56 protein-coding genes and 2 other annotated features (1 of these 58 cut by a window edge) are annotated in these 57,671 nt (G+C 44.7%); of the genes, 52 read left to right on the top strand and 4 right to left on the bottom strand.

Annotated elements, in window-relative coordinates; genetic code table 11:
- From IV55_RS06845 to dltD, 45 genes are all read left to right on the top strand, one after another.
- On the top strand, positions 1 to 332 hold the 3' portion of the coding sequence (locus IV55_RS06845; RefSeq protein ID WP_057810661.1) for a TetR/AcrR family transcriptional regulator. It extends 259 nt beyond the left edge of the window; the window shows 332 of its 591 coding nt (coding positions 260-591); its start codon lies off the left edge, out of view; its stop codon occupies positions 330 to 332.
- A gap of 1 nt (position 333) precedes the next feature.
- Positions 334 to 657 (top strand): iron chaperone, encoded by a 324-nt coding sequence (locus IV55_RS06840; RefSeq protein WP_225425831.1) that lies wholly within the window; start codon positions 334 to 336, stop codon positions 655 to 657.
- A 110-nt stretch (positions 658 to 767) separates the two neighbouring features.
- A complete protein-coding gene (locus tag IV55_RS10520) occupies positions 768 to 908 on the top strand; it encodes a hypothetical protein (protein ID WP_057810657.1) in 141 nt (46 codons plus the stop codon).
- Positions 909 to 1,028: 120 nt separating this feature from the next.
- On the top strand, positions 1,029 to 1,526 hold the full coding sequence (gene tpx, locus IV55_RS06830; protein ID WP_057810655.1) for a thiol peroxidase: 498 nt from the start codon (positions 1,029 to 1,031) through the stop codon (positions 1,524 to 1,526).
- 45 nt (positions 1,527 to 1,571) lie between these two features.
- Positions 1,572 to 1,775, top strand: a binding site (T-box leader).
- 68 nt (positions 1,776 to 1,843) lie between these two features.
- Positions 1,844 to 4,501: a valine--tRNA ligase gene (locus tag IV55_RS06825; RefSeq protein WP_057810653.1), complete on the top strand. Its 2,658-nt coding sequence runs from the start codon at positions 1,844 to 1,846 to the stop codon at positions 4,499 to 4,501.
- A gap of 175 nt (positions 4,502 to 4,676) precedes the next feature.
- The gene (locus IV55_RS06820; RefSeq protein WP_057810651.1) at positions 4,677 to 5,984 is read left to right on the top strand and encodes a bifunctional folylpolyglutamate synthase/dihydrofolate synthase; all 1,308 of its coding nucleotides are present in this window, start codon (positions 4,677 to 4,679) and stop codon (positions 5,982 to 5,984) included.
- Between the two features lie 61 nt (positions 5,985 to 6,045).
- Positions 6,046 to 6,519: a JAB domain-containing protein gene (locus IV55_RS06815; protein WP_057810649.1), complete on the top strand. Its 474-nt coding sequence runs from the start codon at positions 6,046 to 6,048 to the stop codon at positions 6,517 to 6,519.
- A gap of 112 nt (positions 6,520 to 6,631) precedes the next feature.
- The gene (locus IV55_RS06810; RefSeq protein WP_057810647.1) at positions 6,632 to 7,645 is read left to right on the top strand and encodes a rod shape-determining protein; all 1,014 of its coding nucleotides are present in this window, start codon (positions 6,632 to 6,634) and stop codon (positions 7,643 to 7,645) included.
- A 126-nt stretch (positions 7,646 to 7,771) separates the two neighbouring features.
- Positions 7,772 to 8,635 (top strand): rod shape-determining protein MreC, encoded by an 864-nt coding sequence (mreC, locus tag IV55_RS06805; RefSeq protein ID WP_057810645.1) that lies wholly within the window; start codon positions 7,772 to 7,774, stop codon positions 8,633 to 8,635.
- Complete coding sequence (gene mreD / locus IV55_RS06800; RefSeq protein WP_057810643.1) at positions 8,635 to 9,153, top strand: rod shape-determining protein MreD; 519 nt, start codon at positions 8,635 to 8,637, stop codon at positions 9,151 to 9,153. Before mreC ends, mreD begins: the two co-directional genes overlap by 1 nt.
- Positions 9,154 to 9,207: 54 nt before the next feature.
- Positions 9,208 to 9,445: a binding site (T-box leader), on the top strand.
- Between the two features lie 169 nt (positions 9,446 to 9,614).
- Entirely contained in the window at positions 9,615 to 10,262 is a 648-nt protein-coding gene (locus IV55_RS06795) for an amino acid ABC transporter permease (RefSeq protein WP_057810641.1), read from the top strand.
- 12 nt (positions 10,263 to 10,274) lie between these two features.
- Positions 10,275 to 10,913, top strand: coding sequence for an amino acid ABC transporter ATP-binding protein (locus tag IV55_RS06790; protein WP_057810639.1), 639 nt, complete (start codon positions 10,275 to 10,277; stop codon positions 10,911 to 10,913).
- Between the two features lie 10 nt (positions 10,914 to 10,923).
- The gene (locus IV55_RS06785; RefSeq protein ID WP_057810637.1) at positions 10,924 to 11,763 is read left to right on the top strand and encodes an amino acid ABC transporter substrate-binding protein; all 840 of its coding nucleotides are present in this window, start codon (positions 10,924 to 10,926) and stop codon (positions 11,761 to 11,763) included.
- Between the two features lie 153 nt (positions 11,764 to 11,916).
- Entirely contained in the window at positions 11,917 to 13,176 is a 1,260-nt protein-coding gene (gene yfmF, locus IV55_RS06780) for an EF-P 5-aminopentanol modification-associated protein YfmF (protein WP_057810635.1), read from the top strand.
- A 10-nt stretch (positions 13,177 to 13,186) separates the two neighbouring features.
- On the top strand, positions 13,187 to 14,503 hold the full coding sequence (gene yfmH / locus IV55_RS06775) for an EF-P 5-aminopentanol modification-associated protein YfmH (protein WP_057810633.1): 1,317 nt from the start codon (positions 13,187 to 13,189) through the stop codon (positions 14,501 to 14,503).
- 108 nt (positions 14,504 to 14,611) lie between these two features.
- Positions 14,612 to 15,538 carry a helix-turn-helix domain-containing protein gene (locus IV55_RS06770; RefSeq protein WP_057810631.1) on the top strand — a complete coding sequence of 309 codons (927 nt, stop codon included), beginning with the start codon at positions 14,612 to 14,614 and terminating at the stop codon, positions 15,536 to 15,538.
- Between the two features lie 14 nt (positions 15,539 to 15,552).
- Positions 15,553 to 16,137 carry a CDP-diacylglycerol--glycerol-3-phosphate 3-phosphatidyltransferase gene (pgsA, locus tag IV55_RS06765; RefSeq protein WP_057810629.1) on the top strand — a complete coding sequence of 195 codons (585 nt, stop codon included), beginning with the start codon at positions 15,553 to 15,555 and terminating at the stop codon, positions 16,135 to 16,137.
- A gap of 198 nt (positions 16,138 to 16,335) precedes the next feature.
- Positions 16,336 to 17,595 (top strand): competence/damage-inducible protein A, encoded by a 1,260-nt coding sequence (locus tag IV55_RS06760; protein WP_057810627.1) that lies wholly within the window; start codon positions 16,336 to 16,338, stop codon positions 17,593 to 17,595.
- Positions 17,596 to 17,689: 94 nt separating this feature from the next.
- The gene (gene recA, locus IV55_RS06755; RefSeq protein WP_057810625.1) at positions 17,690 to 18,805 is read left to right on the top strand and encodes a recombinase RecA; all 1,116 of its coding nucleotides are present in this window, start codon (positions 17,690 to 17,692) and stop codon (positions 18,803 to 18,805) included.
- A 143-nt stretch (positions 18,806 to 18,948) separates the two neighbouring features.
- Positions 18,949 to 19,707, top strand: a complete 759-nt coding sequence (locus IV55_RS06750; RefSeq protein ID WP_057810623.1) for an ABC transporter ATP-binding protein — start codon at positions 18,949 to 18,951, stop codon at positions 19,705 to 19,707.
- Positions 19,708 to 19,718: 11 nt separating this feature from the next.
- The gene (locus tag IV55_RS06745; protein WP_057810621.1) at positions 19,719 to 21,512 is read left to right on the top strand and encodes an FtsX-like permease family protein; all 1,794 of its coding nucleotides are present in this window, start codon (positions 19,719 to 19,721) and stop codon (positions 21,510 to 21,512) included.
- Positions 21,513 to 21,607: 95 nt separating this feature from the next.
- Complete coding sequence (locus IV55_RS06740) at positions 21,608 to 21,979, top strand: GntR family transcriptional regulator (RefSeq protein WP_057810619.1); 372 nt, start codon at positions 21,608 to 21,610, stop codon at positions 21,977 to 21,979.
- Positions 21,976 to 22,830 carry an ATP-binding cassette domain-containing protein gene (locus tag IV55_RS06735; RefSeq protein ID WP_057810617.1) on the top strand — a complete coding sequence of 285 codons (855 nt, stop codon included), beginning with the start codon at positions 21,976 to 21,978 and terminating at the stop codon, positions 22,828 to 22,830. The genes IV55_RS06740 and IV55_RS06735 overlap by 4 nt, the downstream gene beginning before the upstream one ends.
- On the top strand, positions 22,820 to 23,599 hold the full coding sequence (locus IV55_RS06730; RefSeq protein WP_057810615.1) for a hypothetical protein: 780 nt from the start codon (positions 22,820 to 22,822) through the stop codon (positions 23,597 to 23,599). The genes IV55_RS06735 and IV55_RS06730 overlap by 11 nt, the downstream gene beginning before the upstream one ends.
- A gap of 152 nt (positions 23,600 to 23,751) precedes the next feature.
- Positions 23,752 to 25,311, top strand: coding sequence for a ribonuclease Y (gene rny / locus IV55_RS06725; protein WP_057810613.1), 1,560 nt, complete (start codon positions 23,752 to 23,754; stop codon positions 25,309 to 25,311).
- A gap of 224 nt (positions 25,312 to 25,535) precedes the next feature.
- Positions 25,536 to 28,148 (top strand): DNA mismatch repair protein MutS, encoded by a 2,613-nt coding sequence (gene mutS, locus IV55_RS06720; RefSeq protein WP_057810611.1) that lies wholly within the window; start codon positions 25,536 to 25,538, stop codon positions 28,146 to 28,148.
- Positions 28,149 to 28,175: 27 nt separating this feature from the next.
- On the top strand, positions 28,176 to 30,182 hold the full coding sequence (gene mutL, locus IV55_RS06715) for a DNA mismatch repair endonuclease MutL (protein ID WP_057810609.1): 2,007 nt from the start codon (positions 28,176 to 28,178) through the stop codon (positions 30,180 to 30,182).
- Between the two features lie 9 nt (positions 30,183 to 30,191).
- Positions 30,192 to 30,785 (top strand): Holliday junction branch migration protein RuvA, encoded by a 594-nt coding sequence (gene ruvA / locus IV55_RS06710; protein WP_057810608.1) that lies wholly within the window; start codon positions 30,192 to 30,194, stop codon positions 30,783 to 30,785.
- Between the two features lie 22 nt (positions 30,786 to 30,807).
- Complete coding sequence (gene ruvB, locus IV55_RS06705) at positions 30,808 to 31,821, top strand: Holliday junction branch migration DNA helicase RuvB (protein WP_057810606.1); 1,014 nt, start codon at positions 30,808 to 30,810, stop codon at positions 31,819 to 31,821.
- A gap of 68 nt (positions 31,822 to 31,889) precedes the next feature.
- Positions 31,890 to 32,339, top strand: coding sequence for a preprotein translocase subunit YajC (gene yajC, locus IV55_RS06700; RefSeq protein WP_225425830.1), 450 nt, complete (start codon positions 31,890 to 31,892; stop codon positions 32,337 to 32,339).
- Between the two features lie 118 nt (positions 32,340 to 32,457).
- Positions 32,458 to 33,597, top strand: coding sequence for a DNA polymerase IV (gene dinB, locus IV55_RS06695; protein WP_057810604.1), 1,140 nt, complete (start codon positions 32,458 to 32,460; stop codon positions 33,595 to 33,597).
- A gap of 113 nt (positions 33,598 to 33,710) precedes the next feature.
- Positions 33,711 to 34,649 (top strand): DHH family phosphoesterase, encoded by a 939-nt coding sequence (locus tag IV55_RS06690; protein ID WP_057810602.1) that lies wholly within the window; start codon positions 33,711 to 33,713, stop codon positions 34,647 to 34,649.
- A gap of 9 nt (positions 34,650 to 34,658) precedes the next feature.
- Positions 34,659 to 36,035 carry a DEAD/DEAH box helicase gene (locus tag IV55_RS06685; RefSeq protein ID WP_057810600.1) on the top strand — a complete coding sequence of 459 codons (1,377 nt, stop codon included), beginning with the start codon at positions 34,659 to 34,661 and terminating at the stop codon, positions 36,033 to 36,035.
- A gap of 475 nt (positions 36,036 to 36,510) precedes the next feature.
- On the top strand, positions 36,511 to 39,159 hold the full coding sequence (gene alaS, locus IV55_RS06680) for an alanine--tRNA ligase (protein WP_057810767.1): 2,649 nt from the start codon (positions 36,511 to 36,513) through the stop codon (positions 39,157 to 39,159).
- 274 nt (positions 39,160 to 39,433) lie between these two features.
- Positions 39,434 to 39,700 (top strand): IreB family regulatory phosphoprotein, encoded by a 267-nt coding sequence (locus IV55_RS06675; RefSeq protein ID WP_057810598.1) that lies wholly within the window; start codon positions 39,434 to 39,436, stop codon positions 39,698 to 39,700.
- On the top strand, positions 39,697 to 40,128 hold the full coding sequence (gene ruvX / locus IV55_RS06670) for a Holliday junction resolvase RuvX (RefSeq protein ID WP_057810597.1): 432 nt from the start codon (positions 39,697 to 39,699) through the stop codon (positions 40,126 to 40,128). The genes IV55_RS06675 and ruvX overlap by 4 nt, the downstream gene beginning before the upstream one ends.
- A 45-nt stretch (positions 40,129 to 40,173) precedes the next feature.
- The gene (locus tag IV55_RS06665; RefSeq protein WP_057810595.1) at positions 40,174 to 40,485 is read left to right on the top strand and encodes a DUF1292 domain-containing protein; all 312 of its coding nucleotides are present in this window, start codon (positions 40,174 to 40,176) and stop codon (positions 40,483 to 40,485) included.
- Between the two features lie 91 nt (positions 40,486 to 40,576).
- Entirely contained in the window at positions 40,577 to 41,104 is a 528-nt protein-coding gene (locus IV55_RS06660; protein WP_057810593.1) for a CvpA family protein, read from the top strand.
- A 19-nt stretch (positions 41,105 to 41,123) separates the two neighbouring features.
- Entirely contained in the window at positions 41,124 to 43,493 is a 2,370-nt protein-coding gene (locus tag IV55_RS06655; protein ID WP_057810591.1) for an endonuclease MutS2, read from the top strand.
- Between the two features lie 76 nt (positions 43,494 to 43,569).
- Positions 43,570 to 43,887, top strand: coding sequence for a thioredoxin (trxA, locus tag IV55_RS06650; protein WP_057810589.1), 318 nt, complete (start codon positions 43,570 to 43,572; stop codon positions 43,885 to 43,887).
- A 174-nt stretch (positions 43,888 to 44,061) separates the two neighbouring features.
- Complete coding sequence (locus IV55_RS06645; protein ID WP_057810587.1) at positions 44,062 to 44,208, top strand: teichoic acid D-Ala incorporation-associated protein DltX; 147 nt, start codon at positions 44,062 to 44,064, stop codon at positions 44,206 to 44,208.
- A gap of 25 nt (positions 44,209 to 44,233) precedes the next feature.
- Positions 44,234 to 45,763: a D-alanine--poly(phosphoribitol) ligase subunit DltA gene (dltA, locus tag IV55_RS06640; protein ID WP_057810586.1), complete on the top strand. Its 1,530-nt coding sequence runs from the start codon at positions 44,234 to 44,236 to the stop codon at positions 45,761 to 45,763.
- Positions 45,760 to 46,968, top strand: a complete 1,209-nt coding sequence (gene dltB, locus IV55_RS06635; protein ID WP_057810584.1) for a D-alanyl-lipoteichoic acid biosynthesis protein DltB — start codon at positions 45,760 to 45,762, stop codon at positions 46,966 to 46,968. Before dltA ends, dltB begins: the two co-directional genes overlap by 4 nt.
- Before the next feature lie 26 nt (positions 46,969 to 46,994).
- On the top strand, positions 46,995 to 47,231 hold the full coding sequence (dltC, locus tag IV55_RS06630) for a D-alanine--poly(phosphoribitol) ligase subunit DltC (protein WP_057810581.1): 237 nt from the start codon (positions 46,995 to 46,997) through the stop codon (positions 47,229 to 47,231).
- A gap of 1 nt (position 47,232) precedes the next feature.
- Positions 47,233 to 48,522 carry a D-alanyl-lipoteichoic acid biosynthesis protein DltD gene (dltD, locus tag IV55_RS06625; RefSeq protein WP_057810580.1) on the top strand — a complete coding sequence of 430 codons (1,290 nt, stop codon included), beginning with the start codon at positions 47,233 to 47,235 and terminating at the stop codon, positions 48,520 to 48,522.
- A 102-nt stretch (positions 48,523 to 48,624) separates the two neighbouring features.
- Here dltD and IV55_RS06620 read toward each other — a convergent pair whose 3' ends face one another.
- The 3 genes from IV55_RS06620 to IV55_RS06610 form a co-directional block, all read right to left on the bottom strand.
- A complete protein-coding gene (locus IV55_RS06620; RefSeq protein WP_057810579.1) occupies positions 48,625 to 49,440 on the bottom strand; it encodes an SDR family NAD(P)-dependent oxidoreductase in 816 nt (271 codons plus the stop codon).
- A 114-nt stretch (positions 49,441 to 49,554) separates the two neighbouring features.
- Positions 49,555 to 50,103: a TetR/AcrR family transcriptional regulator gene (locus tag IV55_RS06615; RefSeq protein WP_057810578.1), complete on the bottom strand. Its 549-nt coding sequence runs from the start codon at positions 50,101 to 50,103 to the stop codon at positions 49,555 to 49,557.
- 86 nt (positions 50,104 to 50,189) lie between these two features.
- Entirely contained in the window at positions 50,190 to 50,675 is a 486-nt protein-coding gene (locus IV55_RS06610) for a DUF2507 domain-containing protein (protein ID WP_057810577.1), read from the bottom strand.
- 190 nt (positions 50,676 to 50,865) lie between these two features.
- Here IV55_RS06610 and racE point away from each other — a divergent pair, with 190 nt between their 5' ends.
- The 6 genes from racE (at position 50,866) to IV55_RS06580 (ending at position 54,829) form a co-directional block, all read left to right on the top strand.
- Entirely contained in the window at positions 50,866 to 51,690 is an 825-nt protein-coding gene (racE, locus tag IV55_RS06605) for a glutamate racemase (RefSeq protein WP_057810576.1), read from the top strand.
- A 55-nt stretch (positions 51,691 to 51,745) separates the two neighbouring features.
- Entirely contained in the window at positions 51,746 to 52,348 is a 603-nt protein-coding gene (locus IV55_RS06600) for an XTP/dITP diphosphatase (RefSeq protein WP_057810575.1), read from the top strand.
- Positions 52,348 to 52,875 (top strand): metallophosphoesterase, encoded by a 528-nt coding sequence (locus tag IV55_RS06595; RefSeq protein ID WP_057810573.1) that lies wholly within the window; start codon positions 52,348 to 52,350, stop codon positions 52,873 to 52,875. Before IV55_RS06600 ends, IV55_RS06595 begins: the two co-directional genes overlap by 1 nt.
- Before the next feature lie 4 nt (positions 52,876 to 52,879).
- The gene (locus tag IV55_RS06590; RefSeq protein ID WP_057810572.1) at positions 52,880 to 53,743 is read left to right on the top strand and encodes an aldo/keto reductase; all 864 of its coding nucleotides are present in this window, start codon (positions 52,880 to 52,882) and stop codon (positions 53,741 to 53,743) included.
- Between the two features lie 91 nt (positions 53,744 to 53,834).
- On the top strand, positions 53,835 to 54,260 hold the full coding sequence (locus IV55_RS06585) for a DUF948 domain-containing protein (protein WP_057810569.1): 426 nt from the start codon (positions 53,835 to 53,837) through the stop codon (positions 54,258 to 54,260).
- 26 nt (positions 54,261 to 54,286) lie between these two features.
- A complete protein-coding gene (locus IV55_RS06580; protein ID WP_057810567.1) occupies positions 54,287 to 54,829 on the top strand; it encodes a YtxH domain-containing protein in 543 nt (180 codons plus the stop codon).
- A gap of 57 nt (positions 54,830 to 54,886) precedes the next feature.
- Here the strand turns inward: IV55_RS06580 and IV55_RS06575 are convergent, their stop codons facing one another.
- Entirely contained in the window at positions 54,887 to 55,993 is a 1,107-nt protein-coding gene (locus IV55_RS06575) for a M24 family metallopeptidase (protein ID WP_057810565.1), read from the bottom strand.
- Between the two features lie 217 nt (positions 55,994 to 56,210).
- Here IV55_RS06575 and ccpA point away from each other — a divergent pair, with 217 nt between their 5' ends.
- Positions 56,211 to 57,212: a catabolite control protein A gene (gene ccpA, locus IV55_RS06570; RefSeq protein WP_057810563.1), complete on the top strand. Its 1,002-nt coding sequence runs from the start codon at positions 56,211 to 56,213 to the stop codon at positions 57,210 to 57,212.
- Positions 57,213 to 57,671 lie beyond the last annotated feature (459 nt).

Below are 57,671 nucleotides of genomic sequence, written 5' to 3'. Positions count from 1 at the left end.
TCTTGGTGGCTGCGTTTGACCGAATCTACCAGTTGATTGATGCACATCGGGATTATGTCACCCGTGTGCTGACGCGTAACGCTGAGTGTCGTGCACGAAGTGGATTAAGCGATTATTTGTTGGCAACGGTACGGAAAACTTTTGTTGATTCGTTTAAAACCAAGGGGCAACTACCAACAGAATTACTAATTGATCACTGTTTTGCCACAATTTTGCTCGTTTTACGCTGGATCTTTGTGGACGAACATGACGTTGGCCTTGATGAGGCACACCGGTACTTGGCATCATTATATGGGACAACATTGATTTCTGGAGGTAATGAAATTGGCTGATGTGGTAACGACATATATTGAAAGTTTTGATGAACCCGTGCGCAGTCGCTTGGAAGCAGTACGCGCACTGGTTCATCAGCTTGTCCCTGATGTGACGGAAAAGATCGGCTATCAGATGCCGGCATTTGTGGACCAAGGGAGAAACCTCATTTACATCGGTGGGTTTAAGGATCATCTTGGCGTCTTTCCTGGCGTAGTTGATGATCAGTTCGCTGAGTATCGCACCGGTAAGGGGACGTTACAATTTAAGAATAATGTGCCCTTGCCCATGGATGTCATCGCGCAGGTCGTTAAAGCAAAACATTCCGCGCTCTTGAAAAAATAAGGTTGTCGCGTTGATGATGGGAATCGGCGGGATCATTCTGGACTGTTACGAGACAACTTGTTAGACTAAAAGCTAACCAAATTTACAAGAATAGAAAGAGGATTATCTAAATGACGAGTCAGGAACAAAAAGAAAAAATGCGCGCATTGATTGAAAAAAAGAAACAGGGTGGGCAACGAAATGAACGTTACGCTGACCCAAAGAATGATCGTAAAAACATGCGTAAAGGGCCAAAGATTTTTAACAAGTAGCTTTTTGGTAGGTTAGCCGCGGTTAAAGTGACAGATGCATTAAGTTCAATTCGTTGTGATTTACATTGACCTGAAAATGGTTACAATGATGGTAATCAAATGAAATCGGAGGCACTGTTCATGGAAATTACAGTACGTGGTGAAAAGGTCCAACTTGTTGGTGAGCCACTCAAGATTGGTGACGAGCTGCCGCATTTTAAGCTGTTTAATCAGGCTGGCGAGAAGGTTAAGACTGTTGACCTGATTGGTAAGCCAATGGTTGTCAGTGTTGTGCCCGACTTACATACCGACGTGTGTTCGTTAGAAACGAAAAAGTTTAATCAACAGGCTGATGAATTTCCAGACGTGCCATTTTTAACGATTTCAACCAATACACCGGCCGATCAAACCGATTGGTGTGCAGCCGAAGGCGTTAAAAATCTAACGTTGTTGTCAGATCATGAGGAATCTTTCGGATATGCAACGAACCTGTTGATTCCAGATCTTGATCTGTTGGCACGCTGTGTTTATGTTGTCGATGGTAACGGCAAGATTGTGTACCGCGATTTGTTACGTGAATTAACAGACGAACCAGACTATGACAAAGTGTTGGCACAACTGGCACAGTTTGCGAAGTAGCTTGACGTTAGTGCTGTCATCGCTTATGATAAATGACAATTAAATGAACGCGCATTGAACAAGCGAGTACGTGATTGAACCGGTATAGAGAGTCAACGATAGTGAAAAGTTGATGCGGCGACCTCACCGAAAGTAACTTGTGAGCTTTACCACTGAACGGAGTAGGTGGTGACGGAAACCACCGTTAACCGGGTTAAAGTGGGGAAGTGATTCCCAATTTAGGTGGTACCGCGAGTAATCGTCCTAATGTACAGCAGTTGGCTGTGCATTAGGACTTTTTTTATGCCGTTTAAAATCAATTAAGGAGTGTGACCATTATGACAACCAAAGATTTACCAACCAAATACGATTCACACAGTGTTGAGGAAGGTCGTTACCAAAAGTGGCTTGATGCAGGGCTATTTAAGCCATCCGGTGATAAGCAAGCTAAACCTTATTCAATCGTGTTACCACCACCAAACGTTACCGGGAAGCTGCATCTAGGACATGCTTGGGATACTGCCTTGCAAGATATGCTTGTGCGTTATAAGCGGATGGAAGGCTTTGATACCTTATGGGTTCCTGGAATGGATCATGCGGGGATTGCCACGCAAGCGAAGGTCGAAGCGCGGCTGCGTGAACAAGGAATTACCCGTTACGACTTAGGTCGCGAGAAATTCATTCAACAAGTTTGGGATTGGAAAGATGAATACGGTACGACGATTCATAAGCAATGGGCTAAGTTAGGGCTCTCCATGGATTATGACCGTGAACGGTTTACATTAGATGATGGCTTGTCTGATGCGGTTCGGAAGGTCTTTGTTGAAATGTATAAAAAAGGCCTGATCTATCGTGGTGAATACATCATCAACTGGGACCCACAAGCACGGACGGCCTTGTCTGATATTGAGGTTATTCACCAGGACGACGAGGGTGCCTTCTATCATGTGAAATATCCATTTACGGATGGCACGACCTTTGACGGAAAAGACTATATTGAAATTGCGACGACACGGCCAGAAACCATGTTTGGTGACGTTGCGGTTGCTGTTCACCCAAGCGATGAACGGTATAAGGAGCTAGTTGGCAAACACATCACGGTGCCATTGGTTGATCGTGAGATTCCAATTATTGCCGATGAATATGTTGATCCTGAATTTGGGACAGGGATGGTTAAAATTACACCAGCCCATGATCCTAATGACTTCTTAGTTGGTAATCGTCATGATTTGGAACGCATCAACACGATGAATGAAGATGCTTCCATGAATGAAAATGCTGGTAAGTACAATGGGATGGATCGTTTTGATGCGCGGAAAGCCATTGTGAAAGACCTCCAAGATGGCGATTGGATGTTAAATATCGAACCAATCACCCACTCGGTTGGTCATTCTGAACGGACTGGTGTTCAGGTTGAAGCGCGTTTATCAACGCAGTGGTTCGTGAAGATGGCACCGATGGCCAAACAAGCATTGGACCATCAAGAAACAGATGACAAGGTTGATTTTTGGCCACCACGTTTTGAAGACACATACAAGCAGTGGATGGAAAATGTCCATGATTGGGTTATCTCGCGGCAACTTTGGTGGGGACACCGAATTCCGGCCTGGTATAACAAGCAAACTGGTGAAACGTATGTGGGGATGGAAGAACCAAGTGATATCGAAAATTGGGAACAAGATCCTGATGTTTTAGATACGTGGTTCAGTTCAGCACTGTGGCCATTTAGCACGATGGGCTGGCCTGACACAGATAGTGAAGATTTCAAACGCTATTTCCCTACTGACGACTTAGTCACCGGTTACGACATTATCTTTTTCTGGGTTTCCCGGATGATGTTCCAATCTGTTGAATTCACTGGTCGGCGGCCATTTAAAAACGTCTTGATGCACGGACTCATGCGGGATAACCAAGGCCGTAAGATGAGCAAGTCCCTTGGTAACGGGATTGATCCAATGGATGTCATTGATCAGTATGGTGTCGACGCTATGCGGTGGTTCTTAGCAACCGGCTCAACACCTGGTCAAGATGTTCGTTACGACACGACTAAACTTGATTCTGCATGGAACTTCATCAACAAGATTTGGAACGCCAGCCGTTACGTTATCATGAACTTAGGGGACATGGACAAGCCTGTTCTGCCACCGAAGGAACAATGGAACTTGGCGGATAAGTGGATCTTGAACCGGTTAAATCAAACCGTGAGCGATGTGCACCGCTTGTTTGATAAGTTTGAATTTGGTGAAGTTGGGCGTGCTTTATATAACTTCATTTGGAATGACTTCTGTGACTGGTACATTGAAATGACCAAGCAAGTGTTGAACGGAGACGATGAGGCTGCTAAGGTCGCAACGCAAAACATGCTTGGCTATGTTCTGGATCAAATTCTACGGTTGATGCACCCAATCATGCCATTTGTGACTGAAGAATTGTGGCAAGATATGCCGCATGAAGGTGACTCCATCATGGTGGCAGCGTACCCAGAAACACATGCTGAGTTTGCTGATGAAAAGGCTGAAGCAGATATGAGTCGTTTGATTGAATTGATTTCAGCTGTGCGGAATATTCGTGCGGAAGCTAATGCACCAATGAGCAGCACGGTTGATCTGTTGATCAAGACAGACAGTGCTGAGCTAAAGCAGTTGCTTGAAGACAATCAGGACTTTGTTGCCCGGTTTGTTCATCCAAGTGAAGTAAAAATTGGTGCTGATGTGACCGCACCAAAGTTGGCGATGTCAGCCATCATCTCCGACGCGGAAGTTTACATTCCGTTAGAAGAATTGATCAACATCGACGATGAAATTGCGCGGCTGGAAAAAGAAGTTGCCAGCTTAGCTAAAGAAGTTGATCGTTCTGAAAAGAAGCTCGGCAACGAACGGTTCGTGGCGAATGCGCCGGCCGCTGTTGTTGAGGAAGAACGTGGGAAGCAAGCCGACTGGAAACAAAAGTTGGCAGCTGCAACCGCACGTTTGAATGATGTAAAAGCTAGTAAGTAATCGTTAACGCTCATAAAATCCTCGCCTCATGTTTGCTTAGACATGGTGGCGAGGATTTTTTTCGTTGGAAGAGAAGCGGGCTTTGAAATAACAAATTATGAAATGTGTCGGTTCCATGAAGTTAGGTGGTGCGTGGTATGATTATGAACAAAGACTTGGCGAAAGAGGAAGGCGCATGGTAGAAACATACGAAGAAGCAGTTGCTTACATTCACGGGCGTTCGAAATTCAAAAAACTCCCGACATTGGCACGGATGCAATTATTTTTGGAACGGCTGCAACACCCCGAACAAAAAGTGACGATGATTCATGTGGCTGGGACTAACGGTAAAGGATCGACGGTCGCTTTTTTACGCAATCTGTTAGAGGCTGACGGGTTAACGGTGGGAACGTTTACGTCGCCGTTTTTAATTCAATTTAATGAGCGGATCAGTGTTAATGGTGAACCAATAGCTGATGCAGACATTTTACGGTTGGTTCAGCGACTCGAACCGATTGAGGCACAACTGGATCAAGAATTACCTGAAGGTGGTCCAACTGAATTTGAAACGTTAACAGCGATGATGTTACTGTACTTTGCCGAAGGACATGCGGATATCGTCTTGGTTGAGGCTGGACTCGGTGGGCGCTTCGATTCGACGAATGTGATTACGCCATTATTGTCGATTATCACAACGATTGGCATGGATCACATGAAGATGCTCGGCGATACGATTGGTAAAATTGCTTGGCAAAAGGCGGGGATTGCTAAACCAAGCGTGCCGCTGATTACAGGTAATATTGTTGAACCAGATGCCTTAGCGGTGATTGCAAAAGTCACTGCAGAAACGGCAACACCGTGGCTAAAACGAGGGTCTGATTATGAAGTGACTTATGGACATGCGTCTGGTTGGCAAGAACGGTTTGCATTCACTGGTTTGGCTGAGCGGTTTACCAATTTAGCGATTGGTATGTTGGGGCAATATCAGATTGATAATGCGTCAACCGCATTGATGGCTTATCTTAAATACCACCAGCTAAAGCAATTGCCAATCAGTGTCGCTAGTGTGCGTGAGGGATTATTGGCAACAAAATGGGCAGGGCGTTTTGAAAAACTAAATGAGCAGCCACTCGTTGTGATTGATGGTGCGCATAATGAGCCTGCGGTGGCCGAATTAGCGTCGCTCATCAAGACTCATTTTCATGATCAGCAAGTGACCATCATTTTTGCAGTATTAGCTGATAAAGCTTATGAAAAAATGTTGCCACTGTTGGCACAATTGCCGAATGTGAATTTAGTGCTGACACACTTTGCGGGACCTGGTGCACGCGCCGTGGCCGATTTGGATGCGTTAGAACAAACCCTACCGAAGCCAGTACCAAAGTATCAAGAGTGGCAGGTGGCGATTGCAGAAACGGCCAGTGACTTGTCAGCCGATGATGTGTTGATTATTACCGGATCACTATACTTTATTTCTGATGTTCGTCATTTATTTACAGATTAAAAGAGCATTGCGGCTTCCTTTGCGTATGTAATGAGTATTACGAGCAAATGGAGGCAGTAAAATGGATCAAGATGAAGCAGTTGAATTACCAGAAACTGGGCAACTATCTGTGGGTGTTATTGCGGGATCTAGTCGTGCAGTTGGGGTTGCGTTGAGCGATGAACTAGGTGATTTTCGCCAAGAGACGTTGTTACTACTAGCGCTTAATGTCAAAAACGAAATTATTTTTCGTAACGAAGTGTTTCGTGGCACGATTGATGCGTGCATTGCCCATCCACGCGATATTTTTTATCGCGCAGTGATGGCAAATGCGGCTCGCATCATCGTTGTGCACAATCATCCGAGTGGCATCTCGACGCCATCACCGACTGATCGTAATTTTGGTCGTCGCTTGTGGTTAGCCGGTCAAATTATGGGAATTGATTTGCTAGATTGCTTTATCATCGGTCGGCACAGTTACTTTAGTTTTGGCGAGCATGATTTATTTACTGATTTGGCGCTCGACAAAACATTAGCCGCGGCCAACAACGATTAAGGAAGCTTAAAAATATATCTTACAGTGGAAACAGCCTGTTTCCACTGTTTTTTGTATGGTATAATTCTTTCGATATGATTTGGCCCATGGGTCTTTTGAAGGGAAGAATACTGTGTTTGGATTAGGACAAAAAAACATCGGCATCGATTTGGGAACTGCCAACACGTTGGTTTACATCGACGGGAAGGGCATTGTTTTACGTGAACCCTCAGTGGTTGCACGGAACACGAACTCCGGCGAAGTAGTCGCAGTTGGTAAAGAAGCCCGCAAGATGCTTGGCCGGACCCCGGGTAGCATTTCCGCTATTCGACCAATGAAAAACGGGGTTATCGCTGATTATGACACGACGGTAGCCATGATGAAGTATTACATTCAAAAGGCACTGGGTCGGACATCAGAGAAACCATATATTATGGTCTGTGTGCCAAGTGGCATCACAGAAGTTGAAAAACGCGCGGTTATCGATGCAACTCGGGTTGCCGGTGCACGTGACGCTTACGTCATCGAAGAACCTTTCGCTGCTGCGATTGGTGCGGGCCTACCAGTTATGGATCCAACCGGGAGCATGGTTGTTGATATTGGTGGTGGAACCACTGATGTTGCGACAATTTCTTTGGGTGGGATCGTTTCTAGTCGTTCGATTCGGATGGCCGGCGACAAGTTGGATGAATCCATCGTGGCCTTTATTCGGCAAAAGTATAACTTGTTGATTGGTGAAACGACGGCTGAAAACCTGAAGATCAAGATTGGCTCGGCTTCGATTGAAGCTTCTGCTGACATTGAAGGTGAATCTATTCGTGGACGTGATTTGATCTCAGGATTACCTAAGACCATTGATGTAACCGCTGAAGACGTTGCCAAAGCAATTCACGATACCATCGAGGAAGTCATTGCTGCAATTAAGGAAACACTGGAAGAAACATCACCAGAAATTGCTGCGGATGTCATCGATCACGGAATCGTGTTGACTGGTGGTGGCGCTATGCTGAAGAACTTAACTGATGTTATTTCTGAAGCAACTAAAGTGCCTGTCTTTGTTGCCAATGAACCGCTGGACTGTGTGGCTATTGGTACTGGAGAATCATTAAAGAGTATTGAAGTTATGAAACGGCGCGGAAGTCGTTAATCAAAATATCCGTAATTATGTGTGGGGCAAAAACATTGGATGATGTTCACTCTCTGAGGGAGACGCTGACAGCTCCAATTTTGCCGCACACTTTTTATTTACAAAAGTGTCATGAGGAGGTAACGGATGCATAGATTCTTTTCCAGTCGCCGGTTGGTGATCGTTGCACTTAGTGTCATTACCTGTTTGGGGCTGATGACGCTGTCAGTGGCTGTACGTAATCGGCGGTCCACACCACCAGTCGTCCAGCAATTTGGTAATGACGTTGCTGGTTTTGCTGACCGCGTGGTGAGTTTGCCTGCTGACGGGATTGGCGCCGGTGCAAATTCTTTAGCACAACTGTTAAATACTTATGATGAAAACCAAAAGTTAAAACAGCAGGTCGATCAAATGGCGCAAGATAAGGTACGGTTACAAACTGCAGAGCAAGAAAATAAAGAATTACGTCAAGAAGCTAAATTAAATAAAAGTCTATCAGACTACCAAAGCTTAACTGCCAGTGTTATCGCCCGTACACCATCATCTTGGCAGAGCCAACTTATTATCGGTAAAGGGTCTGCGAATGGCGTTAAGAAGAACATGCCAGTATTGGCAGGAAAAGGTCTGATCGGTCGGGTCGTTGAAGTTAACCAGACGAACAGCAAGGTTGAACTGATTTCAGATGACAACGAAAATGCAAACCGGTTTGCTATTCAAGTTACGAGTAAAAAAGGGGAAACCGTTAACGGAATCGTCACTGGCTACGACGCGGATAAGAATGTTCTTGAAATGGGACAAATCACGACAAAAACAAAGCTGGAAAACGGCGATCAGGTTGCTACCAGTGGACTTGGCGGCGTTACGCCTAAAGGACTGTACGTTGGTAAAGTCGTGGGTATTACGAACGATGACTATGGACATGCTAGCAAAGTGGCGATTCGTCCAGCTGGTAAGTTGGGCAGTGTCAACATCGTGACTGTTGCTGCTAAGAATCAAGCGGGTGACGAATAATGAAGGCCACACGAATTAAGTGGTTTTCTGCACTTGGGTTAGCCATTTGTATTTTTCTAGACGGTGCAATCAGTCAGCAATTAGCAGGGCAACTATTCACGAATGGTGCTAAGCTAGTTCCTGAATTAACGACCTTATGGCTTTTAGCGACAGCTTTCTTTGAAGATGAAATTCACGTACCGACATACTGGTTCGCGATTGTCGCCGGAATCGTTTTTGATTTATTTTATGCTGGGTACTGGGGGATTTACCTGTTCATTTTCCCAGTGGTCGTGTGGTTAGCGCGAACATTGCGCCAATACTTGCCAGTCAATTTATTTGCGACGTTGCTGGTTGGATTTCTAGGGTTTGCAATTCAGCCATTATTCAGTTGGATTGCGTTGCGGCTGATCGGGCTAACATCGGTTTCACTAGCCGACTTTATGGTCGTGAGCCTTGCGCCGACATTGGCATTAAACGAAGTCTTGCTGATGATTTTTTATCTGCCGTTGCGTAAATTGTATTTGCGGCATAATTAGTGCTTGACAGAGTTTGTAAAAATCACCATACTATCTTTAACTTTTAAAACAATATAAATGACGAAGAACAGAAGAGTAAGTTTGAACCTTGTTCAGAAAGTGATCGCTGCTGAGATGGTCACCAAGGTATTAACTGAAGCACATCTGTGAGTCGTCTAGCTGAATGTTCAGGAGAACTGTAAGTTAGACCGGCGTGGGCCGTTATCCCAAGGAGTTAATTAATAACTCGCCGAGTCAATCACTGTGAGGTGGTTGAATGCTTGAGGTGGTACCGCGTCAACACGCCCTCTTTGATTTTTTAATCAAAGAGGGCGTGTTTTTTTATTAATTAACTCCGTGAGTTTGCCGTTGTGAAGCGGCAATAAAAAGGGGTGGCACCGCGTTGACCAACGTCCTCTAGTTGATGAGAATCGACTAGGGGATTTTTTTGTGCACGTTTAGCAAATTTGGAGGGTAAGCAGATGTCATTAACGTATATAAGTGAAATATTACCGTCATTATTAAGTGGTGCATGGATGACAATTCGCATCTTTTTTTGGACGATCGTCGGGGCATTGCCCCTAGGTGTATTAGTCAGCATGGGGTTGCGGTCACGTTGGCAACCTGTTCGAGCAGCATTAAATTTTTATATTTGGTTAATGCGGGGGACGCCATTACTGCTGCAACTGATGTTTGTTTTCTATGGATTACCTGACATTCACATCGTGTTTGCCCGCTACCCGGCTGCATTAGTAGCGTTTATCTTTAATTACGCGGCTTACTTCGCAGAGATTTTCCGTGGTGGCTTTACCGGTATTAACCAAGGTCAGTATGAAGGTGCCCGCGTGTTAGGGTTAACGTACGGTCAAACGCTTCGTCGCATTGTGCTACCACAGGTTGTGAAATCAGTCATTCCAGCTGTCGGTAATGAAGTTATCAACTTGGTCAAAGATTCTTCATTAGTTTATGTCATCGGTTTAGGCGATCTCTTGCGTGCCGGAAACGTGGCCGCAGCCAGAGATGTTACTTTGGTACCACTATTATTAGTGGGGGTCATCTATTTATTACTGACGCTGGTTTGCACATATGGTCTGCGTTCATTGGAACGTCATTACAGTTATTACCGTTAGGGAGGTAGCACAATGTTTGAAATGAAAGGCATTAATAAAACGTTTGCGGGTCGCCAGATTTTAAAAGATTTTTCGATGACGGTACCTGATAACGAAATCATTAGTATTGTGGGACCTTCTGGTGCTGGTAAAACAACTTTGTTACGGTGTATCGCCGGGCTAGAAACGCCAGATGCAGGGACTTTCTTACTAAATGGTCAGGCGTTTAACCCAGTGGAAGACCATGGTCGCGAACGAAAAATTGGCGTTGTTTTCCAGGATTTTAATCTATTTCCAAATTTAAGCGTTGAAGAAAACATCACCTTAGCACCAACACTGGTGACTGGACAAAAACCAGTAGAAGCACGCCAGGCAGTTTCTGAATTGATGGCTTCCTTAGGATTGGCGCAGGTAGCAAAGCAATATCCATACCAACTTTCAGGTGGTCAAAAACAACGTGTGGCCATTGCTAGAGCGTTAGCGATGCAACCAGAAATTCTTTGTTATGATGAACCAACCTCAGCGTTAGACCCGACATTACGCGATACGGTTGGACAGCTGATTTTGGAGTTGAAGCAGCGTGGCATCACACAAATCGTTGTGACACATGATCAAGACTTTGCTCAAAATATTGCCGATCAAGTCGTGACTGTTTCACCACTAGGTGCCTAGGAGGCAGCGTATGAAGAAAATGAAATGGCAGCGCATGTTCCTAGCACTACTTTGCGGCCTGTTGTTAGTTGTCAGTACCGGGTGTGAGTCGGTCACGCATCGTGCTGATCGCACTGATACGTGGTCAAAATTGCAACGTCGGGGGCACATCGTGATTGGGATCGATGATAGCTTCGTTCCAATGGGCTTTCGGCAAAAAGATGGGCGCTTAGTAGGCTATGACGTTGATTTAGCACGTGCTGTGTTTGCGCAGTATGGGTTAAAAGTCGATTTTCAAACAATTGACTGGTCGATGAAAGAAACAGAACTTCGAAATGGCACCATCGATGCGATTTGGAATGGTTACACGATCACACCGCAGCGGCAAGCAAAGGTGGCTTTTTCAAACCCGTACCTACGTAATCAACAAGTGTTGGTCACAAAGCGACGGCAAAACATCACCCAATTTTCTGGTATGTCTGGTAAAGTGTTGGGCCTGCAGACCGGTTCTTCAGCACAAAGTTTAGTCAACCAGCAGCCGAAAGTGTTGAGGCAATACATTAAGGGCGCACCGATTCAGTATGATACGTTCAATGATGCTTTTATTGATCTAAACGCAAATCGAATTCAAGGGTTATTGATTGATCAAGTCTATGCGGATTACTACGTGAAGCATGAACCGGACCCAAGTGCGTACCGGACACTCAACGGCGCATTTTCTGGTGAAGATTATGCGGTTGGTCTGCGCAAAGGTGATAAAACATTGCGGCGGAAAATCAATGTGGGTTTTGTGCGATTAAAAGAAAAAGGGCAGTTGGCCAAAATCAATCATAAATGGTTTGGTAAGGATGCCGACTCACTGATTAAGTGAGTTAGTAGCACGTTGAAATGAGATACAGTAAATAGACAGTCACCGTGTCAGTAGGCTTAGCAATCTGACATTATGACTGTCTATTTGTTTTTACACCTGGTTTCAGCTAAGATTAAGCAATGATAATACGGAAGTCATGGGAGGATAGTTAGCATGAAACAGGATTTAACTACGGGAGTTCATCTGACAGTCATCCCAACTACACAATTTAAGACCGTTAGTCTGCTGGTCAGTTTTTGTTCACCAGTGACGCTAGCAACGTTAACACAGCGATCACTGTTAGCAGATTTATTAGAAACAAGTTCGCATAAATATCCGACACAGACTGCGTTAGCAAGTAAGCTAAGCAGTCTGTATGGCGCCAACTACAGCACCAATGTCATGAAAACTGGTGAGCTGGGTCAATTTCAATTTGGTATGACAGTACCCAATGGTCGGTACTTAGAAGGACAGCCTGATCTATTGAAGGATGCAGTAACATTTCTAAATGAAATGATCAATTTCCCCCTGCAATCGAGTTCAACGCCGAATGCATTTGATGATGCAACTTTTGATCGCCAAAAGAAGAATTTAGCGACCGCGTTGAAATCCGTTAGTGAAGACAAAATGCTTTATACGCGGCTGCAAACACAACAACTTCACTTTGGGAATGTCGCAGCAGCCTTTCCGAGCGCTGGCCGTTTGGAAGATGTTGATGCGTTGACTGCGACAAATGTATTTGCTGAGTTGAATCGGATGCGTGAGCATGATGAAGTTTACATTTATGTATTAGGGGATGTGACTGACGAAACCGTCGTCGCTGCCTTAGAGAATCTTCATTTAGCACCGCGACCAGCGACGCATGGGCAGTTGGCATATCATATGTCAACGCCTAAAGCACTTAAGCAACAAGTGGAACATCAACCAATTACCCAAGCTAAGCTTGATTTGATTTATCATTTTCCAGTGGATTATGGGCAAGCGATGTACTATCCGGCACAGGTATTCAACGCGCTTTTTGGTGGTACACCACTGTCGTTACTGTTTACCAATGTTCGTGAAAAGCAAAGCTTGGCTTACTATGCCAATTCATCAGTTAACTTTTTTAATCAGACATTGACCGTCCAAACAGGCATCGACGGCGACAACGCTGAACAGGTGAAACAGATTATTAATGAGCAACTGGCAGCATTGGCGGCTGGTAAAATGAGTGAACAACGGTTTCAACAGGTCAAGGAAACGCTGATTAATCAGCGTGAAGCAGCTCAAGACGCACCGCGAATGGTGATTGGTGCTTACTTGATGGATGATCTAGCACAATCGCCAATTTCAGTTGCCGATTGGATCAATGGGATTGAAGCAGTCACGATGAATGACGTTGCCTTAGTTGCGCGGTTAGCGACGTTAGCAACCAGTTATTTGTTGCGGGATTAGGAGGGGACTCATGGAAAAGTATGCGTACGAACAACTCGGCGAGACACTTTATCGGACGGTCCTTCCGAATGGCTTACAGGTTCAGTTACTACCAAAGGCGGGGTTTCACAAGACCTATGCTTTATTAACCACGGATTTTGGGTCAATTGACCGTTCCTTCACACCAAGAGGACAAACAGATGCCATTACCATTCCGGACGGCGTTGCCCATTTCTTAGAACATAAAATGTTTGAAAAGGCTGATCACGATGCCTTTGATTTATTTGGTGAGTATGGTGCAGATGCCAATGCCTATACGAGTTTTACGCGGACCAGTTACTTATTCTCAGCTAGTCGGCATTTGCATGAGAACTTAGATGTTTTATTGGATTTTGTACAGGATCCTTACTTTACATCGGCGACGGTCAATAAAGAAAAAGGCATCATTGGGCAAGAAATCCAAATGTATGATGATGAACCAGGTTGGCAGCTGTTTATGGGCATCATTGGTAATCTATACCCAACCGAACCGGTGCACATTGATATCGCCGGTACGGTTGATTCCATCGCCAAAATCACCGCAGAGCAACTGCTAACGACGTATCAAACCTTCTATCATCCAAGTAATATGAACTTATTTGTCGTGGGGGCGTTTGATCCAGAGCAAGTAATGGACTGGATTACTAGCAACCAGGCTGGTAAGACCTTTTCGAAGCCGGCACCGATTAGTCGGCAACCACTGCCTGAAACCGATGCAACGGAGATTCTGCCATATCGAAGTCGTCACCTAGATATCGTCTTACCAAAGTCGATTGTCGGGTTACGCGGCCTAGATGAAGTCCCAACTGGGCGTGCAGGACTGAAATATAGTTTAGCAGCGACGTTATTGCTGGATATCTTATTTGCAGATACAAGTGATACGTATCTGAAGCTCTACGATACTGGTGTGATTGATGATAGTTTTGATTATGACTTTACGTTGGAGCGAAGCTTTCATTTTCTAACAATTAGTAGTGACACGCCTGACCCAAATCGTTTCTCTGAAGCAATCATCACAGAATTAGAACAATCTGCGAAGACACTTGCAACGGCAGATGAAACCTTTGAGCTCGTTAGGCGTGAGGCGATTGGGCATCATGTAATGATGTTGAATTCCGTCGAAGGGATCGCTAATGCCTATGATGGTCAATTGTTTGATGGTGCCAATTTGTTAGATGAAGTGGCCGTCTTACAGGCGATGACGCTACAAGATGTGCGCGACGTAGCGGAACAGTTGATTCAGTCGGCTGGAATTAGTGTGTTTGATATCTTGCCTGTTGATGATAACGACAGCGACGAAAATTCTTAAATTGCGCGTTGTTTTTAAGTGTTTCGAAAACAGGAACGCGGTGCATATGCTATACTTTGACTTAGTGCACCACCGAGAAATTTAAATTTATATATGGAGTTTTAACTTATGAGTGAAGAAGCACCGACCATTGGTCAAAAGCTACAAGAAGCACGTAGCGCAAAAGGGATGACGATTGACGATGTCCAACAGGCAACGAAGATTCAACGTCGTTATTTGATTGCTATTGAGGACGGTAAGTTCGATGAGTTACCAGGTGATTTTTATGTCCGGGCATTCATTAAACAGTATGCACAAGCCGTTGATTTGGACGGCGATGATTTGCTGAAAGAATATAACGATCAATTACCACAAGCCGCTGCCACGAATGTGATGCCTGTGGCTGATGAGCAGCCAACGAGCCGTGAAATGAAGGCTAATCGAGGTGGCTCACAGGGTAGTGCAGCGATGGATCGGTTGAAGTCAATTCTACCAATCGCAATTGTGACCTTAGTCGTGATTGCAATCTTGGGTGCTATCTGGGCCTTTGCTGTGCATCATGGTAACCAATCAAGCAACAGTAGTGCGATTTCAAGCAGTGCCGTACAAGTGAGTTCTACTAGCGATAAATCAAGTAAAAAGAGTAGTTCATCAACGAGCAGCTCCAGCGAGGAAAAGTCTTCAAGTAGTAGTGAAGACAAGCAGACTTCGAGCAAGCAAAAGGTTGTTGCAGTTACCACGACCGGTGCCAACAGTACCTACCGTGTTGAAAATGCACCTGCAACTAGCAAGATGACAGTTTCTGCTGATGGCGCTGACTCTTGGATGCAGGTCACGCCTGTTGGTGGCCGTGCCTTGTTTGCAGGTACAGTTGAAAAAGGGAAGACCCAAGATTACACATTACCTGCAGGGACAACTGCTGTTGCAGTATCCTTTGGTAATCGGACTGCGACGAAGGTTACCATCAACGGTAAGAAGCTTGATTTGACGAAGGGAACTGGCACAACTGGGGTCTTAACCGTTCAGTTGCAACCAGCAACCAGCGCCACCAAGTAAAGGCGGATAACATTGTGAATTTACCAAATAAATTAACAGTTTTTCGGATTGTTTTAATTCCTGTATTTTTACTTTTGATGGTCATTCCCTTTGGATGGGGTGAGGTTGTCTGGGCTGGTACCGTTATTCCTGTAACCAGTTTAATCAGCACGGTGATTTTTATCGTGGCTTCCTTGACAGACTTGTTGGATGGACGAATTGCGCGAAGCCAACATCTAGTTACCAATTTCGGAAAGTTTGCTGATCCTTTAGCCGATAAGATGCTTGTCATGACGGCATTTGTAATTCTGGTTTCAATGGGCAAAGCACCAGCTTGGGTCGTCGCCATTATCGTTTGTCGTGAATTAGCGATTACCGGTTTGCGATTACTAATCGTTGAAAACGATGGGACAGTAATGGCCGCTGCTTATCCGGGAAAAATCAAGACCACAACACAGATGCTTTCAATCATTTTATTATTATTGAACAATGTGTTCTTTAATAACATTCATCTGCCAATGGCATTGATCCTGCTGTATGTTTGTCTCTTCTTCACCATTTACTCTGGTATTGATTACTTCGTACAAAATCGCAGTGTGTTTAGCGATGGCTTTAAATAAAAAATGTGTAATTTAAAAACGCCAAGGAAATCGACTGACTTCCTTGGCGTTTTTTGATTTGAATTTTTAAGCTAATAACCTGCAGTTTATTAAAAATCGGATAAAGGATGACACTCGTTTAGTGACGAGTGCTGTTCTATAATTAAATGTGACAAGTAAAATAATGTTTTTTACGTATGTAGAAAGTGAGACCAGGATATGCAGGCAGAAATTATTGCGGTGGGGACGGAAATTCTCCTGGGACAAATTGATAATACGAATGCAAGTTACGTCGCCCGTGGGCTAGCTGCGTTAGGAATTAACGTATTTCATCAGCAAGTTGTTGGCGATAACCCAGTCCGATTGGAAGCTGCGTTACGAGAGGCTGAGGAGCGAGCTGATTTAGTTGTTGTGATGGGAGGCTTAGGACCGACAAAGGATGATTTGACAAAGCAGGTCGTTGCAAAACACCTGCAACGTGAATTAGTGTTAGACGAAGTTGCCATGCAAAATATTACGACACATTATCAAAATAGTGGTCGATCAATTGGCAATAATGATCGACTACAGGCGCTGTACATCGCTGGTGCACAGGTATTAGCGAACCACAATGGAATGGCCGTTGGTGACTTTATTCATCAAGCTAATTGGACAGATTACTTAGTGCTCCCTGGGCCGCCACGTGAATTGAAATTGATGTTTGATACCGAGGTCAAACCGGCATTACAAGCCACGTATCAGAGTACAGCTAAGTTAACATCACGGGTACTGCGCTTCTTTGGCATTGGTGAGGCAGCTTTAGCTGAACGTTTAGAGACTCTGATTGACCAGCAAAAGAATCCGACGCTGGCAACCTACGCTAAAGATGGCGAGGTGACACTACGAATCACGGCCAGTACAAATGATTCCAATGAAGCGCAACGGCTGTTGGACCAAGTTGAAAAGCAGGTACAAGCATTGGTCGGTGACTTCTTTTATGGTTACGGCGATGATAATAGTCTTGTTAAGGTCGTGGTTGAAAAGCTAATAAAACATAAGTTAACCATTACAGCGGCTGAAAGTTTAACAGCAGGGTTGTTCCAAAGTACATTAGGGACTGTTGGCGGCGTTTCGGCGGTCTTCCCAGGTGGTTTTGTGACATATGCTGCTAGTGCAAAGCAGGCATTAATTGGTGTGCCTGCGGATGTGATCAAAGAACATGGAGTTGTGAGCAGCGAAACCGCCACTTGGATGGCGAAAAAGGCCCAACAATCCTTGCATACAGATATTGCGGTCTCCTTTACGGGTGCTGCTGGTCCGGACAGCCTTGAAGGGAATCCGGCAGGAACCGTGTGGATTGGCTTAGCATATCGGGGAACGTCTGTTCAAACAAAGCTGTGTCATTTTAGTGATGATCGGCAAATGAATCGGTGGCGAGCAGTTTTGACCGGTTTAAACATGGTCTTACGTGCAATTGAAGCAGATGAAACATTGGCTTAGCAAAGACGAACCTTTGTTCGATTTTGCTTGCATTTTTACTGATTAACCAGTATTATTATGACATTGAGTTACACGATTAAAGGAGGATCTGCCCTTGGCTGATGCACGTCAAGCAGCACTAGATGCTGCACTTAAAAAAATTGAAAAGAATTTTGGTAAAGGCTCGATCATGCGTTTAGGCGAAAACGTCAATACCCAAATCTCAACGGTTCCGTCTGGATCATTGAAGCTTGATGATGCACTTGGGGTAGGTGGCTATCCACGTGGACGAATCGTTGAAATTTACGGGCCAGAATCATCTGGTAAGACGACCATTGCCTTACACGCGGTTGCTGAAGTGCAAAAGATGGGTGGTACTGCTGCGTATATCGATGCCGAAAATGCTTTGGATGCACAGTATGCAGAAGCTTTAGGTGTTAAGGTCGATGACCTGTTACTATCCCAGCCAGATACTGGTGAACAAGGCTTAGAAATCACTGATGCCTTAGTTTCATCAGGTGCGATTGATATCGTCGTTATCGATTCTGTTGCCGCTTTGGTACCTCGTGCTGAAATTGAAGGCGAAATGGGTGATGCCCACGTTGGGTTGCAGGCACGATTAATGTCGCAAGCATTACGGAAGCTTTCTGGATCAATCAACAAGACTAAAACCATTGCGCTGTTTATTAACCAGATTCGTGAAAAAGTTGGGGTTATGTTTGGTAATCCAGAAACAACCCCTGGTGGCCGTGCTTTGAAGTTCTACTCAACGGTTCGGCTTGAAGTTCGTCGGGCTGAACAGATCAAAGATGGTACGGAAGTCATGGGTAACCGGACTAGAATTAAGGTCGTTAAGAACAAGGTTGCCTCACCATTTAAGGTGGCTGAAGTTGATATCATGTACGGACATGGTGTTTCACAATCTGGTGAATTACTGGATATGGCCGTTGATAAGGATATCGTAGACAAGTCAGGGGCTTGGTACGCATATGATGGCGAACGGATTGGACAAGGCCGTGAAAATGTGAAGGCTTACTTAGAAGCTGAGGAACACGCGGAGATGCGTCAAGAAATCTATGACAAGGTGCGTAAAGCCTACAACATGGATGGTACGGCGGATGATGAATCGGCCACAGACAATAAAGACACAGAAAAAGCAGTATCCGCTGATGCATCAAAGGGAAAAGCCAAGGCGAAAGCTAAGGAAAGTGAAACAACTTTCGATGTTTAAAAAATGCTGTCGATGAAGGGTTCAGAAATGAGAAATCATTTCTGAACTCTTTTTTTATTGTCAAAATAATTTGACAATAATGCGATTTGCATATATGGTTAGTTACACAAGTAATTAACCAACTATGAAGGAGCAATCACACGATGCAAACAACACCAATCGTTGACGTTAAAAACCTGCAGAAAATCTACGGGGCAAAAAAAGAAAAGCAATATGAAGCACTGACGGATATCAACTTTGCCGTTGCACCTGGCGAATTTGTGGGAATCATGGGACCTTCTGGATCCGGGAAAACAACTTTGCTAAATCTATTATCTACACTAGATGTACCAACAGCTGGCTCGGTACGGATTAATAACCAAGAAGTGAGCCATTTAAAGGGTAAACAGTTAGCGGATTTTCGCGCGCAACAAGTTGGCTTTATTTTCCAAGATTTCAATTTATTAGAAAGCTTAACGGCACGAGAAAACATTTCTTTACCGCTATCATTGCAGGATGTGCCGCGTAGCAAAACCGTGGCAGCTGTGGAAGAAGTCGCACAAACATTGTCTATTGCCGACTTACTTGATAAGTATCCAGCAGAATTATCCGGTGGACAAAAGCAGCGAGTGGCAGCGGCAAGAGCATTAGTTCATCACCCAGCAATTATTATGGGTGATGAACCTACAGGGGCACTAGATTCTAAGTCTGCTAGGGAATTGCTAGACCTGCTAAGTAACATTAACCAGCAACAAAATGTGCCAGTGTTGTTAGTAACACATGATCCATTTTCAGCCAGTTTCTGTGACCGCATTTTGTTTATTCAAGATGGTCGCATTAAGCAAGAATTATCACGACAGGGACAAGCACGTAAAGATTTTTACGGACAAATTTTAGAGCAACTAGGCACCTTTGAACAGTAGGAGGAAAGATTGTGTTATTAAAACTAGCAATTACAGGGATTAAACAACGCTTTCGGGATTATGTCGTACTGCTGATGGGGCTTATCATTTCCTCAGGAATTTTCTACATCTTCGCAAGTTTGGCAATTAACACTGATTTCATTAAAGCGAATTCAGGAATTAGTATTGCGGCACAGGTTTTCATGTTTGGGATGGTTTTGTTATTGATCATCACCATGGTGTATGTCAGTTATGCCAATACTTTTTTATTGAGTATGCGACAACATGATTATGGATTATTCATGATGCTGGGGGCCAAGAAGCAAAACATTGGAGTCCTAATGGTCCTGGAAACGATTTTACTTGGTGGGGTTGCTTCGATTATCGGAATTATTTTAGGCATTGGTGTTAGCAGTGTCCTATCACAATTTTTATTTAATCAGCTCGGCGTCACGATTCATCATTTCTCGCCAATATATGGACCAGCAATGATTGATACGTTAACCGTGTATGTTGTTTTATTCGCACTTGCTGCTGTACTTAATTTGAGCAAACTAATGCGGACACCAGTCCTAAAGTTGCTCCATGTTGAAGATGAAGCAACCAACGTACGTGTGCGGCCAGTTTTACAAGCATTAGCTGCAGTTTTAGGAATCGCATGTCTGGCGATAGGTTATTACGCGATGGCTCAGATAATGACGTTGCAGTTGACCGCAATTCCCATTGCGTTGGTGACGATTACCCTGGGAACATACTTATTGTTTAGTGCAATCATCGGGGGTGTCTTGACTGCTATCAGGAAATCACGGTTCGCAGCAAAGCGGCTACGGACGTTTACTTTGGCACAAATCAATTTTCGGGTTCGTGGTTATACACGCATTTTAACGGTGGTTTCGCTATTGTTTGCCATGGCGCTAGGAGCCATTAGCGTCGGCGCCGGATTTCAAAGGCAGATTCCAACGATGGTTGCGTCAATCAGTAGTTATACGATTAGCATCAAAGACGAAACGCCAAACGAGGCAAAGCTAGCTAAACAGCTGCATGTTAAATGGCAGAAATCATATCAGCAAACGATTCAAGGCGATACCGCTTATTACAATGAAGCGGCTTTTGCAAAACAGCCGTTTCCAATGCTTGCCAATCCGGCGGCGAAAAATGATGGTCGAGTAAAGCAATTTTCGTTACCAGAGTTCAAGAAAAAAGCGATTATTAGTTCTGACTTCTTAGCATTATCGCCAACATCAAATCATATTCGTTTCCTGAATAATTCGGACTTTAATAATTTAAAGGGTCAGAAGCATCAGTTAACTATTATTCGTGTGCACAGTAACGTGCAAGATCGAAAGGTATTGGAAAAAATAACGGCTTCCCAGCAACGCCGATTTCACGAACCGTTCTTCAATTTAGGTGGTGGCTATTCTGGTTTTGTGTTGTTCAATAACCTGTTTGGCGGGCTAGAATTTATGGGCTTCTTCCTTGGAATTGCATTCTTAGCAATGCTAGCCAGTTGCTTGATGTTCAAGATATTGTCAGGGGCAAATAAAGATGTTGTACGATACAACATGCTTAACCGCATCGGTGTGAGCCAGCGATTGATGAAACAAGCGATTTGGCAGGAAGTCGGCACATTATTCATTATTCCAGGCGTTCTTGGCATCATCGATGTCCTGTTTGGATTACAAATGTTTAAACCGTTACTTTACAATCCATACGAAATTGTTGGTTGGACGATTTTAGGCTTCTGCATGTTATATGGATTATATGCCTGGTTAACGATTTCACTGTATCGTCGGTTAGTGGTGCCACCAATGCAGTTATCAAAATAACGCGTAACTGCCGGTATTAAATTGACGCTACTAGTTGAGAAACTTATCCTAAATAGGATATGGGCTGGGATACCAGCGGAAGTTGGAGAAAAGACATGCAGTTTGATTTTGATGGTACGACACCGCTTTATTTGCAAGTGGCGGAACAAATTGAAGAAGGTATTTTGGCAGGAAGTTTTGGCTCAGAAACACAAATTCCTTCGACAACAGAGATTGCGCGTGAATTTCATATTAATCCGGCCACTGTTTTAAAGGGTATGAATTTATTGGTGACTGATAAGGTGATTGAAAAACGTCGGGGGCTGGGCATGTTTGTCTTGGACGGCGCACGTGAACGAATTATTTATAAACGACGCACCGATTTTTATGAAGACCATGTTCAATTACTAATTGCTGAGGCGACTCGAATCGGGCTAACACAGACAGACCTAGAGGCTTTGATCACACGGGGGTATGAACAAGCATGACATTAGCAGTGAAGCACTTGTCGTTTAACAGTGGCAATAAACATATTTTGAATAACGTTAATTTAGAATTTGAACCGGGGACTATCTACGGCTTACTAGGGCGTAATGGTGCTGGTAAAAGTACGCTTTTAAACTTAATCAGTGATCGGTACCCAGAAAAGCAGGGTGCTGTGACAATTGATGGGCACACGGTGCATGATCATGATGCACAGCTACAGCAGATGTACTTAATGAGTGAAGTGAATTTATATCCGGATAATTTTCGTGTTACCAAACTCTTTAAATTGACTCAGCAACTGTATGGCGAATTTAACTGGGACCTTGCGTTACGGTTAGCTAAACAGTTTGGTTTAGAAACCCATGCGCGCTTTGGCAAACTGTCAACCGGCTACCGGACAATTTGCAAAGATATCATTGCCTTGAGTGTCCCCGCTGACTATATATTGTTGGATGAACCCGTGCTGGGATTGGATGCAAATCATCGTGAACTGTTTTACCAGGAGTTGATGAATGCACAAGCAGAACGTCCGCGCACATTTGTCATTGCGACGCATTTAATTGAAGAAGTTTCCTGGCTGTTGAATCATGTGATGGTATTGGTAGACGGGCACATAAAGGTTGATGAAACATTGGCTGATCTGACAGAACAGGCATGGCAACTTACTGGACCAAAGGAAGTAATGGAACCATTTATCAATCAGCAAGCGGTGTTACATCAACATCAATTTGGTAATGATATTACAGCGGTGATGATGATTGCAGTGGCCGACATTCCCGCCGAAGTCACGAAACAGAAGATTAATTTGCAAGAGCTCTTTGTTGCATTAACGGAGGAAACTCATGAGAATTAAACAGGTTTATAACTATCGGTTGCAACGAGATGTGCAAATCATCGGCTGGATTTACTTTGGCATGATTGCCGGAATTATTGTTTTACCACTGCTTATTAAGCTCAGTTTGCATGACCATCAGGCATTTAGTTGGGCACCTTATTTAGCAACAAATTCCTTTAAGAACGGCATGCTATTTGGTTTCTTTGGCATGTCAGCGTTAGTTTATAGTGACTTTGCCACGTTGATTCAAAATGGTATTTCGCGGCGTACTTACTGGTGGGGGAAGTTGGCCAGCTTAACCAGTTTGGCTTTCGGTGTTTCAATTATTAATGTTATTTATCGGCTGTTGGTGGCCCAACCCTTCGGATTCATGACCTATCAACAGCAAGCATTAAAGGATTTTGGACCACATGCTGGGCAAGGTCTTGTGTCAGTTTTGTGGTACTGGGGGAGCGACTTGTCAGACTTGATCGCCATGATTGCGATGGGGATGCTGTTCGGGTCAATTCTCGGGTTGTTTAGCCGTAAGGGAAAAATAATTTTATTCTCAGCAGCGCCGTTTGTGGGCATGGGCCTTATTTGGTTCATTTTTTCTTCAGCTGGTGGGACGAATCAATCATTTGCCGGTACCTGGATGGCTTCGTTGATACGAGTAGCACTAGGATTTGATGGCCATTTTCAGTACCGGATGCCATTGAACTGGATTATTACGAATTTAGTTGGCAGTGTGGTAATGCTGGGGATCAGTACAATGTTCAATAAAATGCTTCGTGTTCGTCAGGTTTAATCCTTGTAATAATGGGTAACCATCTGTTAGTTTAATTGACACGCCCGTGGTTTATCAGTACACTAGTCATGTGTAAATAATCAATTTAACATCTTTAAAAGTTTGCGGCTGGCTTAGCGGTCAGCCATTTTTGATGAAGGGCGGGAACTTACATGGTGATTTTAACCATTATCCTCGTGCTCATCGCTATTATTGCTGGTTTGTATGGTGGACTTGCCATTGCCAAGAATCGTCAAGAACGCGATATTGACAATGCCAAGACATCGGCGACGGCCATTCTCGAAAAAGCTAATCAGGATGCCAAAACAGCCAAAAAGGAAGCCTTACTTGAAGCTCGTGAAGAGAGTCATAAGTATCGTACCGACGTTGAAAGTGAACTAAAGGATCGTCGGTCCGAAGTACAAAAGCAAGAGGACCGGTTGTTGCAGCGTGAAGAAGCACTGGATCGCAAGGACAACACGTTTGAAAAACGTGAAGCTCAGTTAACGCGAAAAGAAGATAAGCTTACCAGTGATCGGGATGTGCTAGACCAACAGCAGCAAGAAGCAGCAGACCTCATCGACAAACGGCAACAAGAAGTTGAACGAGTTGCGGCATTATCACAAGATGATGCACGCGACTTAATCATTAAGGAAACAACAGATCAATTGGCACATGAACGTGCCGTTCTGATTAAGGAAAGCGAAGCTGAAGCGAAAGCCTCTGCTGATAAGGAAGCGAAGAACTTAATTGTCGCTGCCATTCAGCGGAGTGTTGCGGATACAGTGTCTGATAATACTGTGACCGTTGTTACGCTGCCAAATGACGACATGAAGGGTCGAATTATCGGTCGTGAAGGTCGGAATATCCGGACGTTAGAAACCTTAACCGGGATTGATTTAATCATTGATGACACACCAGAAGCAGTCGTGTTGAGTGGGTTTGATCCCGTTCGTCGCGAAATTGCGAAACTGGCGTTAGAAAAACTGATTGCCGACGGTCGGATTCATCCGGCTCGAATCGAAGAGATGGTCGAAAAAGCTCGCAAGGAAATGGATGAAAAGATCCGTGAAATTGGTGAGCAGACTGTGTTTGATTTAGGTATTCGGTCGATGAATCCGGACTTGGTTAAAACCCTTGGACGGATGAATTACCGGACCAGTTACGGTCAAAATGTGTTGAACCATTCAATTGAAGTTGCTAAATTAGCTGCTGTGATGGCAGCTGAACTTGGTGAGGATGTTGCGCTAGCGAAGCGCGCAGGATTATTACACGATATTGGTAAAGCCGTGGACCACGAAGTTGAGGGGTCTCACGTAGAATTAGGGGTTGAATTGGCAACTAAGTACCATGAAAGCCCTGTTGTAATCAACACCATTGCTTCTCATCACGGAGACGTTGAGCCAACTTCCATCATTGCGGTGTTGGTTGGTGCTGCTGATGCAATTTCATCAGCGCGTCCCGGTGCACGGTCTGAATCGTTGGAAAATTATATTCAACGGCTTAAACAATTAGAAGCAATCGCGAACCAACACGAAGGTGTGGCTAACAGTTACGCTATTCAAGCTGGTCGTGAGGTGCGGGTCATCGTTCAACCACAGTCTGTCGATGATTTACAGGCAACTGTGATTGCACGTGACATTAAGAATGAAATTGAAAATGATTTGGAGTATCCGGGTCATATCAAAGTCACTGTTATTCGAGAAACACGCTCAGTGGAATACGCTAAGTAAGTCAATCGGATGATGGTTAACGAAAGAGCCTAAGACAAAACACATTTGTCTTAGGCTCTTTCGTTATTGATTTGTTAGGCGATCTACTGGAAGTCACAATATAACAACCGAACACAGACAGTTATTCAAAAAGATGGTAAAATTTTTATAATGTGTTTTTTAATTAATCGAGAAAAATTATTACTGTGCTCATTAGCGTAATGAGGGTAGAGGAGAAGCAACCAATGGCCAAAAAGTCTGCACAAGAGAGTATGGAAACACCAATGATGAAACAATACCAGGCCATTAAGGATCAGTATCCGGATGCCTTTTTGTTTTATCGAATTGGTGATTTTTATGAATTGTTTAATGACGATGCTGTGAAGGGTTCGCAATTATTAGAACTGACACTAACTGCGCGCAATCATAATTCAGCTGACCCCATTCCTATGTGCGGCGTGCCACACCATGCTGTGCAAAACTACATCGACATTTTGGTTGACCATGGTGAAAAGGTTGCCATCTGTGAGCAAATGGAAGATCCTACGTTGGCCAAGGGAATGGTTAAACGTGAGGTTATTCAGCTGGTAACACCAGGAACCCGGATGGAAACAGGCGTTACGGGTGCAAAAGTGAATAACTACCTGGCTGGATTTACTAAACAGGCCGCCGGCTTTGGATTTGCTTATGCAGATGTGTCCACTGGTGAATTGCAAACTGCTAACCTGACGACCTTTGATGCTGTCTTAAATGAAGTGATGGCTGTTGAAGCAAAAGAAATCGTGGTTGATGACACCATTGATGACGCTTTACGGGCACAATTCAAACCTTTAGGGATTTTAGTTTCTACGCAAACAGATATCACGACTAGTGCCGAACTTAGTTTCTTGACTCAGGACCTAACGGATCATGCGGAAACGGCAGCTGTGTCCATGCTGTTGAGTTACATGGAAGGGACACAGAAGCGAAACTTATCGCATCTGCAACGGGCAATCGCCTACGAACCTTCTTATTTCTTGAAAATGGATCACTATGCTAAACGTAACTTGGAGTTAGCAACCAATATTCGGACGGGTAAGAAGTCTGGCACCTTACTGTGGCTACTAGATGAAACGAAAACTGCGATGGGCGGTCGTTTACTGAAACAATGGTTAGATCGACCATTGCTTTCAGTGGAAGCGATCAATGCACGGCAGGACAAAGTGGCCGAGTTACTGGAACATTATTTTGAACGGTCTAATCTTCAAGATGAGCTGGTCAAAGTGTATGATTTGGAACGGTTAGCCGGACGAGTGGCCTTTGGTAATGTGAACGGCCGTGATTTAATTCAATTAAAAACGTCATTAAAGCAAGTTCCTAAGATCAAATATGTGCTGGAAGAGCTGAACCAGACGGTGTTTGGTGACCTGTTGAAGGGGTTAGATCCCGTCGATGACGTTGCTGATTTAATTGAACGCGCCGTCGATGACGAACCACCAATTTCGGTGACGGATGGTGGTGTTATCAAAGATGGGTATGATCAACAGCTTGATGCTTATCGGGACGCCATGAAGAATGGTAAGCAGTGGATTGCGGAATTAGAGGCTAAGGAACGCAAAGAAACTGGCATTAGCACGTTGAAAATCGGCTATAACCGGGTATTTGGCTACTACATCGAAGTGACTAAAGCCAACTTAAGCAAGCTGCCTGAAGACCGGTATGAGCGTAAACAGACCTTAACGAATGCTGAACGTTTTTCAACACCTGAGTTAAAGGAAAAGGAAACGCTCATCTTAGAGGCACAGGAAAAATCAACTGCTTTAGAATATCAGCTATTTAATAAGATTCGGGAAGTCGTTAAGGCAGCGATTGGTCGGTTGCAACGACTCGCCAAAGTGGTGGCAAGTTTAGACGTGTTACAAAGTTTTGCAGTGGTTTCAGAAAACTATCGCTTTGTGCGCCCACAGCTGACGACTGATCATGATTTAGAAATCGAAGCTGGTCGGCATCCAGTTGTTGAAAAAGTGTTAGGAAAGCAAGAATACGTTCCTAACGATGTTCGCATGGATGATGACACGACAGTCCTTTTGATTACGGGGCCGAACATGTCTGGGAAGAGTACGTACATGCGGCAATTGGCCCTGACGGTTATCATGGCGCAAATGGGCTGTTTCGTACCCGCTAAATCTGCTGTGATGCCAGTCTTTGACCAAATTTTCACACGCATCGGGGCAGCTGATGATTTAATTTCCGGGAACTCAACCTTTATGGTGGAAATGCAGGAGGCAAACGATGCCTTGATGCACGCTACTGCCAACAGTCTATTGTTATTTGATGAAATTGGTCGCGGAACAGCTACCTATGATGGGATGGCCTTAGCGCAAGCAATTATTGAATATGTACACGACCATGTACATGCCAAGACGTTATTTAGTACGCATTATCATGAATTGACCGATTTGGAAGACTCACTGACCACTTTGAAAAACATTCATGTGGGGGCAGTTGAGGAAAATGGACAGCTTGTCTTTTTACACCAAATTCAACCTGGTCCGGCTGATAAATCATATGGGATTCACGTGGCGAAGTTGGCGGGGATGCCAACAGATCTGCTAACGCGGGCCGCCAATATTTTGCAGGAATTAGAAGCGCATGCAGGTGAAACACCAACGCCGGTCAACGTGGACGCACCATTGCAAGAAGCAGTGGACGCTACACCAAAAGCCACGCCAACTGAACAACTTGCCTTATTTGATGTTCCCAGCGGCGATCCAAAAATGGCCGCGGTGATTGACGAGTTGAAACAGATGAATCTGATGGCGATGACACCAATGGATGTAATGAACAAATTCTATGAAATTCAACAGAAGTTACAGTAAGCAAGACTGTGAGTAAGGGATGTTAGCATGACGAAAATACATGAATTACCAACTGTTTTAGCGGATCAGATTGCGGCCGGAGAAGTCGTTGAACGGCCAGCGTCAGTTGTTAAAGAGCTGGTTGAAAATGCTGTAGATGCGCATGCAACAACGATTGATGTGCTGGTTGATGAGGCTGGCTTAAAGACGATTCAAATTGTTGATGACGGTGATGGCATTAGCGATGATGATGTTGAACTTGCCTTTTCACGGCATGCAACGAGCAAGATAACGTCACGCGAAGATTTGTTTCGTGTGCATTCATTAGGCTTTCGTGGTGAGGCGTTACCAAGTATTGCCTCAGTGGCCGATGTTTGGCTGAAAACTGCTACGGGAAAAGGGGCTGGCAGTGAGGTCCACATTAAGGGTGGTGAACTGGTCAGCCACACGGCAGGCCAGTCACGACCGGGGACTGAAGTGACGGTCAGTGATTTGTTCTTTAACACACCGGCACGGTTGAAATATTTGAAGTCGCCGCAAACGGAGCTCGCTAATATTGTCGATATGGTGAACCGCATCGCGTTAGGACATCCTGATGTGGCATTTAGTTTGACGCATAATGGCCGCGAATTATTACGAACGGCTGGCCGTGGCGATGTACAACAGGTGATTGCAGGTATTTACGGTGTCCAAACCGCACGCAAGATGGTTGCCATCAGTGGCGAGGATGCTGATTTTAAATTAACTGGTTACGTTTCACTACCGGAACTAACGCGTGCATCACGCAACTACATCTCAATTTTGATTAATGGTCGCTACATCAAAAACTTTCAATTAACGAAGGCGCTGATTAAGGGCTATGGATCAAAGCTCATGGTGGGACGGTATCCATTGGCTGTTTTAAATTTGACCATGGATCCTTTTTTAGTCGACGTTAACGTCCACCCAACCAAACAGGAAGTACGGCTTAGTAAGGAAGCACAGCTCGGTGATCTGATTGATAAAGCTGTGTATAACCGGTTAGCTCAGGAAAATCTGATTCCAGACGCATATCAAAATTTACATGGTGAGGATACCTTTGATGCTAATCAGTTAGCTGATCAATTGAGTCAAGTATCTGCAACACGCGATGGCAAGGTGCAAGTTCATTACGCACGGCCACAAGCTTCTGAAAACGCGATACCAGGGGAACAAACAGCGTTTCCTGAAACGTCTGCGGCGGCATTGCCAGACGCGTTACCAACGCAAGCGTTGACACCAATCGTGATTCATCATGCGAGCGAAATGGATGATGAATCTTTGACGGCGTTTGATGCGCGGTATCAAAAAGCAGTCGCACCTTTTGCTGGTGAGAGTGCACCAACCGTGGCCGTTTCTCAGGAACCGATGGAAATGGTGCCAGAAACAAAGGCTTCCACGGATGGTAAACAGCGCTTTCCAGACCTGACTTATATTGGTCAAATGCACGGGACCTTTCTGTTTGCACAGGCAGCGGATGGCTTATATTTAGTTGATCAACATGCGGCTCAAGAACGCATCAAGTATGAATATTATCGTGTTCAAATTGGCGAAGTCAGTCGGGATTTGCAAAATCTGTTGGTACCGATTGTTTTAGACTACCCAACGAGTGATGTTTTGAAAATCAACGACCAACAGGCTGCTTTAGCAGAACTGGGGTTGATTTTAGAGCCATTTGGAAATAATAGTTTTATTGTGCGGCAACATCCAACGTGGTTTGTGGCTGGACAAGAAGAGGCAACGATTCGAGAAATGATCGATTGGATTTTGAACGATCATTCACTGACTGTTGCTAAATTTCGTGAGAAGACGGCCATCATGATGAGTTGTAAACGATCCATCAAATCAAACCATCATTTAGATGAGCGGCAGGCGCGGGCGTTATTACATGACTTAGCACAAACCGAAAATCCCTTTAACTGTCCTCATGGCCGGCCGGTGGTGGTGCATTTCACTAACGCAGACATGGAAAAAATGTTTAAACGAATTCAAGACGCTCATGAAGCATGGGCAGAATTTGATGAACACGAATTTTAGGAGGACCACATGTACGAATATTTAACTGGTTTTATAAGCGCGGTGACGCCAGCATACGTGGTGCTAGATGTGAATGGCGTCGGCTATTTATTGCAAACCGCGAATCCATATCGCTATCATGAGGATGCAACACAAGCGGTCACGATTTATGTTTACCAAGCTGTGCGTGAAACGGAAATCAATTTATTTGGCTTCGTTGACTTCAATGAAAAGCAACTGTTCTTAAAGTTGCTTAATGTATCTGGAATCGGTCCTAAAAGTGCGCTGGCGATTTTGGCAGCAGAGGATCATGAAGGATTAGTTAATGCGATTGAAAGTAAAGACGTCACCTACTTGACGAAATTTCCTGGTATTGGCAAGAAAACCGCTCAGCAAATTGTGTTAGACTTGCAGGGCAAGTTGGCTGATTTAGGCGCGGTCATCACACCTGTAGCAAGTACTGGTAGTGATAACGCTGACTTGGCGGATGCCTTAGCAGCTTTGACAGCGTTAGGGTATAGTGCAAATGAAGTGAAAAAAATCGACAAGCAGTTGGCTGATGAACCAAGTCAAACAACCGATCAGTATCTAAGCAAAGCATTACGATTATTAACGAACCGTTAGCGTGGCGAAAGGAGGGGACTAAATGGATGATGAATTAATGGCGAGTGAGCCGACCGATGAAAAAGAAGCGTCCCTAGAACGCTCACTGCGTCCACAAACGCTGGCTCAATACATTGGACAAGATACCGTTAAACATCAGTTACAAGTTTATATTAGTGCCGCCTCCAGCCGTGAAGAATCATTGGATCACGTGTTGTTGTATGGTCCACCTGGTTTAGGGAAAACGACGCTGGCGATGGTCATTGCAAATGAAATGCACGTGCGCATCAAGACGACTAGTGGTCCAGCCATTGAGCGGCCTGGGGATGTAATCGCGCTATTGAACGAATTACAGCCAGGTGACATTTTATTCATTGATGAAATTCACCGATTGCCACGGGTGGTCGAGGAAATGCTTTATTCAGCAATGGAAGATTTTTACGTCGATATTGTGGTCGGGCAAGGACCTACTGCACATCCGGTCCATTTCCCATTACCACCGTTCACGTTAATTGGCGCCACAACGCGAGCAGGCTTGCTGTCAGCACCGTTGCGTGACCGTTTTGGAATTGTAGAGCACATGAATTACTACACGACGTCCGATTTAGAGGAAATTACGTTACGTTCAGCAGATATTTTAGCAACGAACATCGTGAAGGAAGGCGCGCATGAAATTGCCCGCCGTTCTCGTGGGACACCACGGATTGCGAACCGTCTGTTAAAACGCGTTCGTGATTTTGCTGAGGTTGGCGGCCAAGCGGCAATTGATGCGCCGATTGTGGATCATGCATTACAAGTGCTTGGTGTGGATGAACTGGGCTTAGATGACGTGGATATCAAGTTACTGACGACCATGATCAAGTTTTATAACGGTGGCCCAGTGGGACTAAATACGTTGGCAGCAAATATTGGTGAAGAAGCCGATACAGTTGCAGAAGTATACGAGCCATATTTATTACAAATTGGTATGATCAAACGGACGCCACGTGGTCGGATGGTGACAGAAGCTGGCTATGCACATTTAAATTTGCCAGTGCCACCGTCAGCAAATGCATGATGGCATTTGGCAAGCGGCGCTAAGTCTGGTACAGTGTTTTACAGAATAATATTAATGAGGTGGATAAATTGACAAGTTTTGAAATGATGACATTACTGGGTGCTCCAGCCGGTGGAAGTAGCATGATTAGTACAGTTTTAATGGTTGTTTTATTCGTTGCTGTTTTTTACTTTTTCATCTTACGGCCTAACCGTAAGCAACAAGACCAACGTAAAGAAATGATGAACGGGATTCATGTTGGCGATCACGTGGTCACAATCGGTGGTTTACACGCCGTGGTTGATACGATGGATAGCGACAAGAAGACGGTTACGTTAGACGCAGACGGTATTTACTTAGTGTTTGACTTACAAGCCATTCACCATGTGGAAACGCCAGCTGCTAAAGCACCTGCTGCCGACGCCGCAACGGTTACAGAAGCACCAGCTAGTGCAGAAGCAACCTCAGAAGCTACTTCTGCTGCTAGTGTTGCTGACAGTGAAGCTACAAGCGCTGAAAGTGCTGCTGAAAGTAAATAAGTAAACTGGTAAGAAGCTGCCTTCGGGGAAGCTTCTTTTTTTGTCGCTAAAAAGTGTCTTTTCGAACGTACGTTTGGTAAAATGAAAGCAATAAATCAGCTGAAGGAGGGTGTGGAAAATGGGTGAGTCATTATTACAAGTGCCGTTAACGATTGATACAAGTCGCAAAATCATTCATGTTGATATGGATGCTTTTTATGCATCAATTGAAGAACGTGATCATCCAGAATTTCGAACGCACCCTTTGATTATTGCTAAGGATCCACGAACAACGGGCGGCCATGGTGTGGTCACCACAGCTAATTATGCAGCTAGAAAACTTGGGGTGCATTCTGCAATGAGTGCAGCTGAGGCACAAAAATTGGCACCTAAGGCGACTTTTAAAACACCAGATTTCACAACCTATCGCGCGGTGTCGGCACAGATTCACAAGATCTTTCATGAATATACAGATCACATTGAACCAATCGCATTCGACGAAGCCTATTTAGATGTGACTAACAATAAGCAACACATTGATTCAGCCGTTGCATTGGCACATAAATTACAGGCGGAGATATGGGAGACTGTCCATCTCACTTGCTCCACAGGAATTTCCTATAACAAATTTTTGGCCAAACTCGCCTCTGATTACGCGAAGCCTGTGGGCGTGACCGTGATCTTGCCAGGGGACGCAGAACGGTTTTTGGCTCCCTTATCGATTGAAAAATTTCGTGGCGTGGGTAAAAAAACGGTGCCCAAAATGCAAGCCTTGGGGATTACAGATGGGGCAGCGTTACTCAAACATTCTGAAGCTGATTTGATGCAGCACTTCGGCAAGCTTGGCTACGGCCTTTATCGACATGTTCGTGGTAGTGATGATCGTCCGGTAGAGTGGCAGCGCGAACGTAAATCCATCGGGCGCGAAGAGACTTACGATACGCCGTTGACCAGTGAAGCAGACGCCGAAACACAGCTACAGTTATTGGCAACAGAACTGGTTGACCATTTAATGAAGCAGCAACGTCATGGACAGACAATTGTCTTGAAAGTTCGCGATGCTGAGTTTAATACACTGACCAAACGAGTGACGCAAACAGAGTACTATGAAAATGATGCAGCAATTTTGTATGAAGCCGCTAAGGACATCTTTGATGAAACGGCTGATTTAAATGCGGGCATTCGGCTACTCGGAATCACCATGACTAACTTAGCACCACTGGGCTTTGAAAATTTAAGTTTGCCATTATGGACGCCGGTTTCGGATCGCGCATTTTAAAATGATGCGGTGGTGCTTTGTGTTTGTTCCGTTTTTTCGCTATACTGGCATGTACGAGTGAATACAGTTCGACAGGCCAGTTGTGCTTGCCGAGGTTCGGGGGAAGCACGAACATGGATGTGCAACAAGCAATCTTTGATGACATTAAACGTAATTCAGTGATTATTATTCACCGACACCAACGACCTGATCCAGATGCTGTTGGGTCACAGGCTGGGTTTGCAGAAATTTTGCGACAGGCTTTTCCGATGAAGCAAATTTATATCGTCGGTAAGCAGGTGCCAGGTTTGGCCTGGTTGGCGACAATGGATGATATTGATGATGATTTATTTGATGATGCGCTTATTTTAACGTTGGATACGGCCAACGAACCACGGGTGGATGACCAGCGGTGGCGACGTGGTCCTGAAGTGATTAAAATTGATCATCATCCAGATGACGAACCATATGGTGACCTGCAATGGGTCAACGATGAGGCGTCTAGCACCTCTGAAATGATTGTGGATTTTGCAAATCGCTTTGCGTTAGCCATTAATGAATCAGCAGCACGGACATTATATGCCGGAATTGTTGGTGATACGGGACGCTTCTTGTACTCAGATACGACGCCACACACGCTGCGGGTGACTGCCCAGCTAATGGAAACTGGTATTGATGCGGTTGCTATCAACCAAATGGAAGATGAAATGCCAGTTGCTGTCGCACGGTTAAGTGCTTACTTATACGAAAACTTAACGATTACTGATGCAGGCGCCGCCCATGTTATTTTAAGCGCTGACACGATTAAATCGTATGAACTCGGCGAAGCTGGCACCGCAAGCTTAGTACCAATGCCAGGGAAAATTGATACAGTCAAGACCTGGGCCATTTTTGAGGAACAAGACGATCATAGCTATCGTGTTCGACTACGCTCAAAGGGACCAGTAATCAATGGGCTAGCCCGTCAGCATAACGGCGGCGGACATCCACTTGCCAGTGGTGCAAAGGCTGCCGACGCTGCAGAAGTTGCCTCAATGATTAAGGAATTAGAGACACTGACTGCTGCCAAATAAGGAGACAACATGACAGAAGCATTTACAGATCTAAATTTACGACCAGAGTTAATGGCGGCTTTAAAGGACATTAACTTTGTGACGCCAACACCGGTGCAGGCAAAGTTAATTCCTGTAATCATGGCGAATCGGTCTGTGATCGGACAATCACAGACTGGGAGTGGTAAAACACATGCGTTTTTACTACCAATTTTTAACCAGTTAAAACCTGAAGTAGATGAAGTCCAGACAATCATCGCAACACCTTCACGAGAATTAGCAAATCAGATTTATGAAGATGCCAAACAATTAGCAACTCATTTTAAAGAAAAAATCCAAATTGCTAATTACGTCGGTGGCACTGATCGTTCACGTCAGGAACGTCAATTAGGCAAGCATCAACCACAAATCGTGATTGGAACGCCTGGGCGATTACGTGATTTCATGGACGAACATGATTTGGCTTTGCACACAGCGCATCAGTTTGTTGTCGATGAAGCTGATATGACGCTCGACATGGGTTTCTTAAACGATGTCGATCATATTGCTGGTGCGTTGCCAAAAGACCTACAAATGATGGTCTTTTCAGCAACGATTCCGCAGAAATTACAACCGTTTTTACGTAAGTATTTAACAAATCCAGTTATTGAAGAAATTCCGGTTACCTCAATTATTAGTCCAACGATTGATAACTGGTTGGTTTCAACCAAGGGTAAGCAGAAAAATGAGTTAATCTATGAATTACTAACCATGGGTGAACCATATCTGGTTTTGGTGTTCTGTAACACAAAGCAACGGACTGCAGAACTAACCAAGTACTTAAAGGGCCGTGGTCTAAAGGTTGCTATGATTTCTGGTGACGTTCCTTCACGGGAACGGAAACGTATCATGAAGCAAGTTCAAAACCTTGAATATCAATACGTTGTTGCCACTGATTTGGCAGCTCGTGGGATTGACATCAAGGGTGTGTCACATGTTATCAATGATGATATTCCCAGTGACCTCGACTTCTTTATTCACCGGGTTGGCCGTACTGGTCGTAACGGAATGTCAGGGATTGCGATTACCTTGTATCGCCCCGGTGAAGAGGATCAGGTCGCAGATATTGAAAAGCTTGGCGTAAAGTTTGCGCCAAAAGAAGTCAAGCGTGGCGAAATCGTGGACTCTTATGATCGTAATCGGCGGACGAAGCGGACAGCAACGCATGAAAAATTAGATCCAACCTTGGTCGGCATGGTCAAGAAAAAGAAAAAGAAGATTAAACCAGGTTATAAACACCAAATCAAAACTGCTATTAAACGTAAGGCGCAACAAGATAAGCGTGTTGAATTACGTGAAGCAGCTCGTAACCAACGGAAACAAAACCGGCGGCAAGGGGAGCAAAAACGTTCGAACCGTGAACGGTAGTAGGTGATTTGAAAGCAGCCCAGCGACTCTCTTTGGAGAGTGACGTTAGCTGCTTTTTTTGTAGGGGTCAGATGCGGATGTGGGTGTTATGGGCTGGTATATGGCGAGGCTAAAGGGCTACTGTTATGTAGCGAAAACGTGCAATGCAGCCCGAATCCTGTGCAGCGTCTGTTCGTTCTCTGTCATAATTGACAACTGATTTTTGAATGCTATACTAAAAAACAGTCAAGGACATACGGTTGTAGCGAAGTTTTTAGCGACATTCTGGTTGGTGGAAAGAATGAGCTTCGCACAAACGCGCTCCCTTGTTTAAAAATTCAACAGACATTTGTTTAATAAAAACACGCGCCTCAGCGTTATGAGTGAGAGGTTAACGATGAACATCGTTGCAAGCAAAGTGGTACCGCGGCTAGTTGCCGTCTTTGCAAGCAGCGGTGTTTTTTTGTTTTCAAAAACAAGTGCTGAAAGGAAAATCATGAAAGAATTAACCAGCGGTCAAGTACGCCAGATGTACCTCGACTTTTTTGAACAACATGGGCATAAGATTATGCCAAGTGCATCATTAGTACCCGTTGAGGATCCAACATTATTGTGGATTAACTCTGGGGTTGCCACGATGAAGAAATACTTTGATGGCTCTGTTGTCCCCGAGAATCCACGGATGACCAGTTCACAAAAGAGTATTCGGACAAACGATATTGAAAATGTTGGGCGGACTGCACGGCACCACACATTATTTGAAATGTTAGGAAATTTCTCAGTGGGGGATTACTTTAAGACTGAAGCCGTTCACTGGGCTTGGGAATTACTGACAGGTGCCGACTGGTTTGCTTTCGATCCTGAGAAGCTATACATCACGGTTTATCCTGAAGATACTGATGCTAAGAAAGAATGGTTGGACGCTGGTGTGGCAGCTGATCACATTGTTGAAGCAGACGACAACTTCTGGGATATTGGTCAAGGCCCTTCAGGCCCTGATTCAGAAATCTTCTATGACCGTGGTCAAGCCATGAACAACGTGCCTGAAGATGATTCTGAAAACTATCCTGGTGGGGAAAACGAACGTTACCTGGAAATCTGGAACATCGTGTTCTCACAATTCAACCACACGCCAGAAGGCACTTATGAACCACTTCCTCACAAGAACATTGATACGGGAATGGGCTTAGAACGTGTTGTATCTGTTTTCCAACATGCAAAAACGAACTTTGAGACAGACTTATTCTTGCCAATTATTCGTATGACAGAACAATTCTCTGCTGGCAAAACGTATAACGAAAACGATGTCGATGACATTTCCTTTAAAATCATCGCTGACCATGTACGGGCCGTTACGTTTGCCATCGGGGATGGTGCATTGCCTTCAAATGAAGGTCGTGGATACGTTATTCGTCGGTTGATTCGGCGTGCAATTTTGAATGGGAAGAAGCTGGGAATTAACGAAGCCTTCCTGTACAAACTGGTACCCGTTGTTGGCGAAATTATGAAGAGTCATTATCCTGAAGTTGTTGAACAATCCGATTACATCGCTGGTGTGATCCACTCTGAAGAAGACCGGTTTAATGTCACTTTGGACACTGGTTTATCACTTCTGAATGACACGATTGCAGCAACGAAGGCGGCCGGCAAAGATGCGTTGGCCGGTGCTGATGCCTTTAAGTTATTCGATACGTACGGCTTCCCAGTTGAGTTGACAACAGAATATGCCAGCGATGAAGGCTTAGCAGTTGACCAAGACGGCTTCAAAGCTGAAATGGAAAAGCAACGTGAACGTGCTCGTAGTGCGCGGTCATCTGCTAAATCAATGGGCGTACAACGTGCTTTATTAACGGACATTAAGTCTGCTAGTACGTATGTTGGTTACACTGATTTGACGGTGACAGGTGCTAAATTATTAGACATCATCGTTAACGAAAAATTGGTTGACGAGGCCAAAGAAGCGGACCACAGCGCGGAAGTTATCTTTGATCAAACGCCATTCTATGCAGAAATGGGTGGTCAAGTGGCTGACACTGGTCGTGTGGTAGATGCCAACGGGAACACGGTGGCAGAAGTGACCGATGTGATCCATGCGCCAAATGGTCAAAACTTGCACACTGTTAAAGTCACTGGCACGTTGAAGAAAAATGCAGCGTACACGCTACAAGTAGATGCTGCACGCCATAGCAAAGTTGAAAAGAATCATACTGCGACGCATTTGCTAGACCAATCATTACGTAATGTCTTAGGCGAACACACTGCGCAAGCTGGTTCATTAGTTGAACCAAACTACTTGCGGTTCGACTTCACTCACTTTGGTCAAGTCACTGCTGACGACCTGAAGAAGGTTGAGCAGATGGTTAACGATCAAATTTTTGCCGAAATTCCGGTCACGACTGTGGAAACAGACATTGAATCTGCTAAGAAGATGGGTGCTATCGCCATGTTCTCCGAAAAATATGGCAAGCTAGTGCGGGTCGTGTCTGTTGGTGATTTCAACACTGAATTCTGTGGTGGAGACCACGTTAAGAACACAAACGAAATTGGTCTATTCAAGATTGTTTCTGAGACCGGTGTTGGTGCTGGTGTACGGCGGATTGAAGCTGTAACAGCGGGGGATGCCTTTAACTTCTTGAACAATGAAGAGCATTTACTGACACAAACTGCTGCGTTAGTGAAAGCACCGCAAGTTAAAGAAGTGCCACACAAGATTGAAGCCTTACAGGCTGATGTTAAACGGCTTGAAAATGAGCAACAGGCGCTACAAGCTAAAATTGCTGCGCAACAAGCAGCTGATGCATTCACTAACGTTGAAGAAATCAACGGTATGAAAGTGATTGCTGAAGCTGTGAAGGTTGCTGGTATGGGCAACTTACGGCAGTTAGCTGATGATTGGAAGCAAAGCAATGCGTCCGATGTATTGGTCTTAGCAACGGCAGTCGATGGTAAAGCTAATTTATTGGTTGCCATGGCGCCTGAACAGGTCAAGGCAGGTCGCAAAGCTGGCGACTTAATTAAAGCAATCGCACCAGCCATCAATGGTGGCGGGGGCGGACGTCCTGACATGGCACAAGCTGGTGGGAAGAATCCTGCCGGAATTGACGATGCTTTGAAGCAAGCTAAAGCATGGCTAGCAGAAAAGTAAGCAGCCGGATATGATTTGAAATAATGAAAGGATTTAGCGGTCACTTGTAGATTGCTAAATCCTTTTTTTGAATGAAGCACCAAAAAACGCAAATTTTCGCGGATCAAACGTCGCTTATTTGACATTCTGGTTACAACGTCTTTGATAATTGTTATTTGGCGGCGGATTCAGTAAAATAGTCATTAATTAGAGTGTGTCAATTTTTTAATAAAACGTTCATTGACAGAGTCGTGAACGATCACACGTTGGTTGGCTGATCATGGAGGGGATACGTATGAGTGCAACAGATAAAACCATGTTCTTTGACTTTAATAATCAACAGCAAAAAGACGTGCATGACACGTTGACGACGGTTTACGCCGCACTAGAAGAGAAAGGATACAACCCCATCAATCAGATTGTGGGTTACTTGTTATCAGGTGATCCAGCGTACATTCCACGCGCACGCGATGCTCGGAATTTAATTCGGAAGCATGAACGTGACGAGATTATCGAAGAACTTGTACGTGCTTATCTGAATGAGGACCACACAACTAAATGAAATTAATGGGATTAGATGTTGGGTCGCGTACCGTTGGCGTTGCTGTTAGTGATGCTTTTGGTTGGACGGCTCAAGGTGTTGAAATTGTACGCATCAATGAAGACGAAGGCGTGTTTGGCTTAGACCGCATTGGTGAACTAGCGAAGGAACATAGCGTTGGTGGCTTTGTGCTTGGCTTGCCGAAGAACATGAACAATACCATTGGGCCGCGTGCAGAAGCAGCTCAACGCTATGGTGACATGTTGACTGAACGGTTTGGGCTACCCATTGATTTCATTGATGAACGACTTACCACCGTGGAGGCTGATCGGATGCTCGTTGAGCAAGCTGACGTTTCCCGTAAAAAACGTAAGAAGGTCATCGATAAGTTGGCAGCGGCACTGATTTTACAAAACTACCTTGACGCGCATGGTAAGCTGACTAAATAAGTCGTCAACTGACGCACATACTTAAAACTAGAAAGAGGTTTCCACATGGCTGAAACAAAACGCAACAACGAAGAAGACGACGATCAACAAATCACCTTGATCGACGACAACGGCAACGAAACGTTATACAACGTTTTGTTTACGTTCAAATCAGACGATTATGGTAAGTCATACATCTTACTTTACCCAGCAAGTGCTGCGGATGACGAAGAAGTTGACATTCAAGCATATGCTTTTGATCCAGAGGTAGATGGCTCAACAGAAGGCGAGTTATCACCAATCGAAGACGATGCTGAATGGGACATGGTTGAGGAAATGTTAAATACATTCCTTGATGATGACAGTAACTTAGCTTAGTCGAAAGAGTCTGTGAAAACGGGTGATGGTGGGGCGTAGTCCCATTGTCACCCGTTTATGCGCTATGAATAAGATGAGGACGTGAACGTAAGTGATTTTATCGTTAATAATTATCTTTTTACTACTAACGGCATTAGGCCGTGGCTGGCATCGTGGTTTTGTCGTGGAGTTTATGCACACGGTGGGCTATCTGGTGGTATTGATTCTCGTAAAAATAATTACACCTAACGTGGCACCCATGATTGGTCGTTTTTTACCGGCAAACCATCAGACCAGTGCGAATACTGATTTATTGGCTAACCAAGTGAACCACTTTTGGGTATCCGGGATCACATTTTGGGTGCTCATGATTGTGGGCATCATCTTGTTACACTGGTTTACACGCTCGCTTAATTTGTTTACAAAACTACCGGTGGTGCATGGCGTTAACGCATTAGCAGGTGCTGGCATTGCAGGATTAGTCATGTATGTACTGATCTTTTTTGCGCTAGCCGTTGCAGCAGTTTGGCCTGCGCCATGGTTGCATGAACAAGTGTTACACTCACCGGTGAGCCAATGGATTTTACATCAGACCCCATTGTTGTCTGAACAGATTTTTCAATGGTGGTTGACACGATAATAAAGGACTGAAGAAATTGATGAATGAACGTGGGTTAGTAACCCTTGAATTTGATAAAGTTAAGAATCAGTTGACGGGAATGTTGATTTCACCTGGCGGACGGCAGGAACTGGCAGCTTTACAGCCTGCGACGGATGCCGAAACAATCCAATGTCAGATTGATGAAACGAAAGATGGTGCCGATGTTTTGCGGCTAAAGGGTGGTATTCCACTGCCAGAATTAGCAGATGTGACACCACATATGAAGCGGCTAGCCATTGATGCTTCCTTAAACGGAACAGAATTAGCAGCTGTTGGGCGGGTTTTGCAGACAGCTACGGCGACACGAACCTTTTTCAAACAATTAGTAGAAGATGGTGTTGAGCTGCGTCATTTAGATGATGTGGCAGATCAAATCATTACGTTGCCAGACTTAACGAAGAAAATTAGCACAGCTATTGAACCAGACGGTCGCGTTGCAGATGCAGCTAGCGAAGACTTAGCTGAAATTCGGCGGCGCATCAAAGGAACCGAGGATCTGATTCGCTCACGGATGCAAAACTATCTGAAGGGGAATCAAGCTCGGTATTTGAGCGAACCGATTATCACCATGCGTAACGACCGGTATGTTGTACCAGTTAAAACGGAATATCGGAGCCGCTTTGGCGGGGTGGTACATGATGAAAGTCAATCTGGGCAAACTTTGTACGTAGAGCCAAAGGATGTCGTTGATTTAAACAACCGGCTGCGACAAAGCCAGGTACAGGAACGTAACGAAGAGGCGCGAATTTTACAGGAGCTCTCAGCATTACTGGCACCACATCGCGAAGAAATCTTAGCAAACGCAGGGGTCCTCGGGCATTTGGACTTTGTGAATGCAAAGGCCCGGTACGCCAAATTAATTAATGCTACCGAACCGCTGTTGAGCGAAGCTGGCCTGATTAATTTACGGCAGGCAAGACACCCCTTACTGGATCCTAAAACAGCGGTCGCAAACGACATTACGTTGGGCGACGCCTATGATGCAATCATTATTACTGGACCGAACACAGGTGGTAAAACGATTACGTTAAAGACTTTGGGATTGACCCAGCTGATGGCACAGTCTGGTTTATTCATCCCTGCATTCGAAGGTAGTAGCGTCGCGATCTTTGACAATATCTTCGCTGACATCGGTGATGAACAGTCAATTGAGCAGTCGTTAAGTACGTTTAGTTCGCACATGGATAACTTGATCAGCATTTTAGACCAGGCGACGGACAAGAGTTTGGTACTGGTTGATGAACTTGGTGCCGGGACGGATCCTAAGGAAGGGGCAGCTTTAGCCATTGCCATCCTGGACGCGTTTGGCACGTTAGGCGCCGATGTGGTTGCCACAACCCACTATCCAGAATTGAAGGCGTATGGTTACGATCGTGCCCGTACGACTAATGCCAGCATGGAGTTTGATGGTGAAACACTGCAGCCAACCTATCGATTGTTGCTAGGAATTCCAGGACGTTCAAACGCCTTGGAAATTTCGCAGCGGTTAGGATTACGTGCTGATATTATTGCAGCTGCACGGGAGCTGACGAGTCAGGATAGTCAAGATTTGAATGCAATGATTGGTGATTTGGTCACGCGACATAAACAAGCAACCGATGAGGCTGCTGCTTTAGCTGAACAACTGGCTGATGCAGAACGGTTACACGATGACTTAAACAATCAATTTGAGCGCTATCAAGAACAAAAAGCGCATCAATTAGACGTGGCTAAGCAAGAAGCCAATCACATTGTGGCGGAAGCTAAGAAAGAATCTGACAAGATCATTCACCATTTGCGTCAACTGGAAGTTAAGCAAGGCAGTGGTGTCCGCGAAAATGAATTGATTGATGCACAAGGGCGCTTGAATGCCCTACGGCAGAATCCGTCACTGGCGAAAAATAAGGTTTTGGCTCGTGAACGAAAGAAGCATGATTTCCACCCAGGGGATGCCGTTGTTGTGAAGTCTTATGGACAACATGGAACGCTGAATCGACAAACGGGCACGCATGAATGGGAAGTTCAAATGGGAGCCTTGAAGATGCGTGTGGACGATGCTGATTTAGAGAAATCAACGGCACCGACCGAAACGGAAAAACAGCAGCGTGCAAGTAAAGCTGTTGTGCACAGTAATATTGGTGCACGTGCGCAGGCCCAGTTAGATCTGCGGGGTCACCGTTATGATGTTGCCATGGGCGAAGTGGATCGCTTCATCGACTCTGCGTTACTAGCCAACTTGAATGAAGTGACCATCGTGCATGGTAAAGGGACTGGTGCATTGCGGCAAGGGGTCACGGAATACTTGCAATCAAACCCACGTGTGAAGAGTTTTGGTTTCTCACCGGCAAATGCAGGTGGGGACGGCGCAACGGTCGTTAAACTCGGTTAAGCAAATCAATTGCACGACTGACAAAAAAGAGTAGACTATTGTTACGTACTAAAAATTAGTGATTGGAGGCTTAATCATGGCAGTAGATGTAACGACAGATAAGACATTTGAACAAGACACCAATACTGGTGTTTCTGTAACTGATTTTTGGGCAACGTGGTGTGGTCCATGTAAAATGCAATCACCAGTCGTTGAGCAACTTGCTGACGAATTAGGTGACAAAGTGGCCTTTACGAAGATGGATGTGGATGAAAATCCTGACACACCTTCAAAGTTTGGGATCATGGGGATTCCCACATTGATCGTTAAGAAGGACGGCGCCGTGGTTGATACCTTAGTGGGTTACCACTCTAAGGAACAAATCGAACGCACGTTAGCACAATATACAGCTTAGTTGCTGCATGAGAGACTCATCGACGAGACAGTTGATGGGTCTTTTTTTGATTTTCTGGTATCCTTAACAATGTAATATGACCGATGAGCATCAGGTTTAAGACTTTTTTTACCCATTTCAGGTCAAAAAATCACTATACTGGTTATATTGGTATAAAAGTGGAGGCAGTTAAGTATGGCAAAGTTTAGACTGTGGCTATCACAGCCATGGGTCACGTTTATCCTACGCACCGTATTTTATTTTGTTGTTCTACTATTGTTGATGTATTTGTATGGATACTCTGGCATCAACCAAAGTAAGTTTATCTACAACGAATTCTAGGACAACCTGAGAGGAAGAATTAACGATGATCGATAACATGATTACAACAATCGATAGTTGGGCAGTGAAGACGCCTGACGCGGTCGTATACAACTACCTGGGTGAAACATACACCTATGCACAGCTCAAGCATGCATCAGATGCAATTGCGCAAGCATTGGACGATTTGAAGCTGCCAGCTGGCGCACCAGTGATGATCTTTGGTGGACAGCAGTTTGCCATGATGGCAAGTTTTTTGGGTGCTGTTAAAGCAGGACATGCCTACATTCCGGTGGACACACATTCGCCAAATGACCGTTTGACGATGATCAATGAAATTGCGAATCCTGCCGCAGTCATCGCCATTGATGATTTACCATTGACGGTTGGTGAACAGCCGGTGATTGAAGGTAAAGAATTGACTGCATTACTGGAGAATACCACGGCAGATTACAAGCTGACGCATCCGGTTAGTGGGGATGATAATTACTACATCATCTTCACATCAGGGACTACTGGCAAACCAAAAGGGGTGCAGATCAGTCACACTAACTTGCTTAGTTACGTTAACTGGATGCTTAGCGATGACTTTAAACTTGGTGAACAGCCTGTGACATTAGCACAACCACCATATTCGTTTGATTTATCAGTGATGGATTGGGCACCAACCTTGGCCCTCGGTGGCACATTAACGGCATTACCAAAGAAAATTACCGATGACTTCAAACAGTTATTTGAAACATTACCAAAAATGAATTTAAATGTGTTCGTTTCAACGCCGTCCTTTGCGGACATTTGCCTGCTGGAACCAACGTTTGACGAGGCACACTTACCAGACTTGAGCCACTTCTTGTTTTGTGGTGAAGAATTAACAGTTTCAACCGCTAAAAATTTACGGGAACGATTCCCCCATGCACGTATCTTTAACACTTATGGGCCAACTGAAGCTACGGTGGCAGTTACCGGTGTTGAAATTACCGATGCTTTGATTGAAAAGGGACGTTTGCCGATTGGTTATACTAAGGCTGATACCGACATCAAAGTGGTTGATGAAGATGGCAACACGTTACCAGCTGGTCAAAGTGGTGAAATTATCATTAGTGGACCAAGTGTTTCTAAAGGCTACCTAAACAATCCTGAGAAAACAGCCACAGCCTTCTTTACTGAAGACGGCAAAGCCGCCTATCATTCAGGGGACCTAGGGTCATTAGATGCTGACGGTATGCTACATTATCTTGGCCGGATTGATTTCCAAATCAAGTTACATGGTTACCGGATTGAGTTGGAAGAAGTTAACCACTACCTTGATGCGAACCAATGGATCAAACAGGCGGTTGCTGTTCCTAAGTATGATGCGAACCATAAGGTGAATCAGATGTGGGCCTATGTCGTACCAGTTGCCACCGATGAATTTGCAAATGATTTGCAGCGGACAACAGCCATCAAGCAGGAATTAAAAGATGTCATGATGGACTACATGGTGCCTAACCGGTTTGTTTATCAGGAATCATTGCCATTAACGGCAAATGGTAAGGTTGACATCAAATCAATTATTGCTGAGGTGAACCCAGCATGATTAACTTAGAACCATATGGGAATCCGCAGTATTTCATTTATCTGCTGATTGGTCTGATTCCATTGATGATTGGTTTGTACCGTGGGCACCGGTGGCGGTGGTATCAAAGCCTTGTTTCCTTAGTCTTCATCTTCTTAATGTTTGATGGACCTAAGCTGGAACAGGGGATTGCGTTGATTGGCTATGTTCTGTGGGAATGGATCATGGTCGGTGGGTACATGGCCTATCGCAACAGGGCCAATAACCGTTGGGTCTTTTATGCGGCGGTCGTCCTTAGCGCCTTACCGCTAACATTTGTTAAAATCACGCCTGCTGTTGCGGCTGGGCATACATCCATTTTTGGATTTTTAGGCATCAGTTACCTCACGTTTAGAACGGTGGGGATGATCATGGAAATGCGGGATGGCATCATTAAGGAGTTTCATCCGTTATTATTCCTGGAATTTCTATTGTTCATGCCAACCATTTCATCTGGCCCCATTGATCGTTACCGGCGTTGGTTAGCCGATTATGAAACAGTGCCAGATCGAGATAAGTATGTGGGAATGATTGAAAAGGCCGTTCATTACATCTTTTTAGGATTCTTTTATAAGTTTGTGATGGCGTACTTCTTCGGCACGATGCTAGTTCCAAGACTTTCTGCCCTGACGCTGCACTATGGCGGCGATGGTCTTTCTTGGCCACTTGTTGGGTACATGTACAGTTGGTCGATGTATCTCTTCTTTGACTTTGCTGGGTACTCACTGTTTGCCGTGGCAATTTCTTACTTAATGGGAATTGAAACGCCAGTCAACTTTAATAAGCCATTCCTGTCACCTAACTTAAAGGAATTCTGGAACCGTTGGCACATGAGCTTGTCCTTCTGGTTCCGTGACTTCGTGTTCATGCGGTTGGTGTTTGCCATGATGAAGACCAAACTCTTTAAGAGTCGCGTCACCGTCAGCAACATTGCCTACATTTTGAATATGCTGATCATGGGATTCTGGCATGGGGTTACCTGGTATTACATCGCTTACGGCTTGTTACATGGGCTGGGGTTAGTCGTTAACGACTGGTGGCTGCGCTTTAAGAAGAAACACCGCAAATCAATTCCTCATAATAAGTTCACAGAAGCATTTGCCATTTTTATTACGTTTAACTTTGTTTGTCTGAGTTTCTTGTTATTCTCAGGGTTCCTCAATACATTGTGGTTTGTTAAACCATAACTCAACTACTAAAGGAGATTTTTATCATGGATGTTAAAGAAACGGTTATCGAAATTTTGAACGACTTAACGGGTAACGATGTGAACGACGCAATGGACACGAACTTGTTCGATGCAGGTTTATTAGACTCAATGGGTTCTGTTCAATTATTGTTAGAATTACAGAGCCAATTGAATGTGACCGTACCAGTTTCTGAATTTGAACGGACTGAATGGGACACACCAAACAAGATCGTCGCCAAAGTGGAAGGACTTGTTGGATAATATGAGCGCCTCAAAACGACTCTGGCTGATTATTGGGCCAGTAATTGCGGCCTTTGTTATCCTTGTGGCGCTATTACTGTCACCAATTAATTTTGCCAGTAATTCAAAGTCAGTTGAACGTAAAGCGGCGGTTTCTTTAGCACCGCAAGTGTTTAAAGGTCGGCAAATTAAGAAACAAGCGCTGGCTGGTGACTATGTGCCATTCTTTGGTTCCAGTGAATTAGCGCGGATGGATCCAATGCATCCATCTGTGTTAGCAGAGCGATATGATCGTAACTACCGGCCATTTTTACTGGGGTCGCGTGGTACACAGTCGTTGACGCAGTATTACACGATGCAAACGATTAGTACGCAAATGAAACATCGTAAAGCGGTATTTATCATTTCGCCACAGTGGTTTGTGGCACAGGGGACACGCAAAGACGCGTTTTCGTTTTATTATTCACGTCTGCAAACCGTTGACTGGTTACAACAGGTTCAAGATACCAAAATGAACCGGTATGCAGCTAAACGGTTGTTGATGATGCCTTCAGGACATTCAGATCATGCAATTGCTGCGATGTTACGAAAAGTAGCCAAGGGGCAGGCACTATCGAATTACAACCGTCTGGAATTATCAGTACGGGCGTTGATTCTGTCGCATGAGGATCAGCTGTTCTCTGACTATCAGTTGGGACACAACGTGAATAAAGTGGAAAAGGCAGCTAAACAATTGCCTGATTCACAAAGCTATGCCGCGTTAGATAAGACCGCGACAAAGCTTGGGAAAGAACACACCACGAACAATAATTTGGGTATTGATAATGGTTTTTACAATACGCGATTAAAGGGACATGTGGCTGATTTGAAGGGCGAGCAAAAAACATTTGACTACCGTAAGTCACCTGAATACAGTGATTTTCAACTGGTCTTGAGTCAGTTTGCCAAGACGCATACTGATGTGTTGTTCGTCTTACCACCAATCAACGAAAAGTGGGCGAAATACACCGGCTTGGACATGAATATGGTGGATCAGACCAATGCTAAGATTAAGCAACAATTAACGAGCCAAGGCTTTAACAATATTGATGATTTGAGTCATGATGGTGGGCAACCATACTTCATGCAAGACACGATTCATTTAGGCTGGCGCGGCTGGTTGGCAATGGATAAAAAAGTGAAACCTTTCTTAGCAACTAAGAAGGGGTCCACAAACTATCACATCAACAACAATTTCTATTCGAATGATTGGCAACAGTTGGCACCAACGGATCAGAATTTAGCACAGCCAAAGTGGAACGAAAACAAGTAGGCTTGGAAATTAGAGTCGTACATTCAAATAAAGCATCAAAAAAAAACGTCGATTTCTAAACTTACGATGACAGTAAGTTTAGAAATCGACGGTTTTTTTTGATTATTTAACACGGGTGGTGCGGATGACTAAACGAGTGATTAATTTAATGGATAAAAACCGTTCCATTAGCATCATTAGTGTTGCAGGTGTGCCAATTCGGAAGGTCGGTTTGGGTTTACGTAGCGTGCTGATTTTTAGAATCAAGGCAGCAACTTTTTGTGGTGTAATGGCAATGCGATTTAAAAAGGCAGTCGTATTCTTGTCATATGCGGTGGCTGCTGCGGCGTAAACGGTATCCTTGGATCGTTTAACGTATTCAGGTGGGGCAGCTAACATTGGCGTTTTGATGGCTCCGGGTTCGATATTGACGACATTGATGCCGAAAGGGGCTGCTTCAATGCGCAGTGAATTAGTGAGTGTTAGTAAAGCACTTTTTGAGCTAGCATAAGCGCCCATAAAGGGCTGAATGGCATGGGCTGCACTTGAGGTGACATTAATGATTGTTCCTGCGTGTTGCGCACGCATTGTGGGGAGTACCCGCTGAATGAGTTGCAGTGGCCCGAAGACGTTGACCTGATATTCAGTTGTCAGTGCAGCTAAAGGGAGTGTTTCCGTGGGACCGTTGACCGACATACCCGCGATGTTGACTAACAGATCAATGCGTGATGTTTGTGCAGTGATTTGTGTCATTGCCTTTTTAATTTGGTTTGTGTCATTTAGATCTACGTCGATGAGCTGAACGCCTAGGGCAGCTAAGTCAGTGGTGGCGGTGGCCTTACGTGCGAGCCCAAAGACTTGAATTGCATGTTCCTGTAGCAATTTTGCGGTTTCCTTACCGATACCGGAAGAGATGCCAGTGACAATTGCAGTTTGCATACTGTTAACCTCGCTTAACAAAGTGATATGAGTGAATGCCAAAAGTATAGTGGCCATCATTCTGAATTGTTAGAGACAAAACAGTAATTTATGTGCAAAATATGCAAGTCATTGTTACAAGAGCTGCAGGAACCGCTCTGAGAAGAGCGTCTGTAAATCGTTTGGTTCGGCTGACCGGGAACCATCCGCCCAACCGATTAAAACGCCAACGATCATTCCAGCAACGGCATGAGCGGCGTAATCTAAGTTATCTGCGGCTTGTAGTTTAACTAAAAGGGGATCGGTCATGGTTATCTCAGTGGTCGCAGCTAATGTTAACTGCTGGGCAAAAATCTGAACAAGGTCGTAGTAGACGTCATTGCGCTGATTGTGTGCGGTAATGTTTAACATCACGGTCCGATTTTGATCAATCAACTGCAGGAGTGCATCTAAAAAAGTCATTCCCTGTGTCATTAGTGTGATGATTGGTGCGCACGTATCCGTCAAGGTGGCACCTAACAAAGCGTATTTATCAGTAAAATAACGATAAAAGGTCGTGTGGTGAATGGCAGCTGCAGAACAAATGTCAGCAGTGGTAATCGCACTAAACGGTTTGTGTTGCAGGAGCCCGTACATTGTTTGGATGATTAAGTTACGTGTGTGTAGTTGCTTTTTGGTTGGCATGAATAAGTCCTCTTTAAGTAAGTAACCCGCAGTGATCATCGCTTTGCGTGCGGCAATCAACTGCGGGTTATCTATGTGGATGACATCTAATCTTGTGGTCTAACCGTCAGCGTTGGTACCGAAGCGGCAACGTCACCGACAATATCCTTTGGATCTGTTTGAATAATGAATGAGACACCATCCTTGTGGATTTCATCAACGGTTCCTTCAGTCGCGGCGCCGGTGATAATTTCAATCTCCTGTGCGAGAAAGCCGGCTTCAAAATCGTAATTTGCATCTGGATAAGCAGCTAGACGATCTAAGACAGCCGTGCCGGTCAGTTCGAAAAATTGTTGATGGCGCGTTTGTTTTGTTTGATGTAAGTCACCGAAATTGAGTTGCTTGAATAACGGGACGATGCTCGTTTCATTGGCTAAGGGATTATTGCGAGCCACTTGGCGGCCAATCCAGTACAAAATGGCAACTTGGTCGCTACCTAAGATAACCGGCAGGACTTCATCGCGCATGAAACTTGCCCCTAAGGCAGTGACATCGGTTTGTTTTAATAACTTTGCGTACGTTGCTTGATCCATTTTGTACTCCTCGAATTAATAGGCTGATTTAATTATAGCGTTGCGTGAAGAAAGTTGCATTAATCACCGGTGAGTTTATTAATTATTCATAATTCACTTACCTTGAAAAAAATGGGCCAGTAGGTCATGCTTAAGGTTCAATAAATAACAGAAGTGCATGAAGTTGGTGCATAAAAGGAGTAGGTGGCAAATGGTAGAAATTGATCGCACACGGTTACAAGCTGATTTACCGATTGGTTTTATGGATTCTGGCGTTGGTGGGCTGACAGTCGTTAAGCAAGCCCTACGGCAGTTGCCTAATGAAACAGTTCGCTTTATCGGCGATCAAGCACGTTTGCCATATGGTCCACGACCAGCAGAGCAGGTGAAACAATTCACCTGGCAGATGACCCATTTCTTGGAACAACAAAACGTTAAGATGATCGTCATCGCGTGCAATACAGCTACGGCTGCTGCATTACCAGATTTGCAAGCTAAGCTAACGATTCCGGTGATTGGTGTGATTAAGCCTGGTGCTAAGGCGGCCATTCGCGCCAGTCGGAATGGTCATGTCGGTGTGATTGCAACCGAAGGGACTGTGCGTAGTGATGCATATGCCGACGCGATTCATGTCCAAAATGCGGCGGTGCAGGTAACGAGTCTGGCTTGTCCAAAATTCGTACCACTAGTTGAAAGTAATGAATATGAAGCACCAGTTGCTAAACAAATCGTGGCGCAAGGACTACAACCACTATTAAATAGTGGTATTGATACGTTGGTGATGGGTTGTACACATTATCCATTGTTACGTCCATTGATTCAAAATGTAATGGGTAAGAACGTGACCCTGATTGATTCTGGTGCCGAGACGGTGAATGGAGTGGCTCAGCTGTTAGACTTTTATCATATGGCTGCGACACATAAAGCTGGTCAGGATCGGTTCTTTACGACTGGTTCACCGGTCATGTTTAAAACGATTGCGACCGACTGGTTGGGATTGGCTGATATGGATGTTACCAAAGCAGTGATTGATTGAATTTTTTCTTCAAGATGCGCATTATAAACGTGTAAATAAAAATTGGAGGTACGTCATGGCAGACACAATCGTAGTTGCAACAAACAATGCCGGCAAGGCAACGGAATACAGAAACCGGTTGGAACCACTTGGGATCAAGGTTTTGACCTTGGCAGATTTCCCAGGCGTAACGATTCCACCTGAGGATGGCACTTCCTTTGCAGAAAACGCCCAAATTAAGGCTGATGCATTGGCAAAGAGTGTTGAATTACCAATTATTGCAGATGACTCCGGCTTACAAGTAGATGCACTAAACGGTGCTCCTGGCATTCATTCTGCGCGTTATGCAGGGAACCATGACGATGCCGCTAACAATGCGAAGTTACTGCAGGCCCTGGCAAATGTTCCAGATGAAGAACGGACTGCTACCTTCCATACCACCATTGTAGCCGTTAAGCCAAATGGCAAACGGCTGGTTGTGAGTGGGGACGTTCGCGGCACGATTCTTCGTGAAGCTAAAGGTGCCGATGGGTTTGGTTATGATCCGTTATTTTACGTTGCTAAATTAGGCAAAACATTCGCCCAGATGAACACAACTGAAAAAAATGAAGTCAGCCATCGTGGACGTGCCCTTGATTCGCTGATCGAACAGTTTCCAATCTGGTGGCGTGAAGACTAATGAAATTATTGGTAGTTAGCGATAGTCATGGCGATCGTGATATTTTGGTCGATTTAAAACAACAGTTTGCAGGGCAAATCGATGCCTGGTTTCACTGCGGCGATTCAGAATTAGCAGCTGATGATCCATTATGGCAAACCTATCATGTGGTTGGCGGTAACATGGACTTCGATACCGGTTTTAAGTCCCAACAGGTAATTGCTGTTGGGCAATATAAAGTATTTCTAGCGCATGGACATCGTTATCAGATTAAACAATCACTGACGGCACTCGCATTAGCAGCACGTGAAGTCCAGGCTGATTTTGCCTTTTTTGGGCATTCTCATGAATTAGGTGTCATTGAAAATGATAGCACCTTATTTTTAAATCCCGGAAGTATTAGCCAACCGCGAGGGCAATATCAGTCACTAGGTGGTACGTTTGCAATTGTGACGATAGCAGATAGTGGGGATGTGACCGTGACTTTTCACACCCGCGATGGGCAAGTCGTTGATGACTTAACACAATCTTTCGAGAAGAAGGCTTAACAAAGTGACAGCAAAGACATTTACATTTGATGAGGATTTAACAGTTAACCGGTTGGGTTATGGCACGATGCAATTACCAGGCGCAGGCGTGTGGGGACCAAGCAAAGATCCCGAGAATGCAGTTGATGTCATGACGGCAGTGCTAAACAGTGACGTTGACTTCATTGATACCGCTGATGCATATGGCCCGTTATTTGCTAACCAATACCTAAAACAAGCACTGCAAGCGTATCAGGGTAGCCATAAAATGATTGCCACGAAGGTTGGTTTTACGCGTCAAGGACCGGATGTATGGACACCACTTGGCAATCCAGCTTACCTACGGCAGCAAATAGAACAGAATTTGTTTTCACTAGGTTTAGATTACATTGACCTGATGCAATTACATCGAATTGATGCTAATTATTCACTGGCTGATCAATTGGGCGTTTTGGCTGATATGCAACGTGAAGGAAAAATTAAGCACGTTGGATTAAGTCAGGTATCAGTTAAAGAAATTGAAGCGGCTCAGGAAATCGTGCCGATTGTTTCTGTTCAAAATCGCTATAACTTGATTGAACGGACGGATGAAGTAGTTTTAAAGTACGCTGAGCAACATCATTTAGCCTTCATTCCCTGGTTCCCATTAGCAACAGGGGCGTTGGCAAAACAGAGTGATGGCCCGTTGCAAAAGATTGCTAAGGCACACCATGCGGTTCCGTCACAGATTGCGCTGGCTTGGTTATTGCAGCGCTCCGATGTGATCTTGCCAATTCCTGGGACTGCTAATTTATCTCATTTCTTTAGTAACACGGCTGCTAGCAGCATCACATTGAGTGAAGACGAGTTTAAACAACTAACGGCTTTAGGGTCAACAGACGCTGTTTGACAGGACTGAAAACGGTTTTTTCAGTTTGCTGTTTATGGTATGCTGTGCATAAGTATCAAATGAGCATAACTTTTAAGTTGGAGGCATATTTATGACAGGTGGACAAATTGCAGGATTGATTGCAGCCATTGCATTCTTACTGCTCGTAATCTTTATTGGCATCTTCTTGCTACGGTTGACACAGACGTTTGGTGAAATCAACAAGAGCGTGGGGGTCATCACAAGCGATGTAGACGTTTTATCCAAACAGGTTGAGGATATTATGGGAAACGCCAATGAGTTACTAGGAGACGTTAATCATAAGGTCGCAACAATCGACCCCGTGTTCCAAGCGGCGGCTGACCTTGGTGAAAGTGTGTCCGACTTAAACATGGCAACGCGCAATCTTACGGATCGGGTTACGAATACAAATAAGAAGAATGGTGGCAAATTTAGTTTTGCAACTAAGGCGGCTACGTCTGCTTATCACATGTATAACAACCATTCAGCAAAGAAACAGCAGCAACCAAGTAAGTAATTAAAACAAGGAAGAAGGATGTAATTATGGCAAAGGGCTTTTTTGTAGGATTATTAGTTGGTGGGGCTGCTGCATATGCAGGATACCGGTCTTTAACCAGTGAACAACGTGAAAAGTTACGTGAAGAAGCATCTGTTCGCTATCAAGAACTTCGCGACCGTGCCGTTGATTATGCTTTTTATGCGGCAGATACATTGGATGATTTGAAGGAATCTGTTCAGGACTACTCCGAATCTGCCACTGAAACTGCACGTGACTGGGCTGATTCAATGGGGGACCGTGGTGCAACAATGCGTGATCGGTTCGCTGGCCAACACGACTCATTTGATGATGAGACCGCAGCATTACGTGATGAATTGAACGATTTTGATGACGATGATGACATGGACGATGACGACGATATTGTTATCGATGTTAAGTCAGCCGTTAGTGAAGCAGCCAGTACAGCTACTGACAGCGCTTCTGAAGCGACTTCAACAGCTGCTAGTGCAACTAGTACAGCAGTCAGTGCAGCTAAGGACTTACCTAAGTCAGCAGCCAGTGAAGCAGCTGATTCAGCTAGCAAGTAAATAAGATTCACACGAAAAAGGCTACCCAAATTTGGGTAGCCTTTTTCGTGGTGCTTATTAGCCAACGTAGGTTAAATCCTTGCTGGTATGGGTGAATGGTGCACAGCCATCAGCGGTGATGTGTACACAATCTTCAATCCGGACACCAGCAACATTGGGAATGTAAATACCAGGTTCAATAGAGAAGCACATGCCTTCTTTAAGAACCATGTCGTTACCTTCCATGATACTTGGAAATTCATGTTCAGATTGCCCCATCCCATGGCCCAAACGGTGAATGAAGTATTCGCCATAACCGGCTTTGGTGATGATGTCACGCGCAACCTTATCTAGTTCAGCGGCGGTAATGCCAGGTTTAGCAGCATCCATGGCAGCTAATTGTGCTTCTAAACAAACTTTGTAAATGTCAGCTTGCTTATCTGTTAGGGTGCCCACGGCAACTGTCCGTGAAGCGTCAGAAATGTAGCCTTCATGGATTGTGCCTAAATCAAAGAGAACTAATTCATTCTTAGCAATTTTACGATCACTAGTCGCGCCATGTGGTTCAGCGGCATGGTCGCCGGCCTGGATTAACGTGTCAAAACTCATGTTCATGACGCCACGCTTCATCAAAGCATATTGTAATTCAGCAGCAACACGTTGCTCGGGCACACCGGCAGCGACTGCTTGGAAACCAATTTCAAATGCGTAGTCAGCTTCTGCACCAGCAGCATCAAGCAAGTCGATTTCGTGTTGTGTCTTCACAACGCGTAAAGAAGCGATGTAGTCGGTGGCATCGATGTCGAACATGGCTTCTGGAAATTGACTGTGCATTGCATTGAAGCGTTCGATGGTTAAGTTACCCATTTCGATGGACCACTTAGTCGGATGCGTGCTACGTGCTTTGATTTGTGATGCAATCATTGCGTAAGCATCTTCATGGTCTAGGTAGCCGTAAACCCCATATGGCCAGCCAGTATCTTTGACAGCCTCTACTTCTAAAGCAGGGCAGAAGAGGAATGGTTCTGCATCAGGAAAAACGAACAAAGCTAAAACCCGTTCAATCGGATCGGAACCAAACCCAGTTAAGTATTGGACCGTTTGAAAGTTACTAAAGTAAGCTACGTCGACGTGTTGGTCGGCAACCCAGTTTTGAACCTGGGCAAGTTGTGTATAATCTGCCATGTCATCGCCTCATTATGTAAAATTTCGTCTGGAATTTACATTCACAAACGTGCTTTTAGTATAGCACAGTCGCGGTTTCAGACTTGCACACAAGGAATGGTTGATTTATATTATTAGTAAGCGGTTTCATGATTGCTTTCATTTTCTGGCTTTGTTATATTGGAATAATTGTGAAAACACATGAAAACAAATTAAAATAGCAATGAAAGGGATAACAATGGATAAACAGACTGTAACGATTTATGATGTTGCGCGTGAAGCCGCTGTTTCAATGGCGACGGTCTCACGGGTTGTGAATGGCAACCCCAACGTTAAACCAGCAACCAGACAAAAGGTGCTGGATGTCATTGACCAGCTCGACTACCGTCCAAATGCGGTGGCCCGTGGTTTGGCTTCTAAAAAAACAACAACAATCGGGGTTATCATTCCTGATTTAACGAATTCATATTTTTCTGAATTAGCTCGCGGCATCGACGACGTGGCCATGATGTATAAATACAACATCATCTTGACGTCTTCTGATGAAAACCATGATAAGGAAATGCAGGTGATCGACAACTTGAGCGCTAAGCAAGTCGATGGCATTATCTTCATGGGAAATCAAATTACCGATGAACTACGCACTGCCTTTGATCGGACACATGCCCCAATCGTTTTGGCTGGTTCCGTTGATCCAAAGCATCAGGTGCCAACGGTCAACATTGATTACGTGGCAGCCGTTACGGAAGCAGTTAGCAACCTGATCAATCGCGGCAACAAACGAATTGCCTTTGTGACCGGTTCAATGGATGAAAGTATCAACCGGGATTACCGGTTAAAGGGATACAAGCAAGCATTGAGTGAAGCACGGATTGGCTTTGATGATGGGCTTGTTTTCCAGACAGATTATTCCTATAAAGCAGGATACAAATTAGCAAAGGCGTTACAAGATGTGAAAGCAACCGCTGCTTTTGTCGGTGATGATGAATTGGCTGCTGGTGTCTTGAATGGCCTAACTGACGCGGGTATTCGTGTGCCAGAAGACTTTGAAGTGATTACAAGTAATGACACGCGCTTTACAGAAATGACCCGGCCACGGATGAGCTCAATTACCCAACCACTCTATGATATTGGTGCGGTTTCGATGCGGCTGTTGACGAAGTTGATGAACAACGAGTCAATCAACGAACAAACCGTTGTGTTACCTTATGGGTTGAAGAAGCGAACATCAACTAAGTAACTCCAGCGGGGGCCGTGTCCTCCAGCGCCAGGTCATTAGCAAGTTCGCTTCGCTCACCATCGACCAGATGTGACACCTTACCACTACGGGCTTTGCGAATTCTTCGCAGCCCTTCGTTCACGGTGTTACATCTGGTCTTCGTTGCTAATGACCTGGCGTTGGAGGAGTGCTTTGCCCGCCATGCGGGCAAAGCACAAGTGCAGTGAACGACCAAGTAAACTCGTCGCCGCTGTGACTGCAACGGCCAACGTTCACTCTATGTAATAGTTAACTGCCAACTCAAATAGTCGCCGTTTCAGCTTACATTAACGTAAACTGAAACGGCGACTATTTTTGTGCAACCGTTATTGCCCAGTCGGCGTCTTTTGAGCTATCACGCGAAATCAGCAGCTGCCTTGAATATCAATGGGCATACCTCGTAAAGATTGAGCCTGGGACATAACTAATTATGTCCATAGG

Source organism: Furfurilactobacillus siliginis (genome assembly GCF_001437435.1).
In the GTDB taxonomy this organism is placed as follows: domain Bacteria; phylum Bacillota; class Bacilli; order Lactobacillales; family Lactobacillaceae; genus Furfurilactobacillus; species Furfurilactobacillus siliginis.
Note: the sequence above shows the minus strand (reverse complement) of the source record. Positions and strands in the feature narration are given on the sequence as shown.

Excerpts from the sequence above, each read along its gene's own strand:
- IV55_RS06675 (WP_057810598.1), top strand. The coding sequence starts at position 39,434 with ATGAGTGCAACAGATAAAACCATGTTCTTTGACTTTAATAATCAACAG.
- IV55_RS06665 (WP_057810595.1), top strand. The coding sequence starts at position 40,174 with ATGGCTGAAACAAAACGCAACAACGAAGAAGACGACGATCAACAAATC.
- IV55_RS10520 (WP_057810657.1), top strand. The coding sequence starts at position 768 with ATGACGAGTCAGGAACAAAAAGAAAAAATGCGCGCATTGATTGAAAAA.
- dltB (WP_057810584.1), top strand. The coding sequence starts at position 45,760 with ATGATTAACTTAGAACCATATGGGAATCCGCAGTATTTCATTTATCTG.
- IV55_RS06785 (WP_057810637.1), top strand. The coding sequence starts at position 10,924 with ATGAAGAAAATGAAATGGCAGCGCATGTTCCTAGCACTACTTTGCGGC.
- mutS (WP_057810611.1), top strand. The coding sequence starts at position 25,536 with ATGGCCAAAAAGTCTGCACAAGAGAGTATGGAAACACCAATGATGAAA.
- mutL (WP_057810609.1), top strand. The coding sequence starts at position 28,176 with ATGACGAAAATACATGAATTACCAACTGTTTTAGCGGATCAGATTGCG.
- dltC (WP_057810581.1), top strand. The coding sequence starts at position 46,995 with ATGGATGTTAAAGAAACGGTTATCGAAATTTTGAACGACTTAACGGGT.
- IV55_RS06730 (WP_057810615.1), top strand. The coding sequence starts at position 22,820 with ATGAGAATTAAACAGGTTTATAACTATCGGTTGCAACGAGATGTGCAA.
- tpx (WP_057810655.1), top strand. The coding sequence starts at position 1,029 with ATGGAAATTACAGTACGTGGTGAAAAGGTCCAACTTGTTGGTGAGCCA.
- IV55_RS06655 (WP_057810591.1), top strand. The coding sequence starts at position 41,124 with ATGAATGAACGTGGGTTAGTAACCCTTGAATTTGATAAAGTTAAGAAT.
- IV55_RS06580 (WP_057810567.1), top strand. The coding sequence starts at position 54,287 with ATGGCAAAGGGCTTTTTTGTAGGATTATTAGTTGGTGGGGCTGCTGCA.
- dltD (WP_057810580.1), top strand. The coding sequence starts at position 47,233 with ATGAGCGCCTCAAAACGACTCTGGCTGATTATTGGGCCAGTAATTGCG.
- ruvA (WP_057810608.1), top strand. The coding sequence starts at position 30,192 with ATGTACGAATATTTAACTGGTTTTATAAGCGCGGTGACGCCAGCATAC.
- yfmF (WP_057810635.1), top strand. The coding sequence starts at position 11,917 with ATGAAACAGGATTTAACTACGGGAGTTCATCTGACAGTCATCCCAACT.
- IV55_RS06595 (WP_057810573.1), top strand. The coding sequence starts at position 52,348 with ATGAAATTATTGGTAGTTAGCGATAGTCATGGCGATCGTGATATTTTG.
- IV55_RS06585 (WP_057810569.1), top strand. The coding sequence starts at position 53,835 with ATGACAGGTGGACAAATTGCAGGATTGATTGCAGCCATTGCATTCTTA.
- IV55_RS06760 (WP_057810627.1), top strand. The coding sequence starts at position 16,336 with ATGCAGGCAGAAATTATTGCGGTGGGGACGGAAATTCTCCTGGGACAA.
- ruvX (WP_057810597.1), top strand. The coding sequence starts at position 39,697 with ATGAAATTAATGGGATTAGATGTTGGGTCGCGTACCGTTGGCGTTGCT.
- dinB (WP_057810604.1), top strand. The coding sequence starts at position 32,458 with ATGGGTGAGTCATTATTACAAGTGCCGTTAACGATTGATACAAGTCGC.
- IV55_RS06575 (WP_057810565.1), bottom strand. The coding sequence starts at position 55,993 with ATGGCAGATTATACACAACTTGCCCAGGTTCAAAACTGGGTTGCCGAC.
- dltA (WP_057810586.1), top strand. The coding sequence starts at position 44,234 with ATGATCGATAACATGATTACAACAATCGATAGTTGGGCAGTGAAGACG.
- IV55_RS06610 (WP_057810577.1), bottom strand. The coding sequence starts at position 50,675 with ATGGATCAAGCAACGTACGCAAAGTTATTAAAACAAACCGATGTCACT.
- racE (WP_057810576.1), top strand. The coding sequence starts at position 50,866 with ATGGTAGAAATTGATCGCACACGGTTACAAGCTGATTTACCGATTGGT.
- IV55_RS06740 (WP_057810619.1), top strand. The coding sequence starts at position 21,608 with ATGCAGTTTGATTTTGATGGTACGACACCGCTTTATTTGCAAGTGGCG.
- mreC (WP_057810645.1), top strand. The coding sequence starts at position 7,772 with ATGCATAGATTCTTTTCCAGTCGCCGGTTGGTGATCGTTGCACTTAGT.
- IV55_RS06770 (WP_057810631.1), top strand. The coding sequence starts at position 14,612 with ATGAGTGAAGAAGCACCGACCATTGGTCAAAAGCTACAAGAAGCACGT.
- mreD (WP_057810643.1), top strand. The coding sequence starts at position 8,635 with ATGAAGGCCACACGAATTAAGTGGTTTTCTGCACTTGGGTTAGCCATT.
- IV55_RS06690 (WP_057810602.1), top strand. The coding sequence starts at position 33,711 with ATGGATGTGCAACAAGCAATCTTTGATGACATTAAACGTAATTCAGTG.
- IV55_RS06815 (WP_057810649.1), top strand. The coding sequence starts at position 6,046 with ATGGATCAAGATGAAGCAGTTGAATTACCAGAAACTGGGCAACTATCT.
- alaS (WP_057810767.1), top strand. The coding sequence starts at position 36,511 with ATGAAAGAATTAACCAGCGGTCAAGTACGCCAGATGTACCTCGACTTT.
- IV55_RS06820 (WP_057810651.1), top strand. The coding sequence starts at position 4,677 with ATGGTAGAAACATACGAAGAAGCAGTTGCTTACATTCACGGGCGTTCG.
- yfmH (WP_057810633.1), top strand. The coding sequence starts at position 13,187 with ATGGAAAAGTATGCGTACGAACAACTCGGCGAGACACTTTATCGGACG.
- IV55_RS06750 (WP_057810623.1), top strand. The coding sequence starts at position 18,949 with ATGCAAACAACACCAATCGTTGACGTTAAAAACCTGCAGAAAATCTAC.
- IV55_RS06615 (WP_057810578.1), bottom strand. The coding sequence starts at position 50,103 with ATGCCAACCAAAAAGCAACTACACACACGTAACTTAATCATCCAAACA.
- ruvB (WP_057810606.1), top strand. The coding sequence starts at position 30,808 with ATGGATGATGAATTAATGGCGAGTGAGCCGACCGATGAAAAAGAAGCG.
- ccpA (WP_057810563.1), top strand. The coding sequence starts at position 56,211 with ATGGATAAACAGACTGTAACGATTTATGATGTTGCGCGTGAAGCCGCT.
- IV55_RS06620 (WP_057810579.1), bottom strand. The coding sequence starts at position 49,440 with ATGCAAACTGCAATTGTCACTGGCATCTCTTCCGGTATCGGTAAGGAA.
- IV55_RS06735 (WP_057810617.1), top strand. The coding sequence starts at position 21,976 with ATGACATTAGCAGTGAAGCACTTGTCGTTTAACAGTGGCAATAAACAT.
- IV55_RS06825 (WP_057810653.1), top strand. The coding sequence starts at position 1,844 with ATGACAACCAAAGATTTACCAACCAAATACGATTCACACAGTGTTGAG.
- IV55_RS06600 (WP_057810575.1), top strand. The coding sequence starts at position 51,746 with ATGGCAGACACAATCGTAGTTGCAACAAACAATGCCGGCAAGGCAACG.
- IV55_RS06685 (WP_057810600.1), top strand. The coding sequence starts at position 34,659 with ATGACAGAAGCATTTACAGATCTAAATTTACGACCAGAGTTAATGGCG.
- rny (WP_057810613.1), top strand. The coding sequence starts at position 23,752 with ATGGTGATTTTAACCATTATCCTCGTGCTCATCGCTATTATTGCTGGT.
- IV55_RS06790 (WP_057810639.1), top strand. The coding sequence starts at position 10,275 with ATGTTTGAAATGAAAGGCATTAATAAAACGTTTGCGGGTCGCCAGATT.
- IV55_RS06795 (WP_057810641.1), top strand. The coding sequence starts at position 9,615 with ATGTCATTAACGTATATAAGTGAAATATTACCGTCATTATTAAGTGGT.
- IV55_RS06645 (WP_057810587.1), top strand. The coding sequence starts at position 44,062 with ATGGCAAAGTTTAGACTGTGGCTATCACAGCCATGGGTCACGTTTATC.
- trxA (WP_057810589.1), top strand. The coding sequence starts at position 43,570 with ATGGCAGTAGATGTAACGACAGATAAGACATTTGAACAAGACACCAAT.